Source organism: Exiguobacterium sp. EA-TM-5 (assembly GCF_053878415.1).
Genome location: NZ_CM132670.1, coordinates 2,499,455 through 2,557,125 on the forward strand (window position 1 = coordinate 2,499,455; position 57,671 = coordinate 2,557,125).

The 57,671-nt window shown below is 47.5% G+C and carries 57 protein-coding genes and 1 pseudogene (2 of these 58 running past the window's edge); 4 read left to right on the top strand and 54 right to left on the bottom strand.

Features of this window, described 5'->3' with window-relative positions; all coding sequences use genetic code 11:
• A pseudogene (locus ACV3PA_RS13220) lies at positions 1-667 on the top strand (DHA2 family efflux MFS transporter permease subunit) (it extends 807 nt beyond the left edge of the window).
• A gap of 16 nt (positions 668-683) precedes the next feature.
• Here the strand turns inward: ACV3PA_RS13220 and ACV3PA_RS13225 are convergent.
• From ACV3PA_RS13225 to ACV3PA_RS13410, 38 genes are all read right to left on the bottom strand, one after another.
• Entirely contained in the window at positions 684-1,178 is a 495-nt protein-coding gene (locus ACV3PA_RS13225) for a 4Fe-4S single cluster domain-containing protein (protein ID WP_235504848.1), read from the bottom strand.
• A complete protein-coding gene (locus ACV3PA_RS13230; RefSeq protein ID WP_456125045.1) occupies positions 1,147-2,976 on the bottom strand; it encodes an anaerobic ribonucleoside triphosphate reductase in 1,830 nt (609 codons plus the stop codon). Before ACV3PA_RS13230 ends, ACV3PA_RS13225 begins: the two co-directional genes overlap by 32 nt.
• Before the next feature lie 237 nt (positions 2,977-3,213).
• Positions 3,214-5,253, bottom strand: coding sequence for an ATP-binding protein (locus tag ACV3PA_RS13235; protein WP_053452922.1), 2,040 nt, complete (start codon positions 5,251-5,253; stop codon positions 3,214-3,216).
• Between the two features lie 107 nt (positions 5,254-5,360).
• Positions 5,361-5,879, bottom strand: coding sequence for an AAA family ATPase (locus ACV3PA_RS13240; RefSeq protein ID WP_456125046.1), 519 nt, complete (start codon positions 5,877-5,879; stop codon positions 5,361-5,363).
• Positions 5,880-6,075: 196 nt separating this feature from the next.
• Positions 6,076-6,759, bottom strand: a complete 684-nt coding sequence (locus tag ACV3PA_RS13245; protein WP_456125047.1) for an LrgB family protein — start codon at positions 6,757-6,759, stop codon at positions 6,076-6,078.
• On the bottom strand, positions 6,752-7,141 hold the full coding sequence (locus ACV3PA_RS13250; RefSeq protein WP_456125048.1) for a CidA/LrgA family protein: 390 nt from the start codon (positions 7,139-7,141) through the stop codon (positions 6,752-6,754). The genes ACV3PA_RS13245 and ACV3PA_RS13250 overlap by 8 nt, the downstream gene beginning before the upstream one ends.
• A gap of 198 nt (positions 7,142-7,339) precedes the next feature.
• On the bottom strand, positions 7,340-9,181 hold the full coding sequence (mutL, locus tag ACV3PA_RS13255; RefSeq protein WP_456125049.1) for a DNA mismatch repair endonuclease MutL: 1,842 nt from the start codon (positions 9,179-9,181) through the stop codon (positions 7,340-7,342).
• Between the two features lie 10 nt (positions 9,182-9,191).
• The gene (gene mutS / locus ACV3PA_RS13260; protein ID WP_456125050.1) at positions 9,192-11,723 is read right to left on the bottom strand and encodes a DNA mismatch repair protein MutS; all 2,532 of its coding nucleotides are present in this window, start codon (positions 11,721-11,723) and stop codon (positions 9,192-9,194) included.
• A gap of 62 nt (positions 11,724-11,785) precedes the next feature.
• Positions 11,786-12,223, bottom strand: coding sequence for a YlbF/YmcA family competence regulator (locus ACV3PA_RS13265; protein WP_053452916.1), 438 nt, complete (start codon positions 12,221-12,223; stop codon positions 11,786-11,788).
• Between the two features lie 111 nt (positions 12,224-12,334).
• A complete protein-coding gene (locus ACV3PA_RS13270; protein ID WP_053452915.1) occupies positions 12,335-13,162 on the bottom strand; it encodes a DNA-3-methyladenine glycosylase family protein in 828 nt (275 codons plus the stop codon).
• Positions 13,159-14,427, bottom strand: coding sequence for a DUF445 domain-containing protein (locus ACV3PA_RS13275; protein WP_456125051.1), 1,269 nt, complete (start codon positions 14,425-14,427; stop codon positions 13,159-13,161). Before ACV3PA_RS13275 ends, ACV3PA_RS13270 begins: the two co-directional genes overlap by 4 nt.
• Positions 14,428-14,532: 105 nt before the next feature.
• Positions 14,533-14,820, bottom strand: a complete 288-nt coding sequence (locus ACV3PA_RS13280) for a hypothetical protein (protein WP_029341204.1) — start codon at positions 14,818-14,820, stop codon at positions 14,533-14,535.
• A gap of 124 nt (positions 14,821-14,944) precedes the next feature.
• Positions 14,945-16,399, bottom strand: a complete 1,455-nt coding sequence (locus ACV3PA_RS13285; protein WP_456125052.1) for a phytoene desaturase family protein — start codon at positions 16,397-16,399, stop codon at positions 14,945-14,947.
• Positions 16,396-18,009 (bottom strand): alpha/beta hydrolase, encoded by a 1,614-nt coding sequence (locus ACV3PA_RS13290; RefSeq protein ID WP_053452912.1) that lies wholly within the window; start codon positions 18,007-18,009, stop codon positions 16,396-16,398. The genes ACV3PA_RS13285 and ACV3PA_RS13290 overlap by 4 nt, the downstream gene beginning before the upstream one ends.
• Before the next feature lie 148 nt (positions 18,010-18,157).
• Complete coding sequence (locus ACV3PA_RS13295; RefSeq protein ID WP_053452911.1) at positions 18,158-19,333, bottom strand: glycine C-acetyltransferase; 1,176 nt, start codon at positions 19,331-19,333, stop codon at positions 18,158-18,160.
• Complete coding sequence (tdh, locus tag ACV3PA_RS13300; RefSeq protein WP_053452910.1) at positions 19,333-20,421, bottom strand: L-threonine 3-dehydrogenase; 1,089 nt, start codon at positions 20,419-20,421, stop codon at positions 19,333-19,335. The genes ACV3PA_RS13295 and tdh overlap by 1 nt, the downstream gene beginning before the upstream one ends.
• Before the next feature lie 99 nt (positions 20,422-20,520).
• A complete protein-coding gene (locus ACV3PA_RS13305; protein ID WP_023467707.1) occupies positions 20,521-21,387 on the bottom strand; it encodes a 2-oxoacid:ferredoxin oxidoreductase subunit beta in 867 nt (288 codons plus the stop codon).
• Positions 21,374-23,122, bottom strand: a complete 1,749-nt coding sequence (locus ACV3PA_RS13310) for a 2-oxoacid:acceptor oxidoreductase subunit alpha (protein ID WP_456125053.1) — start codon at positions 23,120-23,122, stop codon at positions 21,374-21,376. Before ACV3PA_RS13310 ends, ACV3PA_RS13305 begins: the two co-directional genes overlap by 14 nt.
• Positions 23,123-23,311: 189 nt before the next feature.
• Complete coding sequence (locus ACV3PA_RS13315; protein ID WP_023467705.1) at positions 23,312-23,572, bottom strand: stage V sporulation protein S; 261 nt, start codon at positions 23,570-23,572, stop codon at positions 23,312-23,314.
• A gap of 29 nt (positions 23,573-23,601) precedes the next feature.
• On the bottom strand, positions 23,602-24,396 hold the full coding sequence (locus tag ACV3PA_RS13320) for a TIGR00282 family metallophosphoesterase (protein ID WP_053452908.1): 795 nt from the start codon (positions 24,394-24,396) through the stop codon (positions 23,602-23,604).
• A 50-nt stretch (positions 24,397-24,446) separates the two neighbouring features.
• A complete protein-coding gene (gene rny / locus ACV3PA_RS13325; RefSeq protein ID WP_023467703.1) occupies positions 24,447-26,009 on the bottom strand; it encodes a ribonuclease Y in 1,563 nt (520 codons plus the stop codon).
• Positions 26,010-26,202: 193 nt separating this feature from the next.
• Entirely contained in the window at positions 26,203-27,246 is a 1,044-nt protein-coding gene (gene recA / locus ACV3PA_RS13330) for a recombinase RecA (protein WP_053452907.1), read from the bottom strand.
• 111 nt (positions 27,247-27,357) lie between these two features.
• Entirely contained in the window at positions 27,358-28,590 is a 1,233-nt protein-coding gene (locus ACV3PA_RS13335; RefSeq protein ID WP_456125054.1) for a competence/damage-inducible protein A, read from the bottom strand.
• 71 nt (positions 28,591-28,661) lie between these two features.
• Entirely contained in the window at positions 28,662-29,240 is a 579-nt protein-coding gene (gene pgsA, locus ACV3PA_RS13340; RefSeq protein ID WP_053452905.1) for a CDP-diacylglycerol--glycerol-3-phosphate 3-phosphatidyltransferase, read from the bottom strand.
• A gap of 64 nt (positions 29,241-29,304) precedes the next feature.
• Complete coding sequence (locus ACV3PA_RS13345; protein ID WP_053454502.1) at positions 29,305-30,204, bottom strand: helix-turn-helix domain-containing protein; 900 nt, start codon at positions 30,202-30,204, stop codon at positions 29,305-29,307.
• A gap of 27 nt (positions 30,205-30,231) precedes the next feature.
• A complete protein-coding gene (locus ACV3PA_RS13350) occupies positions 30,232-31,014 on the bottom strand; it encodes a DUF3388 domain-containing protein (protein ID WP_053452904.1) in 783 nt (260 codons plus the stop codon).
• Between the two features lie 94 nt (positions 31,015-31,108).
• Positions 31,109-31,813 carry an elongation factor P 5-aminopentanone reductase gene (ymfI, locus tag ACV3PA_RS13355; RefSeq protein WP_053452903.1) on the bottom strand — a complete coding sequence of 235 codons (705 nt, stop codon included), beginning with the start codon at positions 31,811-31,813 and terminating at the stop codon, positions 31,109-31,111.
• On the bottom strand, positions 31,813-33,084 hold the full coding sequence (gene yfmH, locus ACV3PA_RS13360; protein ID WP_235504847.1) for an EF-P 5-aminopentanol modification-associated protein YfmH: 1,272 nt from the start codon (positions 33,082-33,084) through the stop codon (positions 31,813-31,815). Before yfmH ends, ymfI begins: the two co-directional genes overlap by 1 nt.
• Complete coding sequence (yfmF, locus tag ACV3PA_RS13365) at positions 33,081-34,334, bottom strand: EF-P 5-aminopentanol modification-associated protein YfmF (protein ID WP_053452901.1); 1,254 nt, start codon at positions 34,332-34,334, stop codon at positions 33,081-33,083. The genes yfmH and yfmF overlap by 4 nt, the downstream gene beginning before the upstream one ends.
• Positions 34,334-34,882 (bottom strand): cob(I)yrinic acid a,c-diamide adenosyltransferase, encoded by a 549-nt coding sequence (locus ACV3PA_RS13370; RefSeq protein WP_053452900.1) that lies wholly within the window; start codon positions 34,880-34,882, stop codon positions 34,334-34,336. Before ACV3PA_RS13370 ends, yfmF begins: the two co-directional genes overlap by 1 nt.
• A 33-nt stretch (positions 34,883-34,915) precedes the next feature.
• Positions 34,916-36,643 carry an ATP-binding protein gene (locus tag ACV3PA_RS13375; RefSeq protein WP_053452899.1) on the bottom strand — a complete coding sequence of 576 codons (1,728 nt, stop codon included), beginning with the start codon at positions 36,641-36,643 and terminating at the stop codon, positions 34,916-34,918.
• Positions 36,644-36,645: 2 nt separating this feature from the next.
• Positions 36,646-37,362, bottom strand: a complete 717-nt coding sequence (locus ACV3PA_RS13380; protein WP_053452898.1) for a response regulator transcription factor — start codon at positions 37,360-37,362, stop codon at positions 36,646-36,648.
• A gap of 170 nt (positions 37,363-37,532) precedes the next feature.
• Positions 37,533-38,699, bottom strand: a complete 1,167-nt coding sequence (ccsB, locus tag ACV3PA_RS13385) for a c-type cytochrome biogenesis protein CcsB (RefSeq protein WP_053452897.1) — start codon at positions 38,697-38,699, stop codon at positions 37,533-37,535.
• Positions 38,696-40,243, bottom strand: coding sequence for a cytochrome c biogenesis protein ResB (resB, locus tag ACV3PA_RS13390; RefSeq protein WP_053452896.1), 1,548 nt, complete (start codon positions 40,241-40,243; stop codon positions 38,696-38,698). Before resB ends, ccsB begins: the two co-directional genes overlap by 4 nt.
• Positions 40,244-40,265: 22 nt before the next feature.
• Positions 40,266-40,856 carry a redoxin domain-containing protein gene (locus ACV3PA_RS13395; RefSeq protein ID WP_053452895.1) on the bottom strand — a complete coding sequence of 197 codons (591 nt, stop codon included), beginning with the start codon at positions 40,854-40,856 and terminating at the stop codon, positions 40,266-40,268.
• 126 nt (positions 40,857-40,982) lie between these two features.
• Entirely contained in the window at positions 40,983-41,744 is a 762-nt protein-coding gene (locus tag ACV3PA_RS13400; protein ID WP_053452894.1) for a pseudouridine synthase, read from the bottom strand.
• On the bottom strand, positions 41,744-42,316 hold the full coding sequence (scpB, locus tag ACV3PA_RS13405; RefSeq protein ID WP_053452893.1) for an SMC-Scp complex subunit ScpB: 573 nt from the start codon (positions 42,314-42,316) through the stop codon (positions 41,744-41,746). Before scpB ends, ACV3PA_RS13400 begins: the two co-directional genes overlap by 1 nt.
• Positions 42,306-43,061, bottom strand: coding sequence for a segregation/condensation protein A (locus tag ACV3PA_RS13410; RefSeq protein ID WP_023467686.1), 756 nt, complete (start codon positions 43,059-43,061; stop codon positions 42,306-42,308). Before ACV3PA_RS13410 ends, scpB begins: the two co-directional genes overlap by 11 nt.
• Before the next feature lie 92 nt (positions 43,062-43,153).
• On the opposite strand from ACV3PA_RS13410, the gene ACV3PA_RS13415 reads away from it, so the two are divergent.
• Complete coding sequence (locus ACV3PA_RS13415) at positions 43,154-43,618, top strand: DUF309 domain-containing protein (RefSeq protein WP_053452892.1); 465 nt, start codon at positions 43,154-43,156, stop codon at positions 43,616-43,618.
• A 17-nt stretch (positions 43,619-43,635) separates the two neighbouring features.
• On the opposite strand, the gene ACV3PA_RS13420 is transcribed toward ACV3PA_RS13415, so the two are convergent.
• The 11 genes from ACV3PA_RS13420 to ACV3PA_RS13470 form a co-directional block, all read right to left on the bottom strand.
• A complete protein-coding gene (locus ACV3PA_RS13420) occupies positions 43,636-43,983 on the bottom strand; it encodes a GNAT family N-acetyltransferase (protein WP_023467684.1) in 348 nt (115 codons plus the stop codon).
• Between the two features lie 153 nt (positions 43,984-44,136).
• Positions 44,137-44,664: a type 1 glutamine amidotransferase domain-containing protein gene (locus ACV3PA_RS13425; protein WP_053452891.1), complete on the bottom strand. Its 528-nt coding sequence runs from the start codon at positions 44,662-44,664 to the stop codon at positions 44,137-44,139.
• A 97-nt stretch (positions 44,665-44,761) separates the two neighbouring features.
• Entirely contained in the window at positions 44,762-45,199 is a 438-nt protein-coding gene (locus tag ACV3PA_RS13430) for a peptidylprolyl isomerase (protein WP_053452890.1), read from the bottom strand.
• Positions 45,200-45,302: 103 nt separating this feature from the next.
• The gene (locus ACV3PA_RS13435) at positions 45,303-46,307 is read right to left on the bottom strand and encodes a S66 family peptidase (protein WP_456125055.1); all 1,005 of its coding nucleotides are present in this window, start codon (positions 46,305-46,307) and stop codon (positions 45,303-45,305) included.
• Between the two features lie 83 nt (positions 46,308-46,390).
• Positions 46,391-47,041 carry a hypothetical protein gene (locus ACV3PA_RS13440; RefSeq protein ID WP_456125056.1) on the bottom strand — a complete coding sequence of 217 codons (651 nt, stop codon included), beginning with the start codon at positions 47,039-47,041 and terminating at the stop codon, positions 46,391-46,393.
• 104 nt (positions 47,042-47,145) lie between these two features.
• Positions 47,146-48,447, bottom strand: a complete 1,302-nt coding sequence (locus tag ACV3PA_RS13445; protein WP_053452887.1) for a pyrimidine-nucleoside phosphorylase — start codon at positions 48,445-48,447, stop codon at positions 47,146-47,148.
• A gap of 47 nt (positions 48,448-48,494) precedes the next feature.
• Positions 48,495-49,307: a purine-nucleoside phosphorylase gene (locus ACV3PA_RS13450; protein WP_029341181.1), complete on the bottom strand. Its 813-nt coding sequence runs from the start codon at positions 49,305-49,307 to the stop codon at positions 48,495-48,497.
• An 18-nt stretch (positions 49,308-49,325) separates the two neighbouring features.
• On the bottom strand, positions 49,326-50,498 hold the full coding sequence (gene deoB, locus ACV3PA_RS13455; RefSeq protein WP_053452886.1) for a phosphopentomutase: 1,173 nt from the start codon (positions 50,496-50,498) through the stop codon (positions 49,326-49,328).
• Positions 50,499-50,615: 117 nt separating this feature from the next.
• Positions 50,616-51,500, bottom strand: a complete 885-nt coding sequence (gene xerD, locus ACV3PA_RS13460) for a site-specific tyrosine recombinase XerD (RefSeq protein ID WP_456125057.1) — start codon at positions 51,498-51,500, stop codon at positions 50,616-50,618.
• Between the two features lie 124 nt (positions 51,501-51,624).
• Positions 51,625-52,107, bottom strand: a complete 483-nt coding sequence (gene fur, locus ACV3PA_RS13465; RefSeq protein WP_023467675.1) for a ferric iron uptake transcriptional regulator — start codon at positions 52,105-52,107, stop codon at positions 51,625-51,627.
• A gap of 101 nt (positions 52,108-52,208) precedes the next feature.
• Positions 52,209-52,739, bottom strand: coding sequence for an NUDIX domain-containing protein (locus tag ACV3PA_RS13470; RefSeq protein WP_456125977.1), 531 nt, complete (start codon positions 52,737-52,739; stop codon positions 52,209-52,211).
• 167 nt (positions 52,740-52,906) lie between these two features.
• Here ACV3PA_RS13470 and ACV3PA_RS13475 point away from each other — a divergent pair, with 167 nt between their 5' ends.
• Both ACV3PA_RS13475 and ACV3PA_RS13480 read left to right on the top strand, forming a co-directional pair.
• Entirely contained in the window at positions 52,907-53,761 is an 855-nt protein-coding gene (locus ACV3PA_RS13475) for an aldo/keto reductase (RefSeq protein ID WP_456125058.1), read from the top strand.
• 67 nt (positions 53,762-53,828) lie between these two features.
• A complete protein-coding gene (locus ACV3PA_RS13480) occupies positions 53,829-54,488 on the top strand; it encodes a type 1 glutamine amidotransferase domain-containing protein (protein WP_053452882.1) in 660 nt (219 codons plus the stop codon).
• A gap of 67 nt (positions 54,489-54,555) precedes the next feature.
• Here the strand turns inward: ACV3PA_RS13480 and ACV3PA_RS13485 are convergent, their stop codons facing one another.
• The 5 genes from ACV3PA_RS13485 to ACV3PA_RS13505 form a co-directional block, all read right to left on the bottom strand.
• Positions 54,556-55,173, bottom strand: a complete 618-nt coding sequence (locus ACV3PA_RS13485) for a hypothetical protein (RefSeq protein WP_456125059.1) — start codon at positions 55,171-55,173, stop codon at positions 54,556-54,558.
• A gap of 80 nt (positions 55,174-55,253) precedes the next feature.
• Complete coding sequence (locus tag ACV3PA_RS13490) at positions 55,254-55,790, bottom strand: PadR family transcriptional regulator (RefSeq protein ID WP_456125060.1); 537 nt, start codon at positions 55,788-55,790, stop codon at positions 55,254-55,256.
• Positions 55,791-55,938: 148 nt separating this feature from the next.
• Positions 55,939-56,535, bottom strand: coding sequence for an NUDIX hydrolase (locus ACV3PA_RS13495; protein ID WP_053452879.1), 597 nt, complete (start codon positions 56,533-56,535; stop codon positions 55,939-55,941).
• On the bottom strand, positions 56,532-57,113 hold the full coding sequence (locus ACV3PA_RS13500; RefSeq protein ID WP_456125061.1) for a CDP-alcohol phosphatidyltransferase family protein: 582 nt from the start codon (positions 57,111-57,113) through the stop codon (positions 56,532-56,534). Before ACV3PA_RS13500 ends, ACV3PA_RS13495 begins: the two co-directional genes overlap by 4 nt.
• 1 nt (position 57,114) lies before the next feature.
• Positions 57,115-57,671, bottom strand: partial view of an ABC transporter ATP-binding protein gene (locus ACV3PA_RS13505; protein ID WP_053452877.1) — the 3' portion only. 331 nt of this gene lie beyond the right edge of the window; 557 of the gene's 888 nt are visible here — the last part of the coding sequence; the start codon falls outside the window, past its right edge; its stop codon occupies positions 57,115-57,117.

Here is a 57,671-nt window from a genome sequence, read left to right on the forward strand (position 1 = left end):
CAAGGGATTTCGATGGTCCTGAACATGTCGATGTTCTCAGCAATGATTCTGATGCCAATCTACATCCAAACAATTCGCGGAATCTCACCATTCCATTCTGGTCTGTTGATGTTACCGGGTGCCATCGTTATGGCAATCATGTCACCCATCACCGGTTCGACTCTTTGACCGCTTTGGTGCCCGAATCCTTGCTATCATCGGCTTATCACTGACTGTGTTGACGACATTCTCGTTTAGTCAGTTAGCTGCAGATACATCCTATGCCTACCTCGTCATCATGTATACGTTGCGTTTCCTCGGAATCTCAATGGTCATGATGCCGGTCATGACGAACGGTTTGAACCATATTCCGCAACACTTGACGCCACACGGTACGGCATTGAACAATACGTTGTCACAAGTATCCGGTGCCATCGGATCAGGTCTACTCGTAACAATCATGACATCACGGACGAAACAACACGTCCCGGAATTCGCTTCACAACCTGAAGCTGCTAATCCGGAATGGTTGCAAATGCAAGCGATGATTGAAGGGATCAATGATACGTTCTTCATTGCGACGTTACTTGCACTCGCAGCATTGATCCTATCGTTCTTCATCAAAAAACGACGGACGACGACATTGGCTGTCGTTGAGTCCGTCGATCAAGAACAAAAATATGCATGATTAGATTCTCCCCTGTCTAATGAGACGGGGAGTTTTTGTCTATGCTATAGACTGCTTCTTCCAATTGCTTTCGATTATAAATCCGTTGATTCGTACTCCCCCGAAAGCTGGTCGTTTGATCGAGTTTTGATTGGATGAAAGGACCATCGATTAGTCCATCTACTCGCAGTATAAGCGGATGCCATCGTCGGCGCTGTAGTATCTCTTCTAGTAGATAACCGGTATATAAAATCACATCATAGTCTGATCCAAGTTGTTCGAGAAGTTGCATGAGTGCTGACGTCTGTAACAATGGTTCCCCTCCGGACAAAGTCAAACGACGATTTCCGACCTTTCGAATTCGTTCCGCTGTTTCTTCGATTGTCCATTCCACACCCCCTGCCGGATCCCAGGAACTTGGATTATGACAACCAATGCAGTGATGCGGACAACCGGCGAGAAACAGCACTGTTCGTAATCCTGGTCCATCCACGACAGAATCAGGTAGAAGGGAGAGGACGCGTAACATCATGCTTCACCCGATTCTGCTCTTCTGCTCGTTTCGCTTCATTCCAACGATCTAGCGTACCGACGAGATAGCCTGTGATGCGCCGAATTCGCTCGATTGATGTACTTCCGCAAACTGGACATTGCTCCTCGATCGTCTGCTCTGTTCGGCAATCGAGACAACGGTCAACCGGATGATTGATCGATCCATAACCAATTCCAGCTTCCGCCATCATCCGAACGATATCTTCAATCGCTTGTGGATTTCCGGCAAGCGCACCATCCGTCTCAACATAGGTGATATGTCCACCATTACACAATGCATGAAACGGAGCTTCGAGCTGAATCTTCTCTCGAATCGTGACGGGAGCATCGACGGGAATATGGAAAGAATTCGTATAATAAAGCTGGTCCGTCACTCCTTCAATCTCACCATAGTCGATGAGATCGCGACGCGTAAATTTACCCGATAACCCTTCAGCTGGAGTTGCCAGCAAACTAAAATTCAATCCTGTCCGTTCGCCATAATTGTCGACGACAGTTCGCATCGCTTGAATTAAGGCAACGCCTATTCGGTGCGCGAGTTCGGAATGACCGTGATGGCTTCCTGTTAAGACAGTCAAGCATTCAGCGAGACCGATAAACCCAACTGCTAGCGTCCCGTGTCGCAAAACAGGACCAACGTTATCCTCACCACGCAATGTTTCCCCCTCTTTCCAGACATGCTGATATAAAAATGGAAACTCGTCAGCGGTTCGACTTGCCTGTAGTTCATAACGTGTGAGCAACTGTCTGCAGGCAATTTTGGTTGTCTCTTGGACAGCTTCAAACATTTGGTCGACCGTTTTACTTTGAAGTGCCAAGCGAACGAGATTGATGCTCGTAAACGATAAATTTCCTCGACCCGTAACGGAAGGTGCGTCCCCACGATCCTCGAACACCCGTGTCCGGCATCCCATATACGCAACTTCCGGTCCTCCTACTTCTGTTTGTCGATTGAATGGTGCATCGAGAAAGGCAAAGTTCGGAAACAATCGTTTTCCTGTCACGCGCGTTGCTAGTTGAAACAGGTCGTAGTTCGGGTCGGTTGACGCTAGATTGATTCCTTGTTTGACTTTAAAGATTTGAATCGGAAAGATTGGTGTTTCTCCCTTACCGAGTCCCCGCTCTGTCGCTATCAGCAAAGCACGCTGGAAGAGACGTCCCGCTCGCGTTGTATTCGTTCCGTAATTGACAGACAAAAATGGGACTTGTCCGCCGCCACGCGAATGCATCGAGTTCATATTATGGATGAATGCCTCACACGCCTGAAATGTCTTTTCATACGTTTCTTGCCACGCACGTTGTTCCCGCTTTTGTCGCTTCCATTGCGGGACGAGTTCCTTTAGTTTAATTAATTCTCGTTGATATGTTTTTTCAACGAAGGGTGCTACATCATCATCAAACGTCGCAAATGCTTGTCCACCATGTTGCATGTTCTGATTCGCTTGGACGATGATTGCCGCGAGAGCAAGAGCAGAGCGGATGTCTTGCACTGGTCGAATCGATCCATGTGTCGTCTGAAACCCGTTTGAGAGAAGCTGACCGAGTGGAATTTGAGCGCAAGTCGTCGTTCCGGTGACGTAATAATCTGCATCATGAATATATAAGATGTTATCGTCAAGTGACTGTAAAACCTCCGGTTCGAGTTGTCGTCGCATCATCTGTCGCGCAGCTTCTCCAGCAATTCGTTGTAATTTCGCAAGTGGCGTTTTGCCATCAATGTTTGCATTCTCCTGTTCGATATCCCGAGTTGGTGTCAGTAACGTTTCTAAACTCTCCATGATCCTTCTTCCTCTCTCGCTTTTTTGTTCACTATAGCGAGGGTCCAGAAACGTTCGCAATCCCTGCATAATTTACGATTTTTTCAACCGTTTTAGCCATTCTGTCATGAATCTGTCTGATTTATTTCGTAAAAGTCCGTTCCTACCACCATTTATGCAATGTCGTTTCTTTGGACGAATCTCACACGAAGTACGACAAAAAGAAGAGGCACCTGATGTCGCCTCTTCTTCCTCTCTTCATTCCGCTTCGAGTAACGCGTCTGCTGCACTTGGTAATTTAACCCGGAAAACTGTTCCTTCTCCAAGAATCGACTCGACTTCGATGTTTCCATCATGAGCACGAACGATTTCTTTACAGATTGATAAACCGAGACCCGTTCCACCAATCTTTCGGCTATCTGAGTTATCGACTCGGTAAAATTTACTGAACAAATGTGGCATCGAGTGACTTGGAATTCCGATCCCAAAATCACGAACACTCAGCTCGATTTGATTATGCTGATGGGTCATCGTGACGACGACATCGCCACCGTCTGGTGAATATTTGACCGCGTTGTTCAACAGGTTGCCCAGTAATTGCTTCATGCTGTTCGCATCTGCTTCGACCATGAAGTCCTGTTCGTCATTTAAATCAAGTTGCAGACTGTGTTGCTCCGTTGCCGCTTGATAAAATTGAATTTGTTCTTTAACAACTTCTTTGAGATCAAAAATCTGCTTGTCGTACTCTTGTTTTCCTGATTCCATCCGCTGGACGTTCAAGAAGTCACTGACGAGATCCGTCAGGCGTTTTGATTCATCGTGAATCGTCTGCAAGTACCGTTTGTTTCGCTCTGGGTCCAGATCACGTTTCAACATCAGCTCTGTAAAGCCATAGATGGATGAAAGGGGTGTTCTGAGTTCATGCGAGACGGTCGAGACGAGTTCAGACTTCACACGGTCGACCTCTGTTTCAGCTGTAACATCGCGGAAGACAAGAATCGTTCCTTTTGAATGTTCTCCGTGAGCAATGGCTTCGGCATAAACCTGAATAAAATACTCGCCTTGATCAATCGACAAGGAGAACATTCCCTCTGGAATCTCACCGGATAAGACTTCTTCAAAGTATGCTTCAAAGGCTTCCTTCTGATCCATTTGCTCAAACATCGTCTCCGGTCGAACTTCAAGGAAGGTCATCGAATCATTATCCTCTTCGACTTGTAACGACTGGAAGATATCAAACAGAGCTTGGTTTCCTAAAATCGTCTTCTCTTCATGTTTGATATAAAGAATCGCTTCCCGAACGGAATTCAACAGTTGTGCTGTCTCTTTTCGTTCGTATTCCATCTGTTCATAAAGGGACATCCGCATTAATGAAATCGCAATTTGTTTTGAAAACGATTCGAGTTCTGCTAAATCTTTTTGATTGAATGGTGCGTCAAAACGAGCCAGATAGAGACACGCAATCAGTTCTTCCTTCGCCGGATCCATGATTGGAATGACACCTTCGTAAACGTGATACGGATACTTGATGAGATCATCATTTGCGACCTTTTTCGAGGAGTGAGCCGTTTCCTTTGAAATCATGACGCGTTTGAGAAGCAGTGATTCAGTCTTTAAGCTTTCTTGCTGATCTTCTGTCATCTCTTTTGGAACGACTTGGGCGATTTCGTTATTCTTGATCAATAACAATGCCCCGAACTCTGTTTTCGTCAGACGGACGATTGTACTAATGACGGATGAGTAATCAAATAAACTTTCTTTTGAAGCAAGTGTCTCGATTAATTCATTCCGATCTTGTAAATGAAGCTCATTCGTCCGCGTCACTTCAAGCGCTCGTTCAAGTTCATTTTGTTTTTGTTGTAGTACCTCTTGATTGTGTTCCATCTCTTGATTCTTCGCTGATAGTTCAGCGTGTTGGGAGGAGATCGAACGCGCCATGCGGTAAAATGATGCCGTCAATTGACCGACTTCATTATGACTATCGACGTCATGTTCGAGCGAAATCGACTTTCCTTCCGCAAGACGCCGACTTTTGACGTTCAGTTCTTGAAGCTGTGACGTCACCTTGTGAATCAACGGGCGTACGATGAACAATAGACAAAATAAAAAAATCAGCAAGTTCAACGACCAGAACCATTGTGTCTTTTGCAACTGGTCAAGTACTTGTTCTTTCGTTCGTCCTGCGGCGTTATCTACATATAAATAACTGGCAACCGATGTGATGACACTTAGTGCAAAGACACTATAGAAAATCGCCATCAATTGTCTGCCTAATTTCTCAGTCATCCAGTGTTTCATATTCATAAATCCTCCTAGCAATAAGTTGCCCTTCGTTCAAGATTGTTTCCTCCTCTTTCTCTATCACCTAGTGATTCCCGGAAACACCTATCTTGAATCCTGTCTGTTCAGGCGGGCGAGAGTTCAATACCGGTCACAAGGGCGATGGCATCGACAATCTGTCCTTTTGTCAGATCATCCGTCTCGATTTGCCGGCTGAACAGTGGATCGGACAGTTGGCGCAAACGTTGCTCTGCTTGTTGACCACCCCAGGAGTTCGGACGCTCGAAGCGGCTGATCAGGCGGCGTTTGACGGTCGTTTCTTTCGCCATCAATGCAATATGACGAACGTCATGACCGTTCGCTCGTAATGTTCCGATGATTTCCTGAAAGTACTTCGGGTTCGTCAAGGTCATCGGCACGATGATCCGGGCATCTTCTGTATCGAGCTGTTCGAGTAGCTGTCGATTGAACGCGCGCCATAACGGCTCATCTTGAAAATCGTCTTTGTTCGTCGGCAGTTGCGCCCGTAAAAAATAGCCTGTCTCCTCCGGATCGAAGATATGTGAGCTGCTCCAGCGTTTTTGTAACCCGTTTGCCGCCGTCGTCTTCCCGACACCAAACGTACCGTTAATCCAAATAATCATCTTCTTCTCCTCCACCCTGTTTTCTGTTGTACTATACTGAAAAAGTGGTCGACAAGTTTCAATCGGTTATAAAAAACACTCGTCTTTTCACGCTCTATTCCTCAGGTGAGACGAACAAAAAAAGCGCAATCCTTCTCGTTAGAGAAAAATTACACTTTGTCTTCAGTCTCAACACCCTGTTTAAAAAACAGAGTGTTCACCCATATAACCATGTGATTAAAAATGGTGCGATGACGCTAGCACAGACTGCCGTCAAGACCATCGTCAGCAGACCGACCGCTCCTTCCCGTTGGTCGAGACTCATTGATTTCGTCGCACCCATGACGTGAGCAATCGATGCGAGTCCAACTCCGCGACTGACGAAATGTCGAATCTTTAAGCCCGTCATTAATTTTGGACCAACGATCGATCCCGTCAATCCGGTTAGTAAAACGAATGCTGCCGTCAGCGTAGTCGTTCCGCCTGCTTTTTGGGAGATTGCTAGGGCGACGGGTAAGGTGACCGATTTCGGTAATAAAGCAAGATTCGTCGTCCGCTCGAGATGAAGCAATAGACCAAGTAACAAATCAGAGCTCATGGCAATACATGTTCCAAGCAAAACACCCAGTCCGATTTCCGGTAAAAAGCGCCGAACGTGATGCCGGACCCGGTAGAGCGGAATCGCAAATGCTGTAATTGCCGGTCCAAGCATCTTCGATAAATATTGTCCACCTTGCATGTATTCTGCATGTGAGACCCCAGAATAGACGAGAATGAAGATCAAAACTGCTGTCACTGTCAGGATTGGTAACGTCCAGACACGAGGATAACGTTGATAGATGAACATTGCGATACTAAACAATGCAATTGACAAGATGATCCAAAACAGTGCCTCATTCATGTCGTGTCACCGCCTCTTTCCGGTGTGCTAGTCGATCAACGATATATGCTGATCCAACTAACGTCAGCAAACTACTGATGACGACGATCAGTACGACCTGTAACCCGGACGTTCGGAGAAATGCCGTATAATCCATGATTCCGGACAATGCTGGAACAAAGAATAATGGCATGACGAACAGAAGAAATGTCCCGCCCCGTTCAACGGCCACAAGCGGAATCAGACGACTTTTTAACGCCACATATAAAAGAATCAAACCGATGATGTTACCGGGTAATGGTAACTCGAAGGTTTTGCTCACCCAGTCCCCGCTGAGCGAAAAACAAAAAATGAGTGCGATTTGAGCAATGATTTGAATAATACGCATAACGCGTGAAAGCATGATAAAGGTCCCCTTGTTAACAGTTTCGGGTTTTATTATCCGCCTCTTTTCCTCAACAATCAATGAAATCTGGTTAATCAAGTGAAGTAACCGTTCTCATGATATAAGACGTTATTTTTGTACTAGGACAAATCAGATTCTTCCGAGTGTGTTGCAGTACAAAAGTAGACGATACCTGAACGGTATCGTCTACTTTTATTACATGACTCGCTTGAATAGCTTCTCAAGTTCATACGTCGTCCATTCGATGATGACTGGACGTCCGTGTGGACACGTAAACGGCATCTCCGTTTTCGCTAAATCGGCAATCAATCGGCGCATCATCTCCTCGTTCAGCGGATGATTCGCTTTGATCGATTTCTTACATGCCATCATGATGGCTGCGTCTTCCCGGTACGTCTCAAGATCGATTTTTCGTTTCATCAACGCTTCATCGAGTAACTCCTGAATTGTCTCTTCCTGGCGATGGGACGGGAACCACGTCGGAACTTCTCGGACGATAAAACTTTGTGGACCAAACGCTTCGAACTCGATCCCGACGTCCTTCAGTAACGGAAGGACTTCATCCATTCGTTTCATGTCGTCCGACGAAATTTCAAATGTGTAAGGAAGCAATAATTGCTGACGTTGCTCCGGTGGTCGACCGAACATGACTTTATACGTCTCGTATTTGATTCGCTCCTGCGCCGCGTGTTGATCAATCATATACATCCCGTCTTCTCCGGCACAGACGATATACGACGAATGAAGTTGACCGATGACGTCTAAATGTGGGAAACGTGGACGTGCAGGCTGCTCTTGATGGACAGGTTCCTCTTCTACTGAAACACTCGGTTCGTTCGGTGCGAACTCCGTTGGTTCGAATTCCTCTTCTCCGAACGGTAACGTCTTTTCCTCAGGAGGTCGCTCGTCTTGCGTTTTTTTCGGTATCGGATAATTCCAGACTGCTCGTGAAGATGTTTCTTCAACTGGCTCCGCGACGTAAGAAAAATCGAGCTTTTCTTGACTACTCGGATCTTTTTTTGGTTTTGATGGTGTCACTTTCGGAATCAACGTCTCTCGGCTGAGCGTCATCTTGATCGTCTCCTGGATCAGTTGGCACAGTTCCATCTCTTTTGAGAGACGGACTTCCCGTTTCGCCGGGTGGACGTTGACATCAATCAGGAGCGGGTCCATCTCAACCTCGATGACGGCAATCGGATAACGCCCGATTGGCAACAACGTATGGTAACCGTTCAAAACGGCTTGCGTCAGGGCAAAGTTTTTGACCGAACGTCCATTGAGAATCAACGTGATGTAATTCTTCGAGGCACGGGTCACTTCCGGTTTGACGAGATGACATGTCAATTGATAGTCGGCGTTTGATCCTTTCGCAATCAATGTCCCTTGGATCGTTTGATGACCGTAGACACTCGCAAGTGCTTGCCGGACGTCTCCTGATCCATTCGTCTGGATTAGTGTTTTTCCTTCATGCGTTGCCCGGAGTTTGACCTCTGGATGGGCAAACGCCATTCGGTTCAAGACGTCCGTAATCGCGGCAAGCTCCGTATGTGTCGTCTTCAAGTATTTCAGACGGGCCGGTGTATTGAAGAATAGATTTTCAACCGACAGTTCCGTTCCACGATTCATCGCTGCCGGTGTCCGGTTAATGACCGTACCGTACTCAAGTGTCACTTGAATCCCTTCCGAGTCCTCGCGTTTTGTCTTCAACGTCACTTTACTGACGGATGCAATCGAGGCAAGTGCCTCTCCGCGAAAACCAAGTGTTTTGATCCGGAACAAATCATGCTCGTCCTTGATCTTACTCGTCGCGTGACGGACGAAAGCCAGTTCGGCGTCATCCGGATAAAATCCATGTCCGTTATCGCGAATCGTCATCCGCTTCATTCCCGCTTCTTCAAGCTCGACATCAATTTGTGTCGCACCAGCATCAAGCGCATTCTCGACCAATTCCTTAACGACTGATGCGGGACGTTCAACGACTTCTCCAGCCGCGATCCGGTTCGCTAAACTATCGGATAATTCGCGAATGATTCCCACTGCATTCTCCTCACTTTCTCGCTTCAGATTGTAGACGATATAGCGTATTCAGTGCTTCAAGTGGCGTCATGTTGATCAAATCAAGACTAGCCATCGTCTCACGTAACGGATCCGCTTCTGAGAACAGACTGAGTTGATCGATTTGCTCCTCCTGAACAGGGGCTTTAACAGGTGCCGTGACCGGAACAGGCTCTGCCTGCTCGAACTCAGACAAGAGGACTTGCGCCCGCTCAATCAAACTGTCTGGTAAATCAGCAAGTCGCGCGACGTGAATCCCGTACGATTGATCGGCTTTTCCATCGCGTACTTCATGCAAGAAGACGACGCGTCCATCTTGTTCGACAGCACGGACGTGAACGTTTGCTAGTCGATCAATCGATTCCTCGAGCACCGTCAATTCATGATAATGCGTCGAGAACAACGTTTTCGCTCCAACATGACTTGCAATGTATTCAACGATTGCTTGCGCGAGTGCCATTCCGTCATACGTCGACGTCCCTCGCCCGATTTCATCAAGCAAGATCAACGACCGGTCTGTTGCGCGCGTCAACGCTTCTTGTGTTTCGACCATCTCGACCATGAATGTCGACTGCCCACTGACTAGGTCATCCGCTGCCCCAATCCGCGTAAAAATTTGATCGAAAATCGGGAGTTCCGCTTGAGCGGCTGGTACGAACGAGCCGATTTGATGCAGTAAAGCGATCAAAGCGAATTGTCGCATATAGGTCGATTTACCGGACATGTTCGGTCCAGTGATCAACAGCATCTCGCGTCCTTCGTTTAATGTGATTCCGTTCGCGACGTATTCACCGCGCGGTAAGACTGTCTCAATAACTGGGTGACGTCCTTGCTGAATATTGACCGTTCGTCCCGACGTCGTGGTTGGTCGGACGTAGTCGTGTGTCTCAGCGATCTCCGCGAGTGCAACGAGGACGTCGAGTTCTGCAATACGACGACTAACCCGTTGTAAGCTTTCGATATGTGTTTTGACTTCGTCACGCACTCCGCAGAAGAGATCGTATTCGAGTGTGACACTTTTTTCTTCCGCACCTAAGATCAGCGCTTCTTTTTCTTTTAACTCCGGTGTGATATAACGTTCAGCATTGGCGAGCGTCTGCTTCCGTTCATACCGTCCTTCCGGTAAGAGTTTCGCATTCGCACGCGATACCTCGATGTAATAGCCGAAGACGCGGTTGTAGCCAATCTTCAACGTCTTGATCCCTGTAGCTGCCCTCTCACTTGCTTCAAGCGTCGCAAGCCATGTCTTCCCGTCTTTTGAGGCAACGAGCAACTCGTCGAGGTCTGGTGAATAACCGGACTTGATCATGCCACCCTCTTTTGTTGAGATCGGTGGTGCTTCGACGAAGGCACGATCGAGTAAATCGCTCAATTCATCGTGCGGATTGAGTCCGAGGCTGAGTTGACCAAGACGTTCGCTCATCATCTCCTCAAGCGCTGATTGGATACGCGGAATCAGCCGTAACGTCGACTTCAATTGAACAAGATCGCGAGCGGATGCTGTTCCGTAACCGACTTTTGCGACGAGTCGCTCGAGATCATAGACCTCGCGTAATGTATCTTTTAATTGCTGACGTTCGAAATAGTGTTGCAACAGTTCCTCAACAGCGTCGAGTCGTTCCGTGATAACGCGTTCCGATAACAACGGTTTTTCTAGCCAACGTTTTAGCATTCGTCCACCCATCGCTGTTCCCGTCACGTCAAGTAAACCGAGCAACGAACCTTTTTTGTCCCCTGTCCGTGCCGAGCGGACGAGTTCAAGGTTCTTGACGGTATTCGGCTCGAGCTGCATGAAATCACTCGCTTCATAGACAACAGCGGGCTGCAGATGCGTCAATGCTCGTTTCTGTGTATCGTGCATGTAGGCATAGAGTACTGCAAAAGCTTCCGCTTGCGCTGTATCAATTGCGCGATCCCCGTGCGGATGCGATTCGCGCCGCGAACTGCGCGTCAGTGGAATCCGTAAGTGCGCAAGCGCCGTCTCGTGTTCCTCTGTCGTGACGATGATCTCGCGTGGCAGGATGATACTCAGTTCCTTAACCACACCATCGAGTGTCGCAACGCTTGTTAAGGCACTCTCACCTGTCGAGACATCACCACGAGCAATCCCAAAACGACCGTCCTGTTCGACGACCGCGACTAAGTACCGATTCTCTTTTTCCGTCAGGGCGGACATCAACGTTCCCGGTGTGATGACTTGAATGACCTCGCGTTTGACGAGCCCTTTCGTCAACTTCGGGTCTTCTACTTGATCGCACAGTGCTACTTTATAGCCGCGTTCAATCAGCTGTTCGATGTAGCTGTTCGCTGCGTGATGCGGTACACCGCACATTGGAATCGGATGCTCGGCGTTCTTCCCGTTTTTTGCCGTCAGTGTCAATTCCAGCTCATGGGCGACCTTTTTGGCGTCATCAAAGAATAATTCATAAAAATCTCCGAGCCGATAAAACAGAAAGGCGTCCGGATAATCCGCCTTGATCGAGAAGTATTGTTTCATCATCGGAGTGTTGTGTACTGCTTCCATTCTTCCACCTCATTCGTAGAAAAAGCCGACGGATGTCCGTCGGCTTTTCGTTCATTTCGTGATTAGTAGCCGCAACCGCCGCTTTTGTTTTCTGCTTCCATGCCGCTGCCTGTCTTACCAGCGAGAACATCTCCGTCCGTTGCTTCGATGATTTGATCCGTAATCCCGTTCGAGATCGTCACCGTGATGTATTGGAGAAGTCCGTTCACTTCTTCTTGCGTTTCTTGGAACTGTTGGACGACAGGCATCTCATCGAGCTCAGCGAACAATTTATCGAGTTTCGCTTCAACACGTGCGAGTGCTTCTGTTTTGCCGTAATGTTGGCAGTTCACTGCCTCTTTTTGAAGGAACTTGATTTGTTTCATCATCTTTTGGACTTTTTCATTTCCATTGATGTTAGCTTCTGCCGCTTTAAATCGTTCTACTTCCTGTGTCTCAGAAATCATTTTGGCGATTTCATTGGCTTTTTCGATGATTTGTTCATCTGTATACATCCACATTCGTCCCCTCTATCGTTAGCGAACACGTCGCTTCCCTTAGCATTTTGAACGATTCCTCGTTCTGTCGCATTCATTATACCGTTCTCGCGATAGAGTGACAAGAATAGTTCCTTATTCGATTGAACGCCATAACAGATAGGCCGCGTGACTGCGGACAGGAGCAAATTCTTCAGCTAAGCGTGTTGCTTCCTCTACCGTTGGTCGATACCCAAGTAACTGTTCGAAAGCACGTAAAATCCCGATGTCTGATGCCGGAAACAGATCCGGACGACCGTACCCAAACATTAAGACGTTTTGAACCGTCCATGGTCCTACTCCTTTTAATGCAATCAATGTCTCGGCGATTTCTGCGTCGACCGCTGCCGCTAAGGCGTCATAATCGATGTCTGCCTTTGCTACACCCAGTAGATAATCGACTTTACGTCCTGATAGTTGTAACGCCAGCAAATCTTCTCGCCGCGCTACCGCTAATTGGCGCGGCGTCGGCGGTAAGATGATCCCGTCCTGAACCGTCCCGAACGTTCGAAAAACGCGTTCCGTCAACGTATGGGCAAACGATAGATTAATTTGTTGATGAATGATTGAACGGATCAGCGCCGTGAAGGGCGAATGGTCAAGCACGAGTCGTTCGTTCCCGAATCGTTCAACGATCGCGTGTAACGACGTTGCCTTAAGACCTTTCGCCGGATTCGGTTCACTGAGTCGAAAGCGCCGCTTTAATTGCGCTAATACCGCCGCTTGTGGTCCTGTCCCGTCGACCCGCAACGTCCAGGCGTCAACCGCTTCGACTGTCGTTAGATACGCCTGTTCTTCGATGAACACCGGAACGACGAGACGTCCTGCGCGCTCAACTTGCAATGGATCTTCTGTCAAACGAGAGACGACTCCTTTAAAATCAAATGCTTCCGGCAATATCAGATCATACGTCCACCGACTCATCCGACGAACACCTTAATCGCACCGAGAATCAGACCAATGATGAATCCACACAAAGCTCCGTTAACCCGGATCCACTGTAAGTCACTGCCGACCTTATCTTCAATCATATGAATCAACGTTTCGGTATCAAAGCGGTTTAAGTTCTCACGGACCAGTCCACCGATTTTTTGATGATTTTGTTCGACAAAGCGAACGAGTTGTTCCTTCATCCACTGATCACTGCTATCTTTAAACGTTGGATGCTGTTCCCAGTCGTCTAAAGCACGCGATAACATTAGCATCGCCCGTTCCGTCCAGAAGGCATCTGACGTCAAGTAGCGCTCGAGTTCAAGTAATCCGGCGTCATACGCACGTTCAATGACTGGAGTAAAGTCAAACCGGTCGACTTCGCTTGCCTTCCAGGCATCGATTTTTGCAAGGCGCTCTTCATCAATCGACAACTGTGCCAGATTACGACGCAGATGATCGAGAATCGCTAAACGATTCGGGTGATGGACTTGTCGCATATCTTGAATGACCGTCAACAAAACACCTTGAATGACAAGACTGAGTTTTTCTTCTGAGTAAACTTTTTGCACAGTGCGTGCCGTCACCCGCAAGAACGTATTCTTTTCTTGATCAATCATCGCTGTATAAGCGAGACGTCCGATTTGGTCGCGGATGATCGGATCTTCAAGCAATCGTTGTCCATAACCGAGTAACTGATCCATCAACCACTCGTCGAGTCGACGTTCCTCATTCAACTCCATCGCGCGGATAGCCAGCCGTTTTGATGGATAATCTTTAATCGTCTCCGTCACGCGTGTATTCGCGAACTCAAGAATTGCATCTTTCGGCAACTTCCGAATCAGACCGATCATGAGTTCGGTGACGGTCGCACGAAAAGCAGGCAAAACAAGAATCGAGCGCAAAATTTTGATGACACGATCTGCAAGCGTCATGTGCTGCAGTTTCGCGATGATACTTTCTTTATTCAGTAAGTCCGTCTCGAGCATGTGAACGATTGATTCAATGACCCGTTCCCGATTTTTCGGTAACAAATTCGTGTGGGGAATCTTTAAGCCGAGTGGATGGCGAAAGAGCGCCGTGATCGCGAACCAGTCGGCAATCCCACCGACGAGTCCTGCTTCAAAGCCACTCTGGAGCCAGAAGACCCAGGCATTTTCTTTAAATGGCAATGAGACGACGAATCCGACCGCCATGAAAATCAACGAGACGGTCGCAAGCCGCCGAGTCGATGTTTTAGGTTGTTCAAGTGATGACACATCGTTTCCTCCTTCAACTGAGTCACTTATCTACCTTACGAATCGAAATCAGATTAGGTTTCGACACGAAAGAGCCCCAGTCATCGACTGGGACTCTCTATGTACTTAAAACGTGTATTCACCAAAACGGTCGCCATCCCATGTCGCGGTTGCCGTTGAGACAAAATAAACTAGTCCGTTGCCGAATGTATTTTCCATTAATGAAACGAGTTGTTGCCCGTTCGTTTGCTCGACGAACGCTAATCGTACTTCTTCTTTCCCTTGATAAATCCGTTCATAGACACTTAAACCGCGTGCATTGAGGAATGTCCGCGCCGACTCGAATTGAATCGGACCAACTTCAGGTCGTCGTTCCTGAATGAACGACTGACATTTTTGCTCGAACGTCTCCATGGTCTTTCACTCCTTCTCTCTTTCTCTTCATGGATATCATGTTCCCGACTCTTCCTCATCATAATCCTCAAATATGAAAAAAGCGACAGCTGCGTCGCTTCTTTCATCATTTTACAACGATTTCTCATATTCTGACGCCAAACTGTCGAGCAACATGAATCGCTGACGTCGTCGCTCCAATCGTCCCTGCACCAGGGAAGATTGTGTCACCAATCGCAAACAATCCGTTGATCCCTGTTCGAAACGGTGCTGCGAACAGCAGACTCGTACTCGGGCGCTGAGGATAGCCGCCAACTCCACCGTCCGGACGGAACGTATAACGAACCCACGCCCCCGGTCCACCCGGATGCCGTTCGATTGCCTGCTGCTTAAAGCCAGGAAATTGTTGTTCAAGAATGACTTCGAAAATCGCGGACATCGTCTCGACTTGTTCCGCGTACCGTTCCCGATCCGTCTTATCAAAGGCACCAATCGAAACATGACATGACATCGTCAGCGTCCGTTGACCGACCGGTGCGCGTAACCGATCATCGGATCGAGAAAGAGAGATGAAGGCATGACCGGAAGGCAAGGATGGATCATGGACTTGTCGAAACGCTTCGTCCGAAACGATGATTGATTCTGGAATCGCCGCGTAATACGTAAAGGTTGCCCACTGCTGTAATTTTTCTTGACGTCGATACGTCCGCTGTAATGTCTGTTGCATATCCGTACTGACGACTTCCCGGATACCTTCAAGTGGAACCGCACAGATGACGTCGTCTGCAATCATTAGTCGTCCTCGACGGTCTTCAATCAAAAAACCATCCGGCGTTTTGCGAATCGAGGTGACTTTTCGTCCAAGTAAACATGCCGCACCATTTTCCTCAGCTGTCTCTTTCAATTGTTCAGCAAGTCGGTATAAGCCACCCGGAACGTAATAGGCACCTTCATGATAAATCGATAAGGCGACTGCTCCGAGTAAGGCAGAAGCTTCCTGACCTGTCTGCATGCTGTCGAGCAAGATTCCGTCAATCACTTGTGCGAACAACGTATCTGCTAGTTGATGCTTCCGTAAGAGATGACCAATCGTCATCGGGAAATACGGTAAGAGGACCGCACTTTTCGCATGACGGATTAATCGTCGTACGTCAGAGAAATCTTGGAGTGGCAATGCCGGCAGTTCTGCCATCAAGGGACGAATTGCCTCATGAATCTGCTCGATCTCAGCGAAGAAGGCATGAATGGATGGTGCCTGCTCTGGAAAATGTGACGTCAACTCAGTCAGAAAAGTATGACGATCCTGATAATAATGAATTGTATGTTCTCCAACCCGAATCGTCATGACGACGTCGAGCGATTCGACGCGATGCGTCACTCCGAGATGGTCGAGAACGCGGGCATGAATCCCACCTGGCTCGAATCCCATTCCGAGCGTCGCCCCTACTGGGTAGGTCAGCTCTCGGCGTGTGAACTTTCCAGCTGAACCTCCCCATTCGCGGCTTCCCTCAAGTACCGTGACGGCATGCCCTTCTTGTGCGATCAGTGCAGCAGCCGTTAGACCAGCGATTCCTCCTCCGATGATGACGATATGTTTCAAGGTGACTCCTCCTCCGTGACCCGATTTTCTTTAAACAGGAAATTGCGGATTTCGCGGAAGACCGGCTCCCGGCGATGAATCGTAAAGTGATCATACTTATAGGATTTCGTCTGAATGTTGTCGGTATAGTTCTCGAGTGCAAACGAACTATTTAAGGAAATCAGATTGAAGTCGCCCCCTTTAGCACCAAACGAATAGACGAGTACGTCACGGGGCCACGTCTCAAGACGTTGTGTTAAATTGTTCATCGCTGCCGATCCTTTTGCAAGATCGCGAAGCGCAGGACTGTTTGTGTTCGTTCCAAGTGGCGCGAGCGTCAATCCGAGCTTCGCATAATCAGATCCAGCAATCGGTGAGTCGAGCGTCACGACTTTCCGGACATGATATGGCATTTCCTCTTGCACCGTATAGGCGACAACATCGACACCACCCATACTATGTCCAACAAGCTGGATATCAGCAAAGGTCGCTTTTTGCTTCACATCATAAGCGGCAATCGCCGCATTTAACCATTTCTGTTGGTCGGCAAGACTTGCCTCATCATCCGCAAAGACGATTCGGACGAGTGGGTAACCGGTCGGTGAAGGTTTCACGATACAGGTCGCTTTCCCTGAACGCGTCACGTCGCATCGCCCCCCGTCATCCGCAACTTTCTTATTCGTGAAGTTCTGAATCATCGGAACGAACGTCCGCTCTGTCCCAAACAATCCATGAACGAGAAATGTCGGCACGATTTCGCTCTTTCCTTGCGTGATGATTTGACGGGTGGGTGGTGGAGCACTCGATGTATCTTCTGCAAACAGCCACCACGCTCCTCCACCGACAATCAAACAGACAAGAAGTGAGATGCTGATCGTCTTCAACTGTTGTCGTCGGAGTTTACGGACACGATGGAAGACCCAGTAGAGGAATAATCCGACACCAATCAACAATACGATGCCGGTAATGATCCAACCAGTCGGGTTCGGCACATAAGCAATCAATTGTAGCTGGTTCGCTTTTGTCCCGTATAATTTCCATGACACATCATGATAATTCGACCAATCAATTTTTTCACCGTTTTGGAGTCCAATCACTTTTGGACCGTGGAGTTTAATCTCAATATCCGCCTGACGAATATAACGATCGGCGAGTTTCTTGACTTGACCCGTCGGTTGATAGCCTTTGATGTTCAGGCGATCGATACTGAGGTCGATGTTCGTGTCTAATCGGTACGTATCAAACCAAAACCCGTCTGATTTTTTCATGTCGAACTTCGTATCAGGTGGAATGAGAATTCCTCCGATTCCCGTCTTCCATTCGTCCTTGATCGACGTCATGTCCTTGAAGTTCGCAAATGTCTTCTGCATCCGGATGCCTTCGTAGTCATCCTTCGTCTTGAACGTCTTCGCCGAATAACCATTCTTCTCTGCCTGTTTGACATAACTATTCCAATTGGGATTCAGATTCAATAAACGCGCAACCGGATGTTCCTTTGCGGCATATGTCGTCTTTAAGGTGACACTCTGATCGGTATGAATCGTCGCGTCGTATTGGATGCGAATACAACCCCCAAGGAGCAGTGTCAGCATCAAAAATGAGAGCAATATCCCTTTTTTCTTTGTACTCATTAGGTCACATCCTTTCCGCACTTATTATTCCCTATCTCGCAAAAGTAAAAACGGTCAACTTTGATTCTGCTGTCAGGACGCACAGCAGGCAGCGGGTCGACGACCCACTGCCTGAAAGTATGCGAACGACGTTCGTTCGTGATTAGCATTAACCAATCAAGTTTAATTCACGACCGACTTTTTCGAATGCTGCAAGAGCTGTCGTTAAGTCTTCGCGTGTATGTTCAGCCGTCACGATTGTCCGAACACGTGCTTTTCCTTTTGCAACGGTCGGGAAGGCGATTCCTTGAGCAAAGACACCTTCTTGACGGAGGCGATCGGATAATTCGTGACAACGCGCCTCATCACCGACGATGACCGGTGTGATCGGTGTCGTAGACGTCCCGATATCGAATCCAAGATCCCGTAATCCTTGTTTGAAGAATTCCGTGTTTTCCCACAGACGATCAAAGAGGACCGTTTCTTCTTCCATGACACGAAGTGCTTCCCGGTTTGCTTCAACGACTGCTGGTGGATGTGATGTCGAGAATAAGAACGGACGCCCTTTATGGATCAAGTAATCTTTGACGTGTTGTTCACACGCAACGTATCCACCGAGAACTCCGATTGCTTTTGAGAGTGTACCGACTTGCAAGGCAACACGACCGTCAAGACCGAAATGATTGACCGTACCGCGTCCTGCTTTCCCAAGAACACCTGAAGCGTGCGCATCATCGACCATGACGAGCGCGTCATACCGCTCGGCTAATTCAACGATTTCTGGAAGTGGTGCGATGTTCCCATCCATCGAGAAGACACCGTCCGTGACGACGAGGCGCGTCCGTGCGTCTTGTGTTTCTTGTAATGCCGCTTCGAGATCCGCTAAGTCAACGTGGTTGTAAATCCGACGTTTTGCTTTCGTCAGACGGATTCCGTCGATGATCGACGCATGGTTCAACGCGTCCGAGATGACGACGTCTTCAGGACCGAGCAATGCCGATAAGACACCGAGATTCGTCGCAAAACCAGACTGGAAGACGAGTGCCGCTTCCGTATGCTTGAATGTCGCGAGTTCCCGCTCAAACGCTTGGTGCATCTCGAGCGTTCCGGCAATCGTTCGAACCGATCCTGTTCCGGCACCGAACGTCCGCGCCGCTTCTGCTGCTTGTTCAGCAAGACGCGGATGTGCTGCTAGTCCGAGATAGTTATTCGATGAGAGTTGAATCAGTTCCTTCCCGTCGATCGTCACGCGGTTATGTTGCGCGCTTTCGAGTGCTACAAGGTTGCGGAACGTGCCCGCTTGTTTCATCTCTTCTAGTTCTGTTCGTAAGTGTTCAAATCCCATTAATTCGTCCCCCTTGGTTGTAATACGACTTTCCCGCATTTCCCTTGACGCATCAATTCAAATCCTTCTTCGAACCGCTCGAGCGGCAATGTGTGTGTGATCAACGGTCGGACATCGACTTTTCCGCTCGATAAGAAAGCAGAGACTTGACTCCATGTCTCATACATCTTCCGACCTGTGATGCCTTGGACACGCACGCCTTTAAAGACGACATGATTCGTCAAATCGATTTCGACCGGTTTGACCGGTAGACTGAGGATGTTGACGTCTCCACCTGCAGTCACCATCTCGAACGCTTGACGGATTGCAACTGGATGACCACTCATCTCACAGACGACATCAATCCCGTCTCCGTCCGTCATACGCTCGATCCGCTCTAAGACATCGTCATGACGTGAATCGATGACGACATCCGCCCCCATCGTCCGTGCTAGCTCGAGACGATATGGATTGACGTCGATCGCGACGACTTCCGCAGCACCGGCTGCTTTAGCGACTGAGACTGCCATCAAACCAATTGGACCACAACCGACGATTGCGACCGTTTTGGCACTGACATCACTCGCAAGGACTGTATGAACGGCATTACCCATCGGCTCTTGAATCGAAGCAATCCCTGCTGGCATGTCTTCCGGGTTGACCCAGAGGTTTTCTTCCGGCATGACGACGTATTCTGCAAAACAGCCTTGTGTGTCGACACCGATGATCTTCGTGTTCTTACAGATATGGTATTGACCACGTAGACACTGTTTACATTGATGACAAACGATATGCGTCTCAGCCGAGACACGGTCACCGAGTTTCAAACGTTTTGTACCTTCTCCGAGCTCGACGACTTCTCCTGAGAACTCGTGACCGAAGACGTATGGTGGATTGACACGTGATGCTGCCCACGCGTCCCACTCATAGATATGCACGTCCGTACCACAAATCGATGTTGCCTCAACACGAATCAAGACTTCCCCACGACTCGGAACGGGTACCGGTACTTCTTTCAGTGTTGCACCGAACCCGCGCTCTTCTTTGACGAGCGCACGCATCGTTTTCGTCGTTGCTGTCTCTTCTACCGTCGTTACTAATTTCGTCATCTTTCCCCGACTCCTTCACGGAAGTTCACATTTATTTATATGTTGTGAACTTCCAAATGTTTAGCATCCCCAAAAAACCAAACACATCTTTCCTCTATCTTACATGAATTCTGCTGCCAGTTTACCGAATGTTTCTTCATTTAACTCAAGATCCGCATAGGCGAGACCAGATTCTTGATAGCCGTCGATTTGTGACTGGTAATCAGGACGTGTCTCATCCTGATAGATCAGTCCCATGACGAGTCCGTCATGTGCATGAACCGTCTGTTTCGCAAGATCCAAATTCGACGGATCATATCCTTCGATATCGGACAACTTCGTCAAATTTTGTTTGAACCAATCGTACGTATTAACCTTGTTAAATGTGACACATGGACTGAAGACGTTGATGAACGCAAATCCTTTATGTGCTGTTGCTTGCTCGATCAATTGCGTCAATCCTTTTAAGTCATTCGAAAAGCTTTGGGCAACGAATGTCGCGCCTGCTGTCAAAGCAAGTTCAACCGGTGAAACACTTTTTTCGATTGATCCTTTTGGTGTCGACTTCGTCTTAAATCCTGGTGCAGAAGTTGGTGACGTCTGACCCTTAGTCAAGCCGTAAATCTGATTGTCCATGACGATATACGTCATGTCGACATTTCGCTTAAAGGCATGGATCGTATGTCCCATTCCGATCGCGAAGCCATCCCCATCGCCACCTGACGCGATGACCGTCAATTCACGGTTCGCCATCTTGACACCTTGGGCGATTGGTAGGGAACGTCCATGAACGCCATGGAAGCCATACGTATTGATATAACCAGAAATCCGACCAGAACAGCCAATCCCGGAAATCAGTGCTAACTCTTCTGGTTCGAGACCGACGTTCGCGACAGCACGCTGAATCGCTGCTTGAATCGAGAAGTCCCCACATCCCGGACACCAGTTTGGTTTAACATCATTTCTAAAATCTTTAAAGGTTGCCATGATATACCCCTCCTACGACCTGCTCGACGACCTCTGCTGGGTAGAACGGATCGCCATTGAATTTCAGGATATGCTCGATCTTCGGTGCATATCCACAGTTCATCTGGATCAGTTTCGCCAGTTGTCCCGTTGCGTTGTACTCGACGACGATGACACGTTTTGCTCGTTCTAAATGTGGCGTGACGAGTTCGCTTGGGAATGGATGGACTTGACGGATGTGCAAGTGATCAACCTTTAACCCTTGTGCTTCGAGACGTGGCATGATTTCTTCGATCGTTCCACGCGTCGAGTTGAAACCGACGAATAAGATATCCGGGTCTTCGTGATGCTCCGTTACGAGAACAGCATTGGGTAGACGGAACGTATTCAGCTTACGGAGTCGTTTCGTCATCTGATCGACACGGTTCTTTGTCGCTTCTGACGGACGCCCTTCCTCATTGTGCTCGACACCTGTCACGTGATGGATTCCGTGCTTCATACCAGGAATGACACGTGGACTAACCCCATCTTCTGTCACTTCGTAGCGTTTGAAGTACGCTTTTCCTTCAAGCTCCGGCAAGTCCTCTTGAATCAATTTTCCACGACGAATCTCAACCCGTGACATATCCGGCGGTTCGACGGATTGTTTACCTAACGACAACATCAAATCCGTCAATAGAATGACGGGGCACTGATATTCTTCCGCGATGTTGAAGGCTTCTGCTGCATCGTAGAACGCTTCTTCAACTGTTGACGGCGCAAGAACGACTTTTGGAATCTCTCCGTGCGTGCTGTAGATCATCGCCATCAAGTCCGACTGCTCTTGTTTCGTTGGTAGACCTGTTGACGGACCACCCCGTTGTGTATCGACGATGACGAGCGGTGTTTCTGTCATTCCAGATAAGCCGATTGCTTCCGCCATCAGCGATAGTCCTGGACCAGCAGATGCTGTCAAGGCACGGACACCCGCATAGTTGGCACCGATTGCCATCGTCACCGCTGCTAGTTCGTCTTCTGTCTGGACGACGGTTCCGCCGAACTGCGGTAATTTCTTAATTAAGTATTCCATGATTTCAGATGATGGTGTGATTGGGTAAGCCGCCATCAAACGTGCTCCACCAGCAATTGCACCAAGAGCAATCGCATCGTTTCCGATCATGAACATCCGCTGTTTCCCGTCTGCTGGATCTAAGACGAATCGCTCACCATCTCCTGCAAGAGCTTCAAATGCCGCTGCGCCTTCGCGAATCGCCGCTAAGTTTTTCTCGACCATTTCTGGACCTTTTCGTCCGAAAATCTGTTCGACGACGGCTTGGAAACGCTCCGGTGCAATCCCGAGAATCGCACTTGATGCACCGATTGCGACCATGTTCTTCATTAAAGCCGTACCGAGATCAGCCGCGATTTCCGTAAATGGGATCGCATACAATGAGGCACGTGCTTCATCTGGATTCGTCGGATTGAATTTCGCATCTGCGATGATGATGGCTCCTTGACGTAACTCATGGAAGTTGACGTCGATCGTCTCTTGATCGAACGCGACCAAAATATCGAGATCATCGGAAATCGTTCGGACTTCCTGTGTGGCGACACGAATCTTGTTATTCGTATGCCCTCCCTTGATACGTGACGAAAAGTGACGGTAGCCATATAAGTAATAGCCGAGTCGATTCAAGGCAATCGCAAAGATTTCGCCTGTTGATTCGATCCCTTCTCCTTGCTGACCGCCAACTTTCCATGATAACTGATTATACATCGACGTTCGCTCCTTCTCTGTCCCCTGAAATGATAGTTCTCTCTATCCTCCCTCATGATACCGATTTACCGGAAGTAGTACAATGCTCCCTCGATGGAAAGGTAAGAAAAATTCGCAGACGCAGCAAAAAGACCATCTACTCCAGTCGAGTAAATGGTCTACTTGCAAATAGGACCTATGTCCAATTCGTCATCGTGGTTCAATGATCAGTTTGATGGCGGTTCTCTCTTCTCCATCAATTAAAATGTCTGTGAAGGCTGGGATACAAATCAAGTCAATGCCAGAAGGAGCCACGAATCCACGTGCGATGGCGACGGCTTTGACAGACTGATTGAGTGCTCCCGCACCAATGGCCTGAATCTCGACGGAACCTCTCTCTCGAATGACACCCGCGAGTGCACCTGCTACCGCGTTTGGATTCGACTTAGCTGATACTTTCAGGACGTCCATGCGTGTACCTCCCCATCCAGAAGTGGCAATCAGTCGAAGAATACTGACTGATCCGTCAGATGAATCCGTTCAATCTTCGTTGCTTTTTTCGTTGTGTCATCGATATGAATCAAGACTCCATTAAGTTGTTCCCGTCCTTCGGCAACTTCAAACCGTGTTGGGAGCTGTGTTTTAAATTTTCGTAAGACATCTTCTTGGCGCATACCGAGGACACCATTCAATGGACCTGTCATCCCGACATCCGTGATATAAGCCGTTCCTCCGTCAAGGACACGTTCATCTGCTGTTTGGACGTGCGTATGTGTGCCAACGACGGCTTGTACTCGACCGTCGAGGTGATAGCCCATCGCGATTTTCTCACTCGTTGCTTCCGCATGAACATCGACGAAGATCGCATCAACTTTTCCTTCGACTTCCGCAATCAATGCATCGACCGTTCGGAACGGGTCTCCGAGCGGTGGTAAGAAGACGGTTCCTTGCACGTTGATGACGGCAATCTTTTTATTGCCTGCCTTGACGATCATCATCCCGCGTCCTGGAGTTCCTTCTGGATAGTTTGCAGGACGGACAATCCGATCTGCGTCGTCAATCCAGTCAAAGATGTCACGATTATCAAACGTATGGTTCCCCATCGTGATGCCGTGGAATCCGAGTTCGAGGAATTGATGATAGATCGACTTCGTGATCCCGCGTCCATGTGCAGCGTTTTCGCCGTTGACAATCATGACGTTCGGGTTATATTTTGCTTTCAAGCGTGCTGTGAATTGTTGAAGGATATGTCGACCGGGTGCACCGACGACGTCTCCGATGAATAAAATCTTCATTTGTTGTTCCTCCGTTCATTAAAAAAAGTGGCGGTCGCCCGCCACTCCACTTATTTCGCGTATTCGACTGCTCGTGTTTCCCGAATGACCGTGACCTTGATATGTCCCGGATAATCGAGTTCTTCTTCGATTTTTTTCCGGATGTCACTCGCCATCTTGTGAGCCAGTACATCATCGACGACATCAGGTCGAACGATGATACGGACTTCACGACCCGCTTGGATCGCAAATGATTTTTCGACACCGTCGAACGATTCCGAGATTTCCTCGAGACGTTCGAGACGGCGGATATAACTTTCGAGTGTCTCTTGACGTGCACCTGGACGAGCGGCAGATAAGGCATCCGCTGCTGCAACCAAGACGGAAATGACAGATGTCGCTTCCGTATCCCCGTGGTGGGATGCAATCGCGTTGATGACAGTCGGATGCTCTTTGTACTTCGTACCGAGCTCGACACCAATTTCAACGTGACTGCCTTCGACTTCGTGGTCGATCGCTTTCCCGATATCATGTAGAAGACCCGCACGCTTCGCAAGCGTGACATCTTCTCCAAGTTCAGCTGCCATCATACCCGCAAGGTGGGCAACCTCAAGTGAGTGATACAGGACGTTCTGTCCGTAACTCGTACGGTACTTCAAGCGACCGAGAATTTTGACAAGGTCCGGATGAATGCCGTGAATCCCGACATCATACGTCGCTTCTTCCCCAATTTCTCGAATCCGCTCGTCGACTTCACGACGGGACTTGTCGACCATCTCTTCAATACGGGCCGGGTGAATCCGACCATCTTGAACCAATTTCTCGAGCGCCATTTTAGCGACTTCGCGTCGAATTGGGTCAAAACCAGACAAAATGACGGCTTCAGGCGTATCATCGATGATCAAGTCGATCCCAGTCAAGGTCTCGAGCGTACGGATGTTGCGGCCTTCCCGTCCGATGATCCGACCTTTCATCTCATCGTTCGGTAAGTTGACGACCGATACAGTCGTCTCTGCGATATGTTCAGCGGCGAACCGTTGAATCGCAAGTGACAAGATGTTACGTGCTTTCTTGTCGGCTTCTTCTTTTGCTTTTTGTTCGATTTCTTTTTGAAGAATGGCTGCGTCATGTAAAGCAGCCTGTTTCGTCTCATCCATGATGATCGTTCTTGCCTCGTCTTGCGATAAATTCGCGACGCGGACAAGCTCTTGACGTCCCTGTTCATACAGGTCCTCTACTTTGCGCTCTAGTTCTTCAGCTTGATGCTTCCGTTTCGCGATCTCTGCATCACGTGTATTGATTTGATCTTCCTTACGGTCGATAGCGTCAACACGGCGATCGAGTGTCTCTTCTTTCTGGAGCAACCGGGCTTCTTGTTTCGCTAGCTCTTGGCGACGTTCACGCAATTCTTTTTCCACTTCGTTACGAAGTTTGAATGCTTCATCTTTCGCTTCGAGTACTGCTTCTTTTTTCGTTGCCTCAGCTGATTCACGCGCACGTTCAACGATTTTGTTCGCTTCCGTTTCTGCGCCTTGAATTTTCGCTTCTGCAATCGATTTTCGCAAGAAGTAGCCTACGATGAATGCGATCAGCAAAGTGAGGAGAAGTATGACAATCCAAGTCAGTGTACTCATGGGTTCACCTCCCCTTTGCAAGGTGTTTCTTAGTTCATTTCGGTATTTCATCGAAGCTGTCTAAAAAACGTACATCTATATTGTAAGGATAGCACTCGTTCATTGTCAACGAACGGACGGGAAAGAATTCCACTGTTTTCCTCTTTTACACTAAAAAAGAGAGGATTCGCATACGAATCCTCTCTCAAACAGCTTATTCAGCAAATAAATCTTCTGGTTGTTCCGCTTCGAAATCAACCGGCTCTGCGCGATCAACGAGACCATGATGTTCACGAATCAAGCGTTCGACCTCTGCTGCGACTTCCGGATGCTCGACCATGTATTGTTTCGCATTCTCACGTCCTTGACCAAGACGTTCTGAGTTATACGAATACCATGCACCACTCTTTTGAACGATATCAAGGTCTGTTCCGATATCGATTAACTCACCGACTTTTGAAATCCCGAGACCATACATGATGTCAACTTCCGCTTGTTTGAACGGAGGTGCAATCTTATTTTTGACGACCTTAATCTTCGTTTTGTTACCGACGATGTCCGTACCGTTCTTCAACGCTTCCGCACGACGTACTTCTAGACGAACAGATGAGTAGAACTTCAACGCACGACCACCAGGAGTTGTTTCCGGGTTACCGAACATGACACCGATTTTTTCACGGATTTGGTTGATGAAGATAACGATTGTCTTCGACTTATTCGTTGCACCGGACAATTTCCGGAGCGCCTGACTCATTAAACGAGCTTGAAGACCCACATGTGAATCACCCATCTCACCTTCGATTTCAGCTTTTGGTACGAGTGCCGCAACAGAGTCGACGACGAGAACATCGACCGCACCAGAACGAACGAGTGCTTCCGCGATTTCAAGTGCTTGTTCCCCTGTATCGGGTTGTGACAAGAGGAGCTCATCGATGTTGACACCGAGTTTATTTGCATATGCTGGATCAAGCGCGTGCTCTGCATCGATGAAAGCTGCTTGTCCACCTTGTTTTTGAACTTCTGCGATTGCGTGAAGCGCAACCGTCGTTTTACCTGACGATTCAGGTCCGTATACTTCGATGACCCGTCCACGTGGATATCCACCTGCACCTAGGGCAATGTCTAATGTAATCGATCCAGAAGAGATTACTGATACCTTCTGATCCGCATTTTCTCCGAGTTTCATGATGGAACCTTTACCGAACTGTTTCTCTATCTGGCGTAATGCCATCTCAAGTGCTGCTTTACGATCACTCACGTAGCAGGCCTCCTTCTAATTATCTTACTGAGATTATTGTACTTCTTTTGAGACCGAATGACAAGCATTTTACGAACATTTATTCGCATACTTGCACTTTGACCATTTTTATCACTTTGGTGCTTTTTCGAGATGTTTCAGTAGAAGGAAATAGGTATCTTTAACAGCACGCAAGCGAATCATTCCTCGATCGAACGACGGATATTGCCATTCGACGATTCGTGTTCCGTTTGTATCTGCAACAGCACAATAGACCGTTCCAACTTCTTTCCCGCTATTACTTGTCGGACCCGCTTCCCCTGTCAAGGCGATGGCAATATCAGATTGATAAAGGCTTCGTGCTCCTTCTGCCATCGCAATCGCTACCTCTTTACTGACTGCCGTATGTTCTTTTAGAAGTTCTTCCGATACTGATAGTACGGCTTGCTTCGCAGAGTCATCATAGACGACAGCGCTCCCGCGCAACACTTGACTCGCACCGCTCACATCGACGAGACCACTTGCAACGGCTCCTCCTGTCAGTGACTCAGCAAGCGACAGTGTCAATCCAGCTTCTTGATACCGTTTCAAAACGACTTCCGGCAAACTCGTCTCGCCATATCCATAAAAGTGCATGCCGACTTCAGCGAGGACATGTTGTTCGAGTTCGTCGAGCATACGATCAGCTTCTTGTTGATCGAGTGCCTTGGCTGTTAGACGCAACCGAACTTCAGCGAGTTCAGCATAAGGTGCGACCGATGGATTCGTCGCTTCTTTGATTAACGTTTCGAGCCTGTCATTTAAAGCGGACTCGCCGATTCCAAAGAAACGGAGTGTTCGCGAACGAATCGTCTCTTGACCGAAAAGATGACCGAAATGATCTTTTAAGATTTGCTTCATCTCGCGTGGTACACCTGGTAAGACGATGTATTGATGGTGTTCGGTCTGCACTGACATACCGGGAGCGAGCCCAGCATCATTGCGCAAAACCGTTGCACCATCGATGACTAACGCTTGTTTTCGTTCGTTGGTCGTCATCTCCCGTTGGCGCGTTTTTAAGAATCCTTCGATCCGCTCGTACGCTGCTTGATCCAAAACGAGATCGCGACCAAGGAGATCGGCGAGTACTTCCTTCGTCAAATCGTCCTCAGTCGGTCCAAGACCTCCTGTGATAACGAGAAGATCCGCTCGTTGTTGTGCTTGACGGAATGTTTCTTGCATCCGCTCGCGATTGTCACCGACGACTGTATGGTAATGAACGTCAATCCCAGCACTGGCTAACCATTCGGAAAGATACTGTGCATTTGTATTCGCGATTTCTCCAAGGAGGAGTTCGCTTCCGACTGCGATGATTTCTGCTTTCATGTTGATGCCTCACCTTCTTGAAGTATAAGAAAAGACTGTTCGGTATGACGAACAGTCTAAATTGATCCAACTTACATGGATTTTGTAATTAACTTAATGTTTTTCGAGAAATATTCAACACCTGAGTAGATCGTCAGGATCAGAGCAAGCCACATCGTAATATCTGCAAATGGAATATTCCACATTGCAAAGATAATATCATGTAACAAGTAGGCTGTGATCGATGTTAACTGGACCCATGTCTTTGCTTTCCCAGAGTTTCCGGCAGCAAGAACGATTCCCTCGTCAGAAGCGACGAGACGAAGACCTGTGACAGCAAACTCTCGACAGAGAATGATGACGACGATCCATGCTGCAACGAATCCAAGTTCTACAAGATAGACGAGCGCAGCAGCGACCAACATCTTATCCGCTAGTGGATCCATGAATTTTCCAAAGTTCGTTACTAATTTTTGTTTACGAGCGATATAGCCATCAAGCCAGTCCGTTAAAGACGCAATCAAAAAGATAATAGCAGCAACGAAGTGTGAGACAGGAAGTTCAGCTCCCAACACGTCCCACTGTCCCCAGTTCGGATCAATCGCAAGTACGATGACGAACACGGGAATTAATAAAACGCGTAATACTGTCAATTGATTCGGTAAGTTCATGTAACGCCCTCCTCCTTCATTTCATATGTAGATGATCATGTCATCTAAAAGAAGGCACGCCGAATTACGGCGTGTCAACTTTCTTCAAATAGATGTTTTGGACGAGAAGCGAACGGTTCAGTTTTAGTTCTTGGTCATTGACGACAATTTTATCAATCCCTTTAATCGAACCGATCCGGATCCGGATCAAGTCCGTCTTCGCGTCCTTCACGACGATCGGATTTGGATCCGAAGCGTTGATGTGATCTGGCGCAAGTGCTTTTCCTTCAAGTGATGTATCACGTACACCAACGAATGGGGATGGAGATGCGTTCTTCTTGATTTGAATCGAGACATTCATCGTATCCTTCGTCGCGACTTCATACGTGACATCTTGACCAGATGTCGACTTCACAGCGAGTGCCTCTTTTTTAGGTTCTTCTTTTGTTTCTTCCTGCTTCGCCGGTTCTTCCTTTGGCTCTTCCTCAGTCTTCGCAGGCGCATCCGTTTCTTTACTCGGTGCGTCTCCTTGATCAATCGTCACATCATTTTGCTTCGGCTCGGACGTTTTCGCCTCTTCGTTACCGTCGAGGAACGTCTGCAAACCATAATACAGAGCAGCACCGATTGCAAAGATCAGCACGATAATGATGATGTTCGGAATCCAACGTTTCGCAACACTTTTTTTAGGAGCACTAGATTTCGAATACGTTGCTCGTCTAGATAGTTCGACGACCGGCTGCGCTTCCGGTTCCGGAAGGTCACGCTTGTAGGTCGTAAACACTTCATCAACGTCAAGACCGAGTGCTTCCGCATATGTCTTGATGAAGGCCCGGGCATAGAACGCACCCGGTAATTGATCGTAATTGCCTTCTTCAATCGCGACGATGTAACGCTTTTGAATCTTCGTCGTCGTTTGAATTTGTTCGAGAGAGACACCAAGTGCCTCCCGTTGTTCTTTTAAGTAGGTTCCGAGCTCGGTCATCGGTAACACACCTTCCATTTTTCATACTTATTCAAAGTTGAACCAATCATTTCCACCATGGGAACGAGGCAGTTCAGTCACAATGATTTCTTCAGTCGTGTTGCGTAATTCAATGATGTAATCAAAATCATCCCACGTATACTCACTTGATTTAACGAAAGCGTCCGGATGCTCGACGATCTTCGTCGCCGGTAGTCGCATAACTTCGCGCAGAATTTGCCAGTGCCGTTCATCGAAATTTCGTTGCGATACTAACGCATCGATGATATAGACATAATCACCGGTCCGCTCGTCGTCGAACAACGATGTTCGAACCGTCTGTTTGATTAACGTCGATGAAAGGAACAGCCATTTCTTATTCGCACTGACGCTTGCTGCGACGATTGATTCGGTCTTCCCTACGCGCGGCATACCACGGACACCAATTAACAAGTGACCATCCTGTTTGCACAGCTCTGCCATGAAATCGACGAGAATCCCTAAGTCTTCTCGAACGAATCGGAACGTCTTTCGTTCATCACTACTTTGATCGATATAACGACCGTGTCGAATCGCGATCCGATCACGGAGTTTTGGTTTTCGTAGTTTGATGACATCGATGGTTGACATCGTCTTGAGAATAGCGGCGAGTCGTGGAATTTGATCCGGTTGTTTCGTTTGCAGTAACATACCACGTCGTTGATGATCGACACCATTGATCGTCACAATCGAAATATGCAACATTCCCATCAACGAAGCAATGTCCCCGAGTATACCGGGACGGTTGACCTTTAATTCATATTCGAGATACCATTGCTCGAACTCACTCACGCGCCCATCCTCCTCTATCGATACGATTATCCATTCCTCATGTTAAATGATTTTTTGAAAAATGAAAAGCATTCCTGAACTGAAATTCCAATGCTTACATCCATGCACCATCTATTTTGAGGATGGCTCCCGACACATAACTCGATTCTGGTTGCACTAAGTAATGGATTGCAGAAGCAACTTCCTCCGCTTTGCCAAATCGTCCGGCAGGAATTTCGGCGATCGCCTCTACCTTTTCTTCATCAGAAAAAATTGCGTTCATCGGGGTATCGATCCATCCCGGTGTGATCGCATTGATACGTCCATGCATCGGTCCAAGTTCCTTACTGTATGCTTTGACGAATCCAAGTTGTGCCGCCTTACAGGTTGAATAGGCAACTTCACCCGCGACACCTTGTTCGCCTAACACACTACTGATGACGACGATCGCTAGCTGCGACGTGAAAGGTTTCGTCCGTGTCACCGTTTGGCTGATCCGCATCAAGGCATCGACATGGATTTTCCAAAGCTCCTGCATCGACGTTGCCGATTGATCAAGTAACAAACCACTGTAACTCGTACCAGCACAATGGACGAAAGCATCAACGACGGGTAACATCGTACAGAATGCCTGCAAGTCATTTTCATCTGCTAAGTTCGCAACTAAAATTCGATGTTCCCCCGGCCACTCCTCTATCATCCGTTCCAAAACCGCTTGCTGTCGATACGTCTGAAGCACCAAATCATGTCCGGCGACAGCGAGTTGTTTCGCTGCCGCAAGACCAATGGCGCCACTCGCACCAGTAATGAGGATTCGCATCACGCGTACGGTTTGACGATGGAAATCGCTCGATTTTCAATGGCGAACAACTCGTCGAAACGGGCTTCAATCTCTTCTTTCGTAATCGACGCAATCATTGTCGGAAGCGTGAATAGATTCGTACCAGCAAGCGCGTGACGCGAGAACTGGTTCGCGATGAACTCTGGCGAATTCAAGGCGCGGAGGAATTTCCCTTGCATCATGTTCCGCTTACGTGTGACTTCGTCTTCCGTAAAGTCAGGACGTGTTTGAAGAAGTGTCTCATAGGCGTTAATGAATTTATTTGGATCTTCCGTCTCCATCCCGAACGTTGCAAATGCAAACTCTTCTTCACTCGAGTAATCAAAGCTGAATGTATCATCAATCAGCCCATCTTCATACAGCTCTAAATAGGTCGATGATGTCTGATCGAACAGCAAGTGCAATAGCAATTCACTCGTCAACTCCCGGCGGACTTGTGCTTCACCGCGAAGTGATTCGTCTTTATAGCCAATCAATACTTTAGGTGTCTTGACGTCGAGTTCAAGTTCAAAACGTGGACGATGCACCCCATGCGGTTCTTGACCATAATCTCGCTCGATTGCTGGACGATCCGTGTAGTCTTTCTTTGCTTGATTCGCTTTGATCAATGCAAGTGTCTCTTCCGGGTCGATGTTTCCGACGACGAACAACACCATGTTCGATGGATGATAGAACGTACGGTAGCATGTGTAGAGATCATCGGCTGTGATTTGATTGATTGATTCCGGTGTTCCCGCGATATCAATCCGGACTGGATGCGATGCATACATCGATTCAATCAAACCAAAGAACAAACGCCAGCCTGGATTATCTTGATACATCTGGATTTCCTGCGTAATAATTCCCTTCTCTTTCTCAACGCTTTCCGGCGTGAAGTACGGATCTTGTACGAAATCAATCAACGTCTCAAGATTTTGTTCGATCAATGACGTCGCTGAGAATAGATACGCTGTCCGTGAGAACGATGTAAAGGCGTTTGCTGAGGCACCGAGGCGACCGAACTCTTGGAAGACGTCTCCTTTTTCTGATTCGAACATTTTATGCTCAAGGAAATGGGCGATTCCATCCGGTACCGTGACCCATTCTTCTCCTTTTTTGAATCGCTGATCAATTGAACCATAACGGGTCGTAAACGTCGCATACGTCTTTTCGTAGCCTTTTTTTTGCAACAAGTAGACGGACAGCCCGTTATCGAGCTGCTCGTGATATACCGTTTCGTCTGTATCGTGATAAGTCAGTTGTTCCATCATGCTTCACCTCGCAATAGATATACGGCATCAAGATCGATTGCCGCTGCCAATCGAACGACGTCTTCACGCGTCGCCGTCTCGATGATCTGGATCTCATCTTCAAGTGTCAGTCCACGCATCTTCGAACCATTCAACCAACCAATCAACTGGCCTGGTTGATCAAGGATTTGACGACGCGCATTAATTAACATTGCTTTCGTTTGTGTCAATTCTTCATCCGTGAACTGTCCTGCCTTCAAATCAACAAGTTGCTCTAAGATGATTTTTTCAGCACGTTCCGCTTCTTTCGTGTCGACCCCGGCATAGACGTAGAGTGCACTATTCAATGCCGCATAACGTGAAGCGGCGTAATAGGCGAGACTCTCTTTTTCACGGACATTCATGAACAACTTCGAGTGCGGGAAACCACCGAACAGACCGTTAACGATTTGCATACGGATTGAATCGGCAGATGTTGGATCGACCGCTACTCGATACCCGAGATGTAATTTGCCTTGTTTGATCGGTTGCGTTTCACTTGATCGTTTCACGCCATTGACTGTTTTTTGTGCAGGAATATAATGACTGATTTTTTCCGAGTGCGACGGCAAGAAAGATAGCGCATCTTCCATTTCGTCTTGCGTCACCTGTCCGACGACGAAGACATCAATCCGATCATCCTCAATCATCGAACGGTATGTATCACGCAAAGATGATGGGGTGATGCGCTCTAGCTCTTCGAGTGTTCCAAGAGATGGCAGTGATACGGCTTCACCTGGCGCCATCAATTCGAGAAGACGCTGTTGGGCGTAGCGCATCTTATCGTCATACAGTGAACTGATCCGTAACGCATGGAGTCGCTTTTCTTGTTTGACGAACTGTTCGCGGAAGCCACCTTCCGTCAAGTCCGGATAAAGCACCATCTGCTCTAACAACTCGAGTGCTTCTTTTAATAACGACGGATGATGGACGAGCTCTCCCCGTACGACATCAAGTTGGAATGAAATGACGTGCTCTTCTCCGAACTTCGATGCGTCCGCATAAAGACCGGCATCATATAGTGTTTCAAGTGGTTCACGTAACGCTTTCATCGACGGATAAGCAGCTGTCGATTTTTCCATGATGTACGGTAAAATCGCACGGCTTGTTAATGTCTTCGCTTCGAGCGGTGCTGAAAACGTGACAAGGATCGTCGTTGTCTTGAATTTATCGGTCGGAACGAGGTGGAAGCTCGTTCCTTCTTTTTTCCATGTGCTAAATGACTGGCTCATTACTCTCCATCCTTTCGTTTGAACACATGCGCACTGCGGACGTATTCAATATCTGCTTTTTGTTTAACCGCATTTTCATAGCGGGCTGCTGTAAAGAAGAAATCACTGAGTCGGTTGATGAACGGCAATAAGTGTGCCGCCTGAGGAACGTCGATCATCGAACGTTCGACGCGACGACAGACCGTCCGTGCCACATGCAACGTTGCAGCTGCTTCCGTTCCGCCTGGTAAGATGAATTTATCGAGTGGTGGCGATAACTCTGTCAAACTGTCGATCCAACTTTCTAAATCGACTGTCGCTTCTTGGCTTAATCGTGATGGTCGTGGTTCGACATACATCAAATCACTACCACAGTCGAATAAGGCATGTTGAATGACCGTCAATTGCTCTCGCACCTCGATCGATGATGCTTTCGTCCGAGCAAGTCCGACGAAGCTATTCAATTCGTCGAGTTCTCCCATCAAACTGATCAAACGATCATTTTTTTTGACCCTTCCACCAACGAGAGATGTTTCTCCTTCATCGCCAGATTTCGTGTAAATTTTCATTTTTCATTCACTCCTATAGCGAAAGGAAGCGACTCATAATGTTCGCTTCCTTTGTTTTTTTGGTAATCGGATTCGGAAAGTCGCTCCTTCTCCTAAGCGGCTGTCGACTTCGACTTCTCCGCCGTGAGCACGGACGACGTTCGCAACGATCGCTAAACCGATTCCTGTACCGGTCTTTCCGCGCGTCCGCGCCTTGTCCGCCTTATAGAAACGATCAAAGACAAATGGTAAGTCTTCTTCCGGAATCCCGTCACCCGAATCAATGACGGATAATGTAATGTTTTCCCTATCTTCGTCAATCTTAATCTTGATTTCACCGTTCTCCGTATAACGAAGGGCGTTACCGAGAAGATTCGTCATGACTTGTTCCATCTGATCCGGATCGGCGTCAAACTCAACGTTCGGACCAGCAACAGAGAACGTAACCTGCTTGTCTCGTCCCATCTGTTTGAATTTCTTGATGACTCGCTGTGCGAAAGAGACAGCTTCAACGGCTTCAATCCGTAACTCTTGATATCCCGCTTCCATCCGCGCAAGATCGAGTAAATCATTGACAAGACGTGACAGCCGTTGTGATTCATCGTAAATGATCGAAGCGAATTCCTTCGTCGCCTCATCACTCTCGGTCATTCCGTCGACAATCGCTTCCGAATACCCTTGCAACATGACAAGTGGCGTCCGCAATTCATGACTGACATTCGCAACGAAATCGGCACGCATCTTTTCGAGTTGTTGTGCTTCCGTCATATCACGTAAGACTGCGACTGCTCCGATTTGTTCTTCTTGTTCAAGCAACGGACTGACGATGATGATGTAAAAGCGTCCTTCACGCTCGAAGGATACCGTCATCTCCGTCTCTTCCTGCATGACCGTCTGGAATAGTTCGATCAGTTCGTCTGGAACCGGAGAACCTGCAAGGAATGCCTCTGCCGGTGGATTCGTCGCGAGGAGCTCACCTGATTTCGAGAACGTCAACACCCCGTCTGCCATACAGCGCAGAATCGAGGAAAGTAAATGCCGTTCCTTATCAAGATCCGTGACGTATTGATTGAGTTGGCTACTCATCTCGTTAAAAGCAAGTGCCAAGTCACCAATCTCATCGCGTGATCGCTGCGTCAGACTTTGATCGAATTTCCCCTCACCCGCCTCAACGACAGCTTGTCGAATCGTCCGCAGTGGTGCCGTGATCCGTGTCGAGAGGAAGAAGGCGAAGACTGTCGTCCCAATGATCGCTAATAGAACACAGAGTTGAATAATTTGACGTGCGCCTTCATTCGCTTGTTCGATGTTCGTCAATTGTTCGATCAGGTAGATCGTTCCATTGCCACTATCCGTAATGAGCGGTGCCCGGTACGCGAGTGCCGCCTTTCCATCAAAAGTCTCATAGTTCCCGATGGCCGTCTCGCCCTCTTCACCATCAATTGCTTTCCAGTTCTGCCGTTCAAGTTCCTTGATGATCCGGTTGGCTTTCGCTTGTGAGATGTTTGCTTCGACAGAATCGTCTTGGGTCTTCGCGATCAGTGTCGCGCCGTAAATATCGGTGATTTCAACAGCGGTACTCGATCCTTCCTCGATTCCGGAGTGCGCTTGAAAGACGGTCTCGACTTGTTGCCCAAGCTTTGCGAGGTGCCCTCGCTCTTGCTCGATATGAAACGAGTTGAAAAATTCAAGCAACAAGATCGTCAAGGCGATCAAGACGACTGAAACGAGTAACAAAATCGTTCCCCATAATTTGATGACAACACTTTGCAACCATTTCATCGTCAGGATGGACTATTCTCGAACTTATATCCGACACCCCAGACCGTCGTGATCATTTGAGCAGCGTTCGGTGACAAACGATTCAATTTTTCACGCAGACGTTTGACGTGCGTATCGACCGTCCGAAGATCTCCGAAAAATTCATAGTTCCAGACTTCCTTGAGTAGTTGTTCGCGCGAGAATACCTTATCCGTCTGTTTCGCCAAGAAATACAGCAGTTCGTATTCCTTTGGTGTTAAGTTGACTTCTTGGGACTCGACCGTCACGCGGTGTGCATCATTATCAATTGTTAAGTGCGGGAAGACGATGACATCTTTTGTCTTCGCATCCGTATGGAGGAATTTCGTCGCACTTGCTCGACGAAGGATCGCTTTGACGCGCAAAACGACTTCACGTGGACTGAATGGTTTGACGATATAATCATCTGCCCCCATCTCAAACCCGTGAACACGGTTCGTCTCTTCGCCTTTTGCCGTCAACATAACGACAGGCGTTGCTTTTGTTTTCCGCAGTTCTTCACAAACTTGCATCCCGTCCATCTTTGGCATCATCAAGTCGAGGAGAATGACATCGTATTCTGTCTCAAGCGCCATTTCAAGCGCCGTCTCTCCATTGTCTGCTTCCTCGATCGTGAAATTTTCCCGCTCCAGATACATCTTCAACAGGCGACGAATCCGTTCTTCATCGTCGACGACTAAAATACGTGCTTCTTCTGACATGCTGTCTCCTCCTATGAACTAAACTCTACTCCTCTATCCTACTACTCTTTTAGTATACTATGAAACGAAAAGAATGGCTTGCTCTGGCTGATTTCTCCGAAAAGAGGCATATTGATGAAGCAAATACGAAAAAGCAGCGGACCGTTTTCAGAGCCGCTGCTTTCTTTTTCTTATGCGTAAGAGTGTAATCCTGCTACGACAAGGTTAACGAAAACGAGGTTGAACATGATGACGGCAAATCCACCGACACATAACCACGCTGATTTTTTACCAATCCAACCACGCTGGATGCGCATATGGAGATAGAATACATAGAAGAGCATCGTGATGAGTGCCCAAACCTCTTTCGGGTCCCAGCCCCAATAACGACTCCATGCCATTTGAGCCCAAATCATCGCGAAGATCAGACCGCCAAGAATGAAAATCGGAAGACCGATTGCAATCGAACGGTAGCTAATCTCATCTGCTGTTTCAAGGTCAATTTTACGTGCAATCGGCTTTAAGCTCTCAGCAAGACGTTTCCGTAAGATGACGAAACGAAGCAGGACGTATAAGACAACACCACCAATGATTGACCATAGAACCGTATTGACTTTGTTCGCGTTCAAGAAGTTCGGTAATTCGATGACGGCACCTGAACCCGATAGTACTTTTCCACCTTCAGGACCTGTCAAGACAGGCATCGTATAGTCGTGCGTCATCGTTGCACCATTTTTCGCCACGTATTCAATCGTCGAAGCCGATCCCGTCGCTTTGAACAACAGACCGACTAAGATATAACCGACGACACAAGCGAGTGAGAACATAACGACTTCAAGCCACGTCCGTGTTTTCGATTCTTTGCTGAAATCCGTTGCGTGAATCAAGTACAACAATCCTGTCGCGAAACTGACGGCAAGGATTCCTTCACCGAGTGCAGCTGTCGTAACGTGGATTTTGAGCCAGACACTTTGAAGTGCCGGAATCAATGGTTGGACTTCATCCGGGAACATCGACGCATAGGCGATGACGAGCAATGCAACTGGCATTGCAATTAAGCCGAGGACATTGTTTTTGTAAATTGCATAGACGATCAAGAACCCTAGAACCATCATCATGCCAAAGAATGTCGTGTATTCATATAAGTTCGAGACCGGAACATGTCCAGCTCCTGCCCAGCGTGTAAAGAAATATCCAAGCTGTGCCAGGAAGCCAATGATCGCTAGCGTATAAGCGATCTTACCAGAACGTGTCGGTCCTTTTTTACCACTCGTCGCCACAGCAAAAAATCCTGTACTGACGAGGTAGACGATGAATGACGTTAGGAGCAGATTACTGCTCAACTGAAGCATGTTCATTTAGCTTCCCCCTCTTCCCGCAACTTTTGTCGGTCCTCAAGTTCTGGTAGACCAACTTCCGTCAGCGCGAGATTGGCTTCTTTTTGAAGCCCTAATGCATTTTTGTTCGTAAATCCAGCAATCTGAATGCGACCATTTTTCTCTCGTAACCAGAGACGACGGTGCGGCCAGTACATACCAATTAAGAGACCGACCATAAAGATCATGCCACCCGCAAATAAGAACGGGAGCGTCAAGTCCTTCTTGATTCGGACACCTGAGATGTTCGAGAGTTCCGTACCAGCAAATGCCATCTTGTACTGGTTCTCATCTCCACCGACGTTCAGTTTAATCCCAATCAAGCTACGTTCACCTTTTGGATGTTCTGGTGATTTAATACTGAAGACGAATGCCGGATTAACCGGACGTCCCGAGTTCGTCGTCGGTTGTCCATCCTTGACAACGAAGTCAGGAAGGAAATCTTTCAGTTCGACTTCATAACCATCTTTTAACGCATATGTCTCTTTTGGTTCACGTAAGTCGACTTTGATCGTATCGACGACTTTATCCGTCTTTTGGTTGACGATGTTAAATGACATCGTCTTGAATTCCGGATCTGCTGCATATTGCTCTTGGAAGACTTGGAAATCATCAAATTCAAACGGTTTGTTGACTGCTGTCTCACCCGTTTTGACTTCTTCGAGTTTCGGTTTGAAATTAGATGTCTCCCCGACTTTTTTATACAGCGTCATCTTCGTGTCATAGTTTTTCGGCACGTTTCCGCCCGCTGCTTCAAGTGATTTCTTAAACTTCGCATCGACCTTTTCAGGGTCGTAGAACTCGATGTTGAACGCTTCGTTTTTCAAGTAATATGTGTTGTCTGTTGCTTCGATTGGTAATGTCTCTCCTTCTCGCAACCAGAGCAGCTCATCTTCATGCATGCCTGGAACGATTCGTAACATTGCACCACCAAAGAATAGTACGAGACCAATATGATTGATGTATGGACCCCAACGTCCAAACCGTTGTTTTTCAGCTAAGAGTGCTCCGTCTTGTCGACGTACCTTGTACCCTTTTTTCTCAAGCAATGGTGCAATCGCATCAATTGTTTTGACATCTCCAGTCGCTTCCGCGCCAAATCGCTGACCGTTCATGAAACGGTCCGACTGGATGACCGGCTGTTTCTTCAATGCTCGATAGAGCGGGAAGAAGCGGTCGATTGAAACAATGATGATTGATAAGAGTAAGAGTGTAATCAGTCCGATATACCACCAAGATTCAAAGAGATTGTGGAATCCTAACGTGTAGTAGATATCACCTGCTGTGCCATACTCTTTTTGATAAAACTCTTCCGGTGGTGTCGCCTGTGGAATATACATCTCTTGCGGGAAAATCGTTCCGACTCCACTCGCGATGATGATCAAACCAATTAACCAGAGTCCAACTTTGACGGACGAGAAGAACGTCCATGCCCGGTCAATCCAAGATGGATTTTTACGTTTCGACCGAAGCTCTGCTTCCTCGTAACGCATATCCAGTTGTTTGAAATTTTCTTGCTCCTGCATCCTTAAATCCCCCTTCGATGCGTTACTCGTTCGCCTTCTTCACCATCTCTTCGAGCTTCGCTTGATCAATCTCACCTTCGTATTTCTCGACGACCTCACCTTTTTTATTGATGATGAATGTCACAGGCAAGTTGTAGATCCCGTAAGCCTTCTCAACAGAACTGTTCGTATCCATGAGGATCGGATAGTCCGTTCCGCCGATATCCTTAATAAAGCTTGAGACACGAACTGGTGTTTCACCGACATTGACTGCTACGAAATTGACACCTTGGTCTTGCATCATTTTGTAGTTATCATTGATCAAAGGCATCTCTTTCTTACATGGTTCACAGAATGTTCCCCAGAAATTGAGTAAAAGTCCTTTTCCTTTATACTCGTCCATTGAGTGCTGTTTCTCACCATATAAATCGACGAGTGCGAAACCAGGGGCATCATCGCCTGCCATGACACGACCGTTTTTATCACGTGTCGCTTGATCGACGAATTGCATGATGACGACAGCGCCGGCGAACAAGACCATCGTCATGATCATCAGACGCCAGAAAGAGCGTTTCTTCTTTTTCTGCTGGGCCGCTGCTAAGCGTTCTTCCGGATTTTGTTTCGTTTTTTTCATATTTTACCGCCTCCACCCATATTGTACTTGAAATCGCTTAAACGTTGACAAAATGTGAAATTCGTTAATCGTTTTGTCACAAAAAAAGAAAACTCAACCCGGAGGATGAGCTTCTCGCTTTACAAATTAACGTTTTTTTGTGTTCTTACGTCTTTTCGTAGGCGGAGCGGCTGGATCCGCTAGCTCACGCAATTGATTGACTTCTTTTTTTGAAAGTTCACGCCACTCACCAGAAGTAAGACCTGCAAGTGTCAAGAAGCCGAACTGTTCACGTTTCAACTTCAAGACTTCCGAACCGAGTGTCTCGACCATCTGACGCACTTGACGGTTATGCCCTTCGTAAATGACCATTTCAAGAATGGCTGTGTTTTTCTTCTTATCGATGTCACGCATCTCGACACGTGCCTTACCTGTTTTAAAACCATCCGGTAGGACGACGCCTTTTTCTAGACCTTTGACGTGATAGTATTCCGGTACGCCTTTAATCTTGACGATATAACGTTTTGGAACCTTATACTTCGGATGAAGCAAAAGATTTGAGAATTCTCCGTCGTTCGTCATTAATAGAAGACCGCTCGTATTGTAATCCAGACGACCGACCGGGAAAACACGGTGTCCAGGTGGTACGAGATCGACGACCGTCTTACGTCCTTTATCGTCGTCAACCGTTGAAACAACACCTGTTGGTTTATAGAGCATGTAGTAAACATGCTCTTCACGCTCAAGCTTGACGCCGTCTACTTCCACTTCAGCACGCGCTCCAACTTTCGTTCCGAGCTCCGTGATGACTTTTCCATTGACCTTGACGCGACCTTCTGTGATCAATTCCTCTGCTTTACGCCGCGAAGCGACACCTGCTTGTGCGATAATTTTTTGTAACCGTTCCATTAATTCACTCTCTCCTCTAATGAAGGATCATTTCGGAAGAAGAGATCCCCATCCGACTCAAACGTTTCTTCAAACTCGAGTGGTGGTAACTCTTCAATACTGTTCAGACCAAAATGGTCCAAGAAATGATCCGTCGTTTTATACAATTTTGCGCGACCGACGCCTTTGGCACGTCCCGCTTCTTCAATCAAACCTTTTGCACTTAACGTATGGATGACGCGTTCCGTCTTGACGCCACGGACGACCTCGATGTCGGCACGCGTGACGGGTTGTTTATAGGCGATGATGACGAGTGTCTCCATCGCCGCTCGAGACAAGGAGTCTTCTGCCAGCGAACCGGCATATGCCTGAATGTACGGTGACATTTCTTTTCGTGTCACCATCTTAAAGACACCACCTGATTCCACGATTTGGAGCACACGTTGCTCTGCTTCGAACGTCGACTGAAGAGCCAGCAACTGCTCACGCGCTGCCGCTTCACTGATCTCTAACGCTTGACTGAGACCACGTGGATCGATGCCATCATCACCAACGACGAATAACAGGCTCTCAATGATATGTTCATACGCCAATCTGACTCTCCTCCTTCACCATGCTCCGCAACAAAATATCATCGGTCATCTGTTCACAATCAATGACACGTTGCTTCACGAGTTCTAGGACGGCGAGGAAGCTGACGACCAGCTCTTCGACTGTCGGTTGCTCCGCAAAAAAGCCGAAGAATGTCGTACGTTCCCGGGTCGCGACGTAACGAGCGACGGACTCCATTTGTTGTTCAAGCGACCGTTCTTCTCGTTTGACCGTCTTCGAGCGACGTACCTTCCAAGCTTCCCGTTGGCGCATTTTTTCATAGGCGCGTAATAAATCACTTAATGATAACGTACCATTATACTCTTGCGCATCCGTATCGAGATAACGCATCAAATCCTCCGGTTGTTTCGAGAACAGTTCAAGCCGCGCCTCTTCCTTTTCTTTTAGGACGAGGGCTGCTTCCTTATACGCTTTATACTCGATCAACTGTTGGATCAGACCTTCTCGTGTCGGTTCTTCTTCGAAATCGGGAATCTCATCGTATTCCGTCTGTTCAATCGGCAAGAGTTGTTTGCTTTTGAGTTGCAACAGCGTCGCTGCCATGACAAGATATTCACTAGCAACATCTAATTCAAGATGTTGCATTGCACGGATATAGGACACATATTGATCCGTCACCATGGAAACGGATATATCATAAATATCGATTTCTAATTTACCAACCAAGTGTAACAGCAAGTCCAGCGGGCCTTCAAACGCATCCATCTTTACACTGTATGATTCCATGATTCTCCCTGCCCATCAACGTTTTTTGCGCCTTAGTATACCATACAACTGATAGGTTCGACTATGTTATATTCCAAGTAAGAGGTGATTCCATGAATCCGATTGAGCGATTCGTATTTGAATTCAACATCCGGCACGATTACTTCGAGTGCCATGAAATCTTAGAAGAAGTTTGGCAGGAAGGACAACGCCAGGATGAAGCACTTGTCGGTCTAATCCAGCTCGCCGTTGCCCGCTATCATCATCGACGTGGTAACCAAGCAGGTGCACAGCGGACGTACAGTAAGGCATTCGATAAAATTGAACGCCACCGAGCAGCACTAATTGCTTCTGGTATCGATGCCACGCGCTTGCTCGATCATCGCGATCGCTTCACAGATCCGGTCTACCGTCATATTCCGTTGCCGGTTTTTCCAGATATCGTTCGGAACGTTGCCCTTGAAGCGACAGCACCTGATCTCGACTACGTAACACATAAACACCGCTTGCGTGACCGGACGGACGTCGTTACGGCACGACAAGAAGCGCTACAAAACCGAAGAGACCGGTCCATCTAAGCCATGGACCGGTCTTTTTATTGATTTTTCCATTTGTCGACGAGGCGTTGCGTCTCTTCGGTCGCACCTGTAATATCCGTTCGAAGCAACTTTGCTGCTTCATCGAGTAAGAGATACGACATGCGTTCTCCTCGGAAAGACGGTGATAATGCGATATGTTTCAATTCAGCATGGCCATCCATCAATTGAAACCCGATGACACCAACGAAATCCTCATCTTGTTTGTACAAATACAAGCGTTGGTCTTCTTCCTGTTCATAGGCTTGAACCGTTTCAAGCAAATACTTCGGATCCTTCACTTCGCACGAGAAGGCAATCAGCCCCATCGCGGTCCGTTCATTCAACTTCTTATATTTTACTAGCATGTGATTCTACACCTTCCTAATTTCAACAACTCTCAGGAGTATGAACGACTGAGACTCATTCATTCTACACCTTCTCACACAGAATTACTGCATTTTTTTCATAATCCACCCAAAATGCAGGAGTCCGTCACCTGACGTCCCCCTGCATCTGAATCATGCTTGTTCTTCCATCACTTGGATGAAGGCACGCATGTAGTCCGGTAAATCGGGCGGACGACGGCTCGAGACGATATGTCCGTCAACGACGACTGCCTCGTCATGCCAAATAGCGCCAGCATTCGTCATATCATCTTTGATCCCTGGCGTACTCGTGACGTTGACACCTTTTAAGATGCCTGCAGAGATCAGCACCCAACCAGCATGACAAATTTGACCGATCGGTTGTTTGTTCTGATTAAAATGCCGGACCATATTCAGGACAGAGTCAAAGCGACGTAATAGATCGGGCGACCAACCACCCGGAACAAGGATCGCATCGTATTCGGCTGGATTGATCTCGTCAAACGTCTTATTCGATTTGATCGGAACACCGTACTTCCCAATATATGTCTCATCCGCCTTCTCACCGACGATGTCGACGATTGCCCCTTCTTCACGTAAGCGATGGACAGGATACCATAATTCCAAATCCTCGAAGTCATTGCTGACGACTTGGATGATTCGTTTTCCTTCTAAACGCATGACAAACACTCCTTTTCGAGTTAACTTCCCTTACTGATTGTACCCGGATCTAAAAAAAGAAAAACTCCTCTTCGAACGTTCGAAGAGGAGCAAGAACTTACGCTTCGACGCGGATTTCTTTGATGCCAGCGCCTTGCTTCATTTTTTGTGCATGTTCGAGACCTGAAGTCACTTGTCCGAAGACCGTGTGTACGCCATCGAGATGCGGTTGTGGCTCATGTACGATGAAGAACTGGCTTGATCCTGTATCGCGACCAGCGTGTGCCATCGAGAGTGAACCGGCTTTGTGTTTGTGTGGGTACGATGTTGACGTTTCGCAAGGAATTGTTTTTCCTGAACCGCCTGTACCGTTTCCGATTGGGCATCCGCCTTGTGAGACGAAGCCTGGGATGACACGGTGGAAGTTTAATCCATCGTAGAAGTTCGAGTTTGCAAGGCTTTCGAAGTTTTCAGTCGTGATCGGTGCTTCATTGTTGAACAATTCGAATTCGATTTTATTTCCATCTTCTAATAAGATATGACCAGTTTTTTGCATGTTTGACCAACCTTTCGTGCTTTTCAGCAAGAGATTCGTCACGATTCAAGATCGTGATTCCATGGTACAGTGTACCAAATTTCAGGACGTCGTGCAGACCTTTTTACTCGACGGCCGCTTCTAAAATATCGAGTGTGACCGAATCCGTCGCTTCGACATGAATCCGTACTCCATTCGCAAGTGTCGCAACAGGATCCGTATGTCCGAAGTCTGCATCAAGAATGATTGGGAAATCATAGCCACGCGTTGCGCGCAGAATAATGTCTTTGAGCGGAAAATCGGGATCAAAATCGACTTTGCGCGGGAAACGTCCAACGACAAGTGCTGCAATCTTGTCATATGCACCCATGTGTCGTAATTGCGTGAAATACCGGTCGATTGTTTCCGGCGTCTCACTCTCGTCATCCTCAAGCATCAAGACGACACCATCAAATGATGGCAAGTATGGTGTTCCAGCAAGCAGCAAAAGTGTTCCCGTGTTCCCCGTTAAAATCGGTCCTTCTGCGACGCCCGTCTTGACGATCGTGTATCCTGCATTCGGGTGATGCTCTCGTCTTCGGTCGTCCGCGACATCCCAGCGTAAGATTTCGTCCGTCCACTCTTCAGACGCTTCGATCCGACCGATTGGTTCCGTCTGCATGAACGTACGATTAAACGACTCTTCCGTATACGGATCAAGACCATCGAATTGACCGAACTGTGTCAGTAGCGCTGGTCCAACGAAAGTTGTCAGTCCCGTCTTCTGATAGATGCCAGCAAACAGCGCTGTGATGTCACTGAATCCGACGAAAATCTTCGGGTTGTTCCGAATCAACTCATAATCAAGTTCGTCGAGCAACTGGTGCGAGTTAAACCCACCGATCGTTGAGATGATTGCATTGATTGTTGGGTCGGCAAACGCCATATGTAAGTCCTGCAGACGTTCGCCGATCGTTCCTGCCGTATGACTATGGACAGCTGTTGCATTCGGCATCAAGACGACCTCGAACCCCATTTTTTCAAGTGTCGCGATACCGCGTGCGAGACGACGTGGCACGTATGCCGCAACTGCAGACGCAGGTGAGACGATAGCAATCTTATCCCCTTTTCGTAGACGTGGTGGTTTCATGAAAGTTCCCCCTTTTTCATTACAAGTATTTCCAGTATAACAAATCGAACAAAAAGCGCACACTCCCGCTTTTTCAGTTCACTTTATAACGTCGCGAATAACGAATTTCCGTTCTCCAGTAATTCACCCTTTTTTGAAACATAGTCTACCTTGACCGTCATATGCCGAAGGATTTTTTGTTCACGCAACGACTTCACCCACTCTTTAATTCGTGTTTTGTCCTGATCATGTCGTTTACGATGGACATCAATTAAGATTGTCGGTGCCACTTCAGCACGTAAATAAGCGTTCGGATCAAAACGCGCGTCACCAAGTTGCTGGACCTCTTCGTTATCATATAAAACGTGTACGTCTAATTCATCATCAGTATTTTCAAGCGTAGGCGGCATGATACGTTGTTCTAACTGATCTTCCCAAAGTGACGCATGATACGAATCAACGAATGTACCCGACTCTTCAGTCTGATAGATTAAAAACTCTGTATTCGTTTTCTTGTCAACAGCTTGTGCTGCATAGTCAAATGAAAAATTCCCCATACTATCGTAAACACTACCGGTCACTTGCGCTTCTGAAAGGTACTTCTGCTTTTTTAAGTAAATATTAGCTTCGTTTTTTATTTTCGTCTCTTTTTCTGCGTCTGGATTCGTACTTTGCCAAAAGGCAAAGACCAGTATGACCATTCCACATCCGATGACTCCAACTAGACTAGCAATTACGATGAACCAACGTTTCATACGATCGCTCCTCTGCTCATATCCATATTTTTACACTTTTGATTTTATCACAAAAAAAGAGTGGCGGACGAAGTCCACTACTCAGATATTACTTATCGGATGGATTACTGGATGACAGCGTGAACGAGCGGACGTGCTTCCGGTTTCGTTTCACTGATGTGATACGCGTGATCCATTTTTTCGATTGCTTGGTCGAGCGTTTCTTTGTTTGAACGAAGCGTAGCGATGACATCGCCGATTTCGACACGATCGCCGACTTTTTTGTGTAACGTGACGCTTGCTGCGTGATCGATCTCATCTGCTTTCGTCGCGCGTCCTGCACCGAGGATCATTGCTGCAACACCGACTTCGTCAGCGATGATTTCAGAGACGTAACCCGCTTTTGAAGCGACGAATGTTTTTTCGTATTTTGTTTCAAGTGCTTTTGTCATGTCGTCAACGAGTGAAGCGTCGCCACCTTGAGCTGCGATGAACTTCTTGAAGACGTCAAGTGCTGCGCCGTTACCGAGACGTGTTTCGAGATCCGCATATGCTTCATCGAACGTCGGGTAGAACTCACCGAGGACTGCCATGTGTGAAGCAATCGTCAATGCGATGACTTTCAAGTCACGGACATCTTTCCCTTGAAGGACTTCAATCGCTTCCTTGACTTCATTTGCGTTTCCGATTTCAAAGCCGAGCGGCTGATCCATGTCCGTAATGACAGCAACTGTCTTACGATTGACACTCTTACCGATTGAGACCATCTCTGTCGCGAGTGCTTTTGCATCTTCAAACGATTTCATGAAAGCACCAGAACCCGTCTTAACGTCGAGTACGATACTATCTGCTCCTGCTGCGATTTTTTTCGACATGATTGAACTTGCAATCAATGGGATCGAGTTTACTGTCGCCGTAACATCACGAAGCGCGTAGAGTTTTTTGTCTGCAGGCGTCAAGTTACCTGTTTGACCGATGATCGCCATCTTGATGTCGTTGACTTGTGAGACGAATGCTTCTTCTGAAAGTTCAACGTCAAAACCAGGGAACGCTTCAAGTTTGTCGATTGTTCCACCAGTGTGACCGAGTCCACGACCGCTCATCTTCGCCACCGGAATGCCGATTGACGCAACGAGTGGTGCAACAATCAGACTGATTTTGTCACCAACCCCGCCTGTTGAGTGTTTGTCGACTTTTTTCCCGTGAATACGTGAAAGATCGATCACGTCACCCGAGTTGACCATCGCCATCGTCAAATCAGCGATTTCACGATCTGACATTCCTTGATAGAAAATCGCCATCGACATCGCTGACATTTGATAATCTGGAATTTCACCATTCGTGAATCCTTCTACCATTGCTTGAATATCAGCTGTCGCGAGTTCGCCACCGTCTCGTTTTGTTGCAATCAAATCTACCATACGCATAATCTAGTTCCTCCTCAGGAGTGGTTTGTGAGTTTTAAAAACAGTCGTTACATTTTTTTGATCGAACCGCGAACGAGTGATAGGAAGTGTGCCCGGACACGTTCTGTCGTTTCGATGACTTCATCATGATGTAACGGTTGATCGAGAATACCTGCTGCCATGTTCGAGACACACGAAATCCCAAGGACGCGCATATCTGAATGACGGGCAACGATGACTTCAGGGACCGTCGACATACCGACGACGTCTCCTCCAAGCATCCGCGCCATCTTGACTTCTGCTGGTGTTTCATACGTTGGACCTGTGTTTCCGAAGTAGACACCTTGGCGGACACGAATACCGAGTTCGTCCGCTGTTTCTTGTGCGAGACGAAGTAATTCCGCATCGTACGGCTTCGACATGTCAGGGAAACGTGGTCCCATCTCGTCGACGTTCTTACCAATCAACGGATTCGTACCGAAGAAGTTGATGTGATCCGTGATCAACATCAAATCACCTGGTTCGAATGCTTCGTTACATGCACCGGCTGCGTTCGTGACGATCAACGTTTCAACACCAATCGCTTTCATGACGCGTACTGGGAACGTCACCATATCCATCGAGTATCCTTCATAGAAGTGGAATCGTCCTTGCATCGCAACGACTTGTTTTCCTTCGAGTGTTCCGAAGACGAGTTGTCCAGCGTGTCCTTCGACTGTTGAAACCGGGAAGTTCGGGATTTCATGGTATGGAATCGCGATTGGGTTTTCAATCTCATCCGCGAGGACACCAAGTCCTGAACCGAGAATCAATCCGATTTCCGGTTTTGCCTGCATTTTGCTTTCTAAAAATGAACGTGTTTCATTCCAGTTGACTGTCATCTGAATCGCTCCCTCGAATTATAGTTCTGTTAAAAAGCTTGTTCCATGAGCCGGCATTTTGACGCCGAAGTTTTCTGCAACCGTTGCCCCAAGATCAGCGAACGTCTCACGGATACCAAGCGATTTTGCGACACCGTTCTTGTGATAAGCAAGCAACGGTACGTATTCCCGCGTATGGTCCGTTCCAGCGTGAACCGGATCGTTTCCGTGGTCAGCCGTGATGATCAAGAGATCGTCTTCGTTTAAACGATCAAATACTTCCGGTAGACGGGCATCGAACTCTTCGAGCGCTTGTCCGTATCCTTGTGGATCACGACGGTGTCCGAACAACGCATCGAAATCGACGAGATTCAAGAAGCAGAGTCCGTTGAACTCACGATCGAGTTGCGTCACGAGTTGATCCATCCCGTCCATGTTCGATTTCGTCCGAATCGCATCCGTGACACCTTCTCCATCATAGATATCAGCGATCTTACCGAGCGAGATAACATCAAGTCCTGCTGTCTCGAGCTCATTCATGACCGTCCGGTCGAATGGTTTGAGTGCATAGTCGTGACGGTTCGCTGTCCGTACCCACGCACCTGCTTCACCAAGGAATGGGCGTGCAATGATGCGTCCGAGCATGTACGGGTCATCTCGCGTGATGTCGCGTGCATATTCACAAATCCGGTACAGTTCCTCTAGTGGAACGACTTCTTCGTGTGCTGCAATCTGAAGGACGGAGTCTGCCGACGTATAGACGATCAATGCGCCCGTCTCGACATGTTCTTGTCCAAGTTCGTCTAAGATTTCCGTACCAGAAGCCGGCTTATTCCCGATGATCTTCCGTCCTGAGAACTCTTCTAAACGATGAATCAAATCATCCGGGAATTTCTCAAAGACACGGAATGGTGTATCGATCCGCAGTCCCATGATCTCCCAGTGTCCTGTCATCGTATCTTTCCCTGCAGATACTTCCTGCATTTTTCCGTATGCCGCAAGCGGTGCTTCTTCAGCCGAAACGCCTTCGATCGGTTCGATATGCGATAGACCGAGTTTTGCCATATTCGGCATCTGTAATCCGTTACGCTCTCGCGCGATGTGACCGAGCGTATGTGAACCAAGATCTCCGAATTGTTCAGCGTCCGGTGCTTCTCCGATTCCTACGGAGTCCATGACAACTAAAAATACACGTTTAAATGATTGAGCCATTTGCAGTTCCTCCTATTACGAGCTGTAGTTGTGCGATTCCCGTTACGATTTTTCCCGTAAAGGGACTAGACAAAACGCATCATTTGTCTGAAGTCAGACCTTTAAAAGATAGAATTATCATGCCCGTGGATGATGCTTCTTATACACGTCATGGAGTCGTGCCTTGTTGACGTGTGTATACATTTGTGTCGTCGACAAATCGGCGTGCCCAAGCATCTCTTGCACGACACGTAAGTCTGCACCGTTCTCAAGCAGATGTGTCGCGAACGAATGACGCAGGACGTGCGGCGTGATGTCTTTCTCGATACCGGCTTCCTTTGCCCGTCGCTTGATCATCTTCCAAAAACCTTGTCGTGACAAACGATCGCCGCGACTGTTCAAGAAGACGTCGTCCGTCTGTTGACCACCGAGACTGTTGCGCGCGAGATCGAGATATACCCTTACGTTTTCAATCGCTGTCGTACTCATCGGGATGATACGGGACTTGTTCCCTTTCCCGAGACATGACAGGTACCCTAGTTCGAGTTGCAAATCGTTTAACTTCAATTGGAGGAGTTCGCTGACGCGCATCCCTGTTCCATAAAGAAGCTCAAGCATTGCTGCATCTCGTCGCGTAAGCGGATCGACACCGACGACCGAATCAAGCAAGCGTTCGACGTCCGTTTGACTCCAGACGACGGGCAATTTTTTCTCCGGTTTCGGTAAATCAAGATGACGAGACGGATCATGCGTCGCAAGTCTCTCTTCGACCAAATATTGATGGAACGAACGAATTGAGCTTGTCGCCCGACGAACCGTCGATCGTGACTTTCGTGCTTCAAGCAATCGTTCAATATGGTCGACGATATGATGTCGGTGAACCTGTTCGAACGAGGAAACCTCCGCTGTTTCAAGCGTCTGTAAGTATTGATTTAAATCATTTCGATACGCAGCTGCCGTATTCGCGGACATTTGCCGTTCAATCACTAAATAGTTGATAAATGCTTCCAGTTGTTCACGCACTGAACTCATCCTCTTCGTTTACGAAATCGCTTACTTTCCCATCATATCAAAGGTGTAAACCGTTGTGAAGAGGTCTGACCTATAAAAATTGAAAAAGAAAAACCATCCGAATTTTGTCGGACGGTCAGACTGTTTGTGTTTGTGATTGTTCCAACGCTTCCCGAGCGTGACGCTCTTGGCAGACACGGCAGACGCCATGGAATGTCAAGCGATGATCCTTAATTTTAAAGTGGAATCGGGACACGATTTCTTTCTCTACTTCTTCAAGCATATCGTCTAAAATCTCTTCGACGGATCCGCATTCGATACAGACGAGATGGTGATGCGAATGACTCGCACCTTCTTGTCGTAAATCAAACCGGGATACGCCATCTCCGAAGTTGACCTTATCAACGACTTCGAGCTCCGTCAATAATTCGAGCGTCCGGTAAACCGTCGCAAGTCCGATGTCGGAGTTCTTTTCTTTTACAAGGAGAAAGACATTTTCGGCACTGAGGTGATCCGACTCATGTTCGAGCAAGACACGCACAGTCGCTTCACGTTGGGGAGTCAGCTTATATCCTTTACCGCTTAGCTGTTTTTTGATGCGTTCTACACGACTTTCCATCATAACGCCCCCTTTGTTCGAACTGATGCTATTATCATAGCTGATAATCAGTCATTTTTCAAATTAAAATGATTATCAACTGAAAATCATTTAAATGAGAATCATTTTAAAGTACGGATTTGCCAATGCTGAATCGCCATGATCGTCTTTGCGTCAACAATCGTCCCATTTGCAACAAGTTCGAGCGCCTCTTCAAGCTTTAATGTCTTATTCTCAAGAAACTCATCTTCATCGAGTTGACGATCGCCGGCAGTGAGACCAATCGCTTCATAGATATGTACACGTTCACTACAAAAACCGGGCGCTCCGTAAAAGTCAAAGACATGCTGTAACTCTTTCGCTGCGTATCCTGTTTCTTCCTTTAATTCTCGTCTGGCACAATCGAGTGGATCTTCACCTTTCTCGAGCTTGCCTGCTGGTATCTCAATCGATAGACTTTCGAATGCTTTTCGGTACTGTTCAACGACGATCAGATCGCCTTGTTCATCAAAAGCGATGATCGCGACGGCCCCATTATGATAGACCAGTTCACGGACGGACGTATTGCCGTTTGGTAACGTGACGACATGTCTCTCGACATCAAAGACTTTCCCTTCATAGATCATTTCACGTTCAATCGTTTTTTCTTCCATCATGTGTGGCCCCTCTTCTATCCTAGTTTACGTTCTCTGTCATGATTAGTATGCCGTTTCCGACGTATTGCCGCAAGACTTCGAAACCGTCTTTTTCATCAGATATGATACACTAGAATGCAGAAGTTCCAAACTTACAGTTCATATAAGAAAAGAGGGAATTGAACATGTCATTAGGATTAGGTACGATGACGATCTTAAAACGCGGACAAGAAGAAGCAACAGCGATCCTGCGAACGGCACTTGATGCTGGGATTACACACTTCGATACAGCGGACGTCTACGCAAACGGAGCAGTCGAATCAATCATCGGTCAAACTTTTGCACAAGAGGATCGCAGTCGGTTGTTTCTTGCCTCAAAAGGTGGTAATCGGATGAACGCGACGGGAACCGGTTGGACATGGGACCCAAGTTATGACTATCTGAAACAAGCTTGCCTTGAAAGTTTGAATCGTCTTGAAACTCCTTACCTCGATCTGTATTACGTTCACGGTGGTACGATTGATGATGATATCGACGCATCGATTCGTGCGATGGAAGACTTAAAGGCAGAAGGTAAGATCAAACATTACGGTCTTTCATCACTGCGACCGAACGTCATCGAATACTGGCTCGAGCATAGTAATTTCTCTTACTTGATGACCCCCTATTCGGTGCTCGACCGTCGGATTGAAGAATTGTTACCGCGTCTTCAAGAAAAAAACATTCAAGTCGTTGCCCGTGGTCCGCTTGCGAAAGGATTGTTGACACACGAGAGCGCTTCACGTCTGCAGTCGGTTGATCGGTTCGAACAATTCGATAAGGAGACGCTCGAAGCTAGTCTGCAACAGTTACAAGACTTCCCGCTTCCTGCGCTTGCCCTACAAGCAATTGATCAACAGGTCGCTGTCGTTCTTCCTGGTGCGTCAAGCGTGTCACAGCTTCAAGCAAACGTCCAAGCGATGAAGGAGCCGATCTCTAAAGCACAGATTGATCAAGCGCTTGCTTCATTGCCCGTTCATCACTATACAGAACACCGGTGAGGTTTAACTCTTCACCTCTCCGGGAATCTCCTTCTTTGTAACGTTCATACAGAGGAGGAGTTTTATTATGGCACGTATTTTAATCGTATCAACTAGCGCAGACGACATGAATGGGCACAAAACAGGATTATGGTTCGAAGAGTTCGCAGCACCTTACAACCTGTTCAAGGATGCAGGGCATGAGGTGACGGTTACGTCGATCAAAGGTGGCGATGTTCCAATCGATAAAGCATCAATCGTCAAAGAAATCTTGCCAAAATTCCAAGATGCCCGTCGTGCATTGCATGACACGAAAGCACTCGCTGAAGTGGATCCATCATCATTTGACGCAGTCTACTTCCCAGGTGGTCACGGTGCGGTCGTCGACTTCCCGAACAACCCACAAGTGGCAGGTGCTATTGAAGCTGTCATTAAAAAAGACGGAATCGTCGCATCGGTCTGCCACGGTCCTGCAGCCTTCGCGCATGTCATGATCGATGGCAAACCATTCGTATCGGGTCGTCAAATTAACGGCTTTACGGACGAAGAGGAAAAATCAACGGGTCTTGAAGATAAAGTACCGTTCTTGCTCGAGACGACGCTTCGCGGCGAAGGCGCTACTTTCCTCACTTCAGATGCTGGTAAAGAATTTGCTGTCATTGATGGAAATGTCGTCACTGGACAAAACCCGGCTTCAAGTGAAGCGGTCGCGAAACTTGTCCTTGCGAAACTCGCTACACAAGCTTAAAACGACAGTCTTTATACAAAATGGAGCACGCGACGTCATGTCGCGTGCTCCATTTTTTTGTCGTGACTTACAGATGGTGAAGTGAATCCAATTGTTCAAGATGGTCTTCTGTCTCACGTTTTTTTTGTTCAAGCCGTTTTAATTCGTCCTCGAGTTGCTGTTGTTGCGCTTGCAACGTAGATCGTTCTTTTTCCGTAAAGGAACGTGAGACTTCCTTTTCTTTGAGGTACCACCATTTTTTGATTTTCTCAGGTGGAGGTCCAAGTTCAATTTGTTGTTCATGTTGTTGCACTTCGTCCATTTGTTCGGCATGCGCCAATTGAAGCTGTTCTAACTCTGACTCATAAGCAGTTTGTTTTGCCTCAAGTATCGGTGTGAGGTGCTCAAGGATATGCGCAGTAAAATCTCTTTGGACGACCCGTCGTAAAACATCTCGACGAAGTGCTGTTTCCGAATTGCCTGTCGCATTCTCCCAAACGACGGCATCTGCGTGTTCTAGAATCTCTTCTTCTTCTGTTTCTCCAAGCCAGCGTAGTTTGAGTAACAATGGTTCAAGAAGTGCCTCTTCTACGTACGCTGTAAATTGCGAATACGATGTCGCTTCTCGTATTAGCGATTCCTCGTGTAATTGAAATAACGCTTCTGCTTCTTCTTCGATCCAGTCTTCATAATCATTAAAGTACATTAGTTCGCTCCTTACTCCATCTCGTCGCAAAATAAAACCGGCTCGCATCCGCCATCTCCATGACAGTCGAGCCAGTTTCGTTAGACGTTTGCTTCGTTCTTTTTGATTTCCGCGATAGCCCAGTCGCACCAATCCAAGTAATTCAACATCATACGCAATCCGTACTCACTCGTCAATGTTTCGCCGAGTGTCGCACCATTCTCGAGATGGTCGTGACGCCAACTCTGCATCATCTCAACAGCGAATTGATGATGCCGTTTTGATTCCTCTAGATAGGCGACAGCTTCGCCTGGTGGCAGCAGATGCAAGAGTGAAACACGCATTAAATTCTCATCTTTCATCTTCGGTTTGAACTCGTTAGGTGTCCGTAACCATTCGACGAGATCCGTCCGTCCTTTATCCGTGATCGAATAGACTTTCTTATCCGGTAAATCTTCTTGAACGATATGAACACTCGTCACGAGTTCAGCTTCTTCCATCTTTAACAACTCTCGGTATATTTGTGTATGATGTGCGGTCCAGAAGTGGATCATCTGTTTTTTAAAAGTCGCGCTTAAATCATAACCGGTCGCTTCCCCTTGGGTCAGCAGCCCGAGTAGTGCAAATCGTAATGCCACTGGCTGCACCTTCTTTCCTTCTTTTGTATATATACTTAATTATCTCAAATATACCTGAATTTCGCTACTCTCGTATCGAACGAATGTACGAGTAGAGAAAAGACCTACATCGACATCATGTTCGATCGCAGGTCTTTATGTCATATCCTCACTGTTGTCTCTGTTCACGTAATCGTTCGATGCCTTGTCGTACATGTATCCAGTAAGAAGGAAGATGCGGGACGAATTGTCGACGATCGAACCATTCTCCTGCCGTATCTTGAATCCGCTCTATGGAATCGTCAGCGATTTTCTCAAATTGCTCGATCGAAAAAGCAATCAATCGTTTGACTTCTGTTTTCTGAAGTACGTATGACTCGATCGCTTGATTGCTCTGTACGAGAAAGACGTGGCATCGTTCACAGTCCCAGAGTGTCGCATCTCGAAACTCCTCTTCTTGGACGCCAAGCGGTATCAATTGATCAAATGTACACGTTAGTCCAATTTCTTCCTCAAGTTCCCGAAGACCATCTTCGACAGACTCATTCGCAAGCAAATGACCGGCTGCCGTGATATCGAGCATTCCCGGAAAATCCTTTTTCTGCTCGGATCGCTGCTGAAGTAACACGACGTCTCGCGTAGGATCATAGACGAAGCAATGAAATGTTTCATGCCACAAACCTTGTGCGTGGACTTCCGACCGTGGACGCGCACCAAGTGGATTCCCGGTTCGGTCCACCGTCATGATCATTTCTTGTTCGCTCATCGTAACACCTTCGAAGCTTGATGGAATCGTTCTCCGACCGTATAGAGTTCAGCGATCAAGAAAACACTTGCAATCCAGATGATGGCGCTCGGGAATAAAATCATCGCTGTCAGGAATAAGAATCCTTCTGTCCGTTCAACGAGTCCTGGTTGATATTGAAACGACTTGTAGCCGTAGTTTTCACTGACAGCTCCAATCGCAAGAAACATTGTCATTCCGATGACGAATGACGCAACGAGTAAAAGAATGACGACCTGCGTTTCCGGAAAGCGAAGCGCTATACCAATTAAAACTGATAATTCTACGATTCGATCGAGGACCAGATCAAGGATTGTGCCGATTGGAGTCGTCTTCTCTTTTCGCGCCATCGTTCCGTCAATGACATCGAGCATCCCCGAAATCCACAACAAGATGATTGCTGTTCCCATCATGTCGTTATAGACGAAAAATCCCGTCGAACCACCGATGATACCGGAAATGATGGTCACCTGTGTTGCTGATAATCCAATTTTTTTAAATAAAGTCGCCCCTTGGTCGAATAGGGGTTGAACGATTTTACGCGCACGCGTATCTAACATGTCACCCCTCCTTTCTAACGATATAGCCTTCTTTCTCATGAATCGTCTCATCTGAAGAGAGCACGATTCGTTCTCCGGACGCTCGTTCTACTTCGTAGAAACGAACGCCGTATTGAATGAGTTCTTTCGTAATCGTAACACGTTCATCTGTTTCCTTCGTCGGTCTTGAGACCAAGTTGACTGCCGTCAACGGATACCATGTGACGTCTATTTGAATGCCTTCACCAAAAAAGGGGCTAGTCTGACTAAGCGTGATCGGTGGACCATGATCGACGATTTGCCCCTGTTCTAAGACATACACGATATCTGCCATCGCCATTGCCTCTTCCCGGTCATGCGTGACAAGGAGTGTCGTGACATCTTGTTCCTCGGTCAACTTTCGGATTAGTGTCCGAAGTTCCCGTCGTCTCGGTACATCTAGACTCGAGAACGGTTCATCGAGCAACAAGAAGTCCGGTTGACTTGCCAACGCACGAGCTAGGCTTGCCCGCTGTTGTTCACCACCTGAGAGTTCGTCGATCGCACTTTTCCCTCTCCCCTCAAGTCCAACGCGATATA

Excerpts from the sequence above, each read along its gene's own strand:
- ACV3PA_RS13450 (WP_029341181.1), bottom strand. The coding sequence starts at position 49,307 with ATGACAGTCAACTGGAATGAAACACGTTCATTTTTAGAAAGCAAAATG.
- ACV3PA_RS13500 (WP_456125061.1), bottom strand. The coding sequence starts at position 57,113 with ATGTTAGATACGCGTGCGCGTAAAATCGTTCAACCCCTATTCGACCAA.
- ACV3PA_RS13485 (WP_456125059.1), bottom strand. The coding sequence starts at position 55,173 with ATGTACTTTAATGATTATGAAGACTGGATCGAAGAAGAAGCAGAAGCG.
- ACV3PA_RS13235 (WP_053452922.1), bottom strand. The coding sequence starts at position 5,253 with ATGAAACACTGGATGACTGAGAAATTAGGCAGACAATTGATGGCGATT.
- ACV3PA_RS13320 (WP_053452908.1), bottom strand. The coding sequence starts at position 24,396 with ATGAAGATTTTATTCATCGGAGACGTCGTCGGTGCACCCGGTCGACAT.
- ACV3PA_RS13265 (WP_053452916.1), bottom strand. The coding sequence starts at position 12,223 with ATGTGGATGTATACAGATGAACAAATCATCGAAAAAGCCAATGAAATC.
- rny (WP_023467703.1), bottom strand. The coding sequence starts at position 26,009 with ATGAGTACACTGACTTGGATTGTCATACTTCTCCTCACTTTGCTGATC.
- ACV3PA_RS13280 (WP_029341204.1), bottom strand. The coding sequence starts at position 14,820 with ATGGAGACGTTCGAGCAAAAATGTCAGTCGTTCATTCAGGAACGACGA.
- ACV3PA_RS13410 (WP_023467686.1), bottom strand. The coding sequence starts at position 43,061 with ATGGAATCATACAGTGTAAAGATGGATGCGTTTGAAGGCCCGCTGGAC.
- ACV3PA_RS13380 (WP_053452898.1), bottom strand. The coding sequence starts at position 37,362 with ATGTCAGAAGAAGCACGTATTTTAGTCGTCGACGATGAAGAACGGATT.
- ACV3PA_RS13305 (WP_023467707.1), bottom strand. The coding sequence starts at position 21,387 with ATGGCAACCTTTAAAGATTTTAGAAATGATGTTAAACCAAACTGGTGT.
- ACV3PA_RS13225 (WP_235504848.1), bottom strand. The coding sequence starts at position 1,178 with ATGATGTTACGCGTCCTCTCCCTTCTACCTGATTCTGTCGTGGATGGA.
- ACV3PA_RS13375 (WP_053452899.1), bottom strand. The coding sequence starts at position 36,643 with ATGAAATGGTTGCAAAGTGTTGTCATCAAATTATGGGGAACGATTTTG.
- ACV3PA_RS13435 (WP_456125055.1), bottom strand. The coding sequence starts at position 46,307 with ATGAAACCACCACGTCTACGAAAAGGGGATAAGATTGCTATCGTCTCA.
- ACV3PA_RS13335 (WP_456125054.1), bottom strand. The coding sequence starts at position 28,590 with ATGAAAGCAGAAATCATCGCAGTCGGAAGCGAACTCCTCCTTGGAGAA.
- ACV3PA_RS13415 (WP_053452892.1), top strand. The coding sequence starts at position 43,154 with ATGAATCCGATTGAGCGATTCGTATTTGAATTCAACATCCGGCACGAT.
- ACV3PA_RS13495 (WP_053452879.1), bottom strand. The coding sequence starts at position 56,535 with ATGAGCGAACAAGAAATGATCATGACGGTGGACCGAACCGGGAATCCA.
- ACV3PA_RS13370 (WP_053452900.1), bottom strand. The coding sequence starts at position 34,882 with ATGAAAATTTACACGAAATCTGGCGATGAAGGAGAAACATCTCTCGTT.
- ACV3PA_RS13425 (WP_053452891.1), bottom strand. The coding sequence starts at position 44,664 with ATGCGTTTAGAAGGAAAACGAATCATCCAAGTCGTCAGCAATGACTTC.
- ACV3PA_RS13470 (WP_456125977.1), bottom strand. The coding sequence starts at position 52,739 with ATGGAAGAAAAAACGATTGAACGTGAAATGATCTATGAAGGGAAAGTC.
- ccsB (WP_053452897.1), bottom strand. The coding sequence starts at position 38,699 with ATGAACATGCTTCAGTTGAGCAGTAATCTGCTCCTAACGTCATTCATC.
- ACV3PA_RS13395 (WP_053452895.1), bottom strand. The coding sequence starts at position 40,856 with ATGAAAAAAACGAAACAAAATCCGGAAGAACGCTTAGCAGCGGCCCAG.
- deoB (WP_053452886.1), bottom strand. The coding sequence starts at position 50,498 with ATGGCTCAATCATTTAAACGTGTATTTTTAGTTGTCATGGACTCCGTA.
- tdh (WP_053452910.1), bottom strand. The coding sequence starts at position 20,421 with ATGACGAAATTAGTAACGACGGTAGAAGAGACAGCAACGACGAAAACG.
- ACV3PA_RS13445 (WP_053452887.1), bottom strand. The coding sequence starts at position 48,447 with ATGCGTATGGTAGATTTGATTGCAACAAAACGAGACGGTGGCGAACTC.
- ACV3PA_RS13480 (WP_053452882.1), top strand. The coding sequence starts at position 53,829 with ATGGCACGTATTTTAATCGTATCAACTAGCGCAGACGACATGAATGGG.
- ACV3PA_RS13245 (WP_456125047.1), bottom strand. The coding sequence starts at position 6,759 with ATGAATGAGGCACTGTTTTGGATCATCTTGTCAATTGCATTGTTTAGT.
- mutS (WP_456125050.1), bottom strand. The coding sequence starts at position 11,723 with ATGGAAGCAGTACACAACACTCCGATGATGAAACAATACTTCTCGATC.
- yfmF (WP_053452901.1), bottom strand. The coding sequence starts at position 34,334 with ATGAGCCAGTCATTTAGCACATGGAAAAAAGAAGGAACGAGCTTCCAC.
- ACV3PA_RS13440 (WP_456125056.1), bottom strand. The coding sequence starts at position 47,041 with ATGAAACGTTGGTTCATCGTAATTGCTAGTCTAGTTGGAGTCATCGGA.
- ACV3PA_RS13290 (WP_053452912.1), bottom strand. The coding sequence starts at position 18,009 with ATGAGTACAAAGAAAAAAGGGATATTGCTCTCATTTTTGATGCTGACA.
- yfmH (WP_235504847.1), bottom strand. The coding sequence starts at position 33,084 with ATGATGGAACAACTGACTTATCACGATACAGACGAAACGGTATATCAC.
- ACV3PA_RS13345 (WP_053454502.1), bottom strand. The coding sequence starts at position 30,204 with ATGACCGAGCTCGGAACCTACTTAAAAGAACAACGGGAGGCACTTGGT.
- ACV3PA_RS13420 (WP_023467684.1), bottom strand. The coding sequence starts at position 43,983 with ATGCTAGTAAAATATAAGAAGTTGAATGAACGGACCGCGATGGGGCTG.
- ACV3PA_RS13315 (WP_023467705.1), bottom strand. The coding sequence starts at position 23,572 with ATGGACGTCCTGAAAGTATCAGCTAAGTCGAATCCAAACGCGGTAGCA.
- ACV3PA_RS13230 (WP_456125045.1), bottom strand. The coding sequence starts at position 2,976 with ATGGAGAGTTTAGAAACGTTACTGACACCAACTCGGGATATCGAACAG.
- fur (WP_023467675.1), bottom strand. The coding sequence starts at position 52,107 with ATGGAAAGTCGTGTAGAACGCATCAAAAAACAGCTAAGCGGTAAAGGA.
- ACV3PA_RS13475 (WP_456125058.1), top strand. The coding sequence starts at position 52,907 with ATGTCATTAGGATTAGGTACGATGACGATCTTAAAACGCGGACAAGAA.
- ACV3PA_RS13270 (WP_053452915.1), bottom strand. The coding sequence starts at position 13,162 with ATGAGTCGGTGGACGTATGATCTGATATTGCCGGAAGCATTTGATTTT.
- ACV3PA_RS13430 (WP_053452890.1), bottom strand. The coding sequence starts at position 45,199 with ATGCAAAAAACTGGTCATATCTTATTAGAAGATGGAAATAAAATCGAA.
- resB (WP_053452896.1), bottom strand. The coding sequence starts at position 40,243 with ATGCAGGAGCAAGAAAATTTCAAACAACTGGATATGCGTTACGAGGAA.
- ACV3PA_RS13250 (WP_456125048.1), bottom strand. The coding sequence starts at position 7,141 with ATGCTTTCACGCGTTATGCGTATTATTCAAATCATTGCTCAAATCGCA.
- ACV3PA_RS13240 (WP_456125046.1), bottom strand. The coding sequence starts at position 5,879 with ATGATTATTTGGATTAACGGTACGTTTGGTGTCGGGAAGACGACGGCG.
- ymfI (WP_053452903.1), bottom strand. The coding sequence starts at position 31,813 with ATGCGAATCCTCATTACTGGTGCGAGTGGCGCCATTGGTCTTGCGGCA.
- ACV3PA_RS13400 (WP_053452894.1), bottom strand. The coding sequence starts at position 41,744 with ATGGAACGGTTACAAAAAATTATCGCACAAGCAGGTGTCGCTTCGCGG.
- ACV3PA_RS13310 (WP_456125053.1), bottom strand. The coding sequence starts at position 23,122 with ATGTATAATCAGTTATCATGGAAAGTTGGCGGTCAGCAAGGAGAAGGG.
- ACV3PA_RS13295 (WP_053452911.1), bottom strand. The coding sequence starts at position 19,333 with ATGGGATTTGAACACTTACGAACAGAACTAGAAGAGATGAAACAAGCG.
- pgsA (WP_053452905.1), bottom strand. The coding sequence starts at position 29,240 with ATGAACTTACCGAATCAATTGACAGTATTACGCGTTTTATTAATTCCC.